Source organism: Microbacterium oxydans (assembly GCF_026559675.1).
Classification (GTDB): domain Bacteria; phylum Actinomycetota; class Actinomycetes; order Actinomycetales; family Microbacteriaceae; genus Microbacterium; species Microbacterium oxydans_D.
The window spans coordinates 2,205,063-2,260,703 of the sequence record NZ_CP092891.1; the positions used below are offsets into that span (position 1 = coordinate 2,205,063).

The window sequence follows — 55,641 nt, forward strand, 5'->3', positions numbered from 1 at the left end:
GACGTCGGCGAGCACATCGTCGTCCGCGAGCACATCGTCATCCGCGGCGGGCTCGGCGTCCTCGTCCGACAGTCCGAGGACCTCTTCGACATCGCTGCCGGGCGTCTCGACGGTGGCGGGTTCGATCGACTCGAGCGGAACCTCGCCCACGGCGTCGACCGCCGCGGAAGCGGAGACCGGGGCGACCGCGACCTCGTCGTCCCCCTCGTCATCGTCGTCGTCTCCCGCGGTGTCGCTGAAGTCCGGAACACCCGACACGATCGTCGGCGCCTCCGCCGCAGGGGCGGGGGTCTCGGGGGCCTGAGGCTCCTCGATCGGCTGCGCGGCGGGAGCCTCGACATCGGCCTCGGCGGCGTCGCTCTCGCCGATGACCGGCACGGATGCGGTGCGGACCTTCTCCTGCTCACGCGCCTGGCGCCGCGTCAGTGGGGCGACGCCACTGGCCTCCGGAGAGACCGGCTCGGGCGCCGGCTCGATCTCGACGGGTTCGGCGGCACGCGGCAGTGGGGGCGCGGGGGGCGCCGCCTCGGCCGCCGCAGCGGCCTCCTCACTGGAGATCACCGGGGTGGAACCCGTCAACCGGATCTCGCGCAACTGCTTGCGCGTCAGCGGACCCTGCTCCTGCTGATCCGATGTACTCATGCCTTGCTCCGATACAGATGATGCTTCGCGATGTACTGAACGACTCCGTCGGGGACCAGGTACCAGACCGGCTGATCGTCGCGAACGCGTTCACGGCAGTCCGTCGACGAGATCGACAGAGCCGGCACCTCCAGCTGGCTGACGTTGTCGCTCGGGAGGCCGTCTGTGCTCAGGACATGTCCTGGCCGAGAGACCGCGACGAAGTGGGCCAACTCCCACAACTCATCATGGTCCCTCCAACTGAGAATTTGCGCTACGGCGTCGGCTCCGGTGATGAAGAAGAGCTCGGCATCCGGTCGATCGCGCTTCAGATCGCGCAGTGTGTCGATCGTGTAGGTGGGACCCTCGCGGTTGATGTCGACCCGACTGACCGTGAACTGCGGGTTCGAGGCGGTCGCGATCACCGTCATCAGATAGCGGTGCTCGCTCGGCGAAACCCCCGACTTCTGCCACGGGTGACCGGTCGGCACGAAGACGACCTCGTCGAGTCCGAAGGAATTCGCGACCTCGCTGGCTGCGACCAGGTGGCCGTGGTGGATGGGGTCGAACGTTCCGCCCATCACGCCGATGCGCGGGGTGCGCGTGGTCGCAGCGTCGTTCATGGGGGCCTAGTGGCCGTGTCCTGCCTCGTGGCCATCCTTGCCGTGCTTCGCGGCCCATGCCTCGGCCTTCGCCGAGTGGCGGTTGGCGACGTTCTTGTAGGAGAGCGTCACGAGCCCGAGGAAGGCGAACACGGTCGCCGCGATGACTCCGAAGATCACCGTCTCGAGCGCGACGTTGCCGTGGTGCTCGGTCTCGGCAGCGGCCATCGCGATCTGTGCGACGAGGTTCATCCTGACTCCGTTTCGTGCGTGCTGTTCGGGATCCTGTGGGGTACAGCGTCCCCCAGTCTAGCCCTCAGGCGCGGGTCTGCCCCGACCCACGCGCGAGCCATTTGGTGCTGGTCAGCTCGGAGAGCCCCATCGGACCCCGCGCGTGCAGCTTCTGGGTCGAGATGCCGACCTCCGCGCCGAATCCGAACTCGGCGCCGTCCGTGAAGCGCGTCGAGGCGTTCACCATCACGACGGCCGAGTCCACCTCGGCCAGGAAGCGCTCGGCGTTGCGTGTGTCGGTCGTGATGATCGACTCCGTGTGCCCGGTGCTGTAGCGCCGGATGTGGTCGAGCGCCTCGTCCAGGGACTCGACGACCTTGATCGCGATGTCGAGGCTCAGGTACTCGGTCTCCCAGTCCTCCTCGACGGCGGGGATGACGTTCGACATGAGACCCACGACCATGTCGTCGCCATGGATCGCCACGCCTTCGCTCTGCAGGGCGCTGGCGACCAGCGGGACCAGCCGCGGCGCCGCCTGACGATGCACGAGCACGGTCTCCACCGCGTTGCACACGCTCGGCCGCTGCACCTTGGCGTTCACGACGATGTCACGCGCCCAGTCGTCGGGTGCCGTCTCGTCGAGGAAGATGTGCACGTTCCCGGCACCGGTCTCGATGACCGGCACGGTCGACTCGGTGACGACGGTCTCGATGAGCCCCGCGCTGCCTCGGGGAACCAGCACGTCGATGAGACCGCGACCGTGCATGAGCGCCTTCGCCCCCTCGCGCCCGAAGTCGTCGACCGTCTGGATGGCCTCCGGGGTGAGCCCCGCGCCCTCGACCGCCGCGCGCATCACCTCGACGAGCACGGTGTTGGACTCGCGGGCGGCACTCCCCCCGCGCAGCACCACGGCGTTGCCGGAGCGGAGCGCGAGCGCCGCGATGTCGACCGTCACGTTGGGTCGCGCCTCGTAGATCGCGCCGACCACGCCGAAGGGCACCCGCACCTGCTCCAACGCCACACCGTTCGGCATCCGATGTCCGCCGACCACACGACCTACCGGGTCCGGCAGGGCTGCCACGTCGCGCACGGCGGAGGCCAGCGCTTCGACCCGCTTCTCGTCCAGCCGCAGCCGGTCGATCAGGGACTCCCCGATGCCGTCCTCGCGTCCGCGCACGATGTCACGGGCGTTCGCCTCGATGATGCGCGGCGCGGCCTCCAGCAGGGCGACCGCGACGGCTTCGAGCACGCGGGTCTTGTCGTCGCTGGTGAGAGCTGCCGTGGCACGAGAGGCCACTTTGGCGCGCTCGAGGCGCACCTGCGGGGTCTGGTCGGTCATCCGGCCAGTTTAGGAGGTCGCGGGCTCGAACCAGGTTCCGATCTCGGCCCCGGACAGCGCCTGATCGACGAGGTCGGCACTCGTGACGAGGACACCGATGCCGGAGGCCGCGGCGAGCCGTGCCGCGGAGACCTTGGTGGCTGCTCCCCCGGTGCCGACGCTGTTGACGACCGTCGCTCCGAACTCGAGTCCGGTGAGGTCGGCGTCCGGCGCCACGATGTCGATCGGCTCGGCTCCCGGGTCCGTGGGCGGCTTCGTGTACAGCGACTCGATGTCGCTGAGGAGGATGAGCGCATCCGCCTCGATCAACTGGGCGACGAGCGCGCCGAGCCGGTCGTTGTCACCGAAGCGGATCTCCTGCGTCGCCACCGTGTCGTTCTCGTTGACGATCGGCAGCGTGCGCAGACCGAGCAGACGCTCCATCGCGCGACGGGCGTTGGACCGCGAGGTCGGGTTCTCGAGGTCACCGGTGGTGAGGAGCACCTGTCCGGCGACGATGTCGAACGGACGGAGCGACTCCTGGTACCGGTACATGAGGATGTTCTGCCCCACCGCGGCGGCGGCCTGCTGCGTGGCGAGGTCGGTGGGTCGTGCGTCCAGCCGGAGGAAGGGGATGCCGGAGGCGATGGCACCCGACGACACCAGCACGACCTCGGCGCCCCGCGCGTGAGCGGCGGCCAGGGCCTCGACGATGATGGGGATCCTCCAGGAGGACTCTCCGCTGATCGACGACGAGCCGACCTTCACGACGATGCGGGATGCGGACGCCAGGTCCGCGCGGGTGCGTGCGGTCACTCGCCGTCCTCGCGGTACGCGGCGAGGCGCTGCGCCTCCACCTCTGCGCGCGCTTCGGCCTTGGCGTCCATGCGCTCGTAGTACTGCTCGCGGCGCTCGGACGTGGTCCGGCGCGCGTTGGGTGCGAGACGGGGGTCGGTGCCGCGGGGCGCGCTCATCAGCTCGGCCGCCGACGTCATGGTGGGCTCCCAGTCGAAGACGATGCTGTCGCCCTCGCCGATCACGACGGTCGAGCCCTGCACCGCTCCGAGGCGGAAGAGCTCATCCTCGACGCCGAGCTTCTCGAGACGATCGGCCAGGTAGCCGACGGCCTCCTCGTTCTGGAAGTCGGTCTGCTGCACCCAGCGCACCGGCTTCTCGCCGAGGATGCGGTAGATGTTGCCGTAGGTGCCACCCTCGACCCGGATGGAGAACTCCTTCTTGGAGCCGCGCGGCCGGATCACGACGCGCTCGACCGGCGCCTCGACGGCGGCTTCGGCGCGGTGCTTCTCCACGAGCTCGCCGAGGGCGAAGGTGAGCGGGCGCAGCCCCTCGTGCGAGACCGTGGAGATCTCGAACACCCGGAACCCGCGGGCCTCCAGGTCGGGACGGACGAGTTCGGCGAGGTCGCGCGCCTCGGGGACGTCGACCTTGTTCAGGGCCACGAACTGGGGGCGCTCGAGCAGCGGCGTCTGCCCCTCGGGAACCTCGTAGGCGCCGAGCTCGGCGAGGATCACGTCGAGGTCGGAGATCGGGTCGCGGCCCGGCTCGAGCGTGGCGCAGTCGAGCACGTGCAGCAGGGCGGAGCAGCGCTCGACGTGGCGCAGGAACTCCAGTCCCAGTCCGCGACCCTCGCTCGCACCCTCGATGAGGCCCGGCACGTCGGCGACCGTGTAGCGGAAGTCCCCGACCTGCACGACACCGAGGTTCGGGTGCAGCGTGGTGAAGGGGTAGTCGGCGATCTTGGGGCGCGCAGCGGAGATCGCGCCGATCAGGCTCGACTTGCCCGCGGACGGGTAGCCGACGAGCGCGATGTCGGCGACGGTCTTCAGCTCGAGGACGATGTCGCCCTCGTGGCCCGGCGTGCCGAGCAGCGCGAAGCCGGGAGCCTTGCGCTTCGGCGAGGCGAGAGCGGCGTTGCCCAGCCCGCCCATGCCGCCCTTGGCGACGACGTAGCGCTCCCCCGGGATGATCATGTCGATCAGTACCTCGCCGGCGGTGTTCTTCACGACGGTGCCGACCGGGACCGGGAGCTCGAGCGTCTCGCCGAGGAATCCGGAGCGGTGGTCGCCCATGCCCGGGCCGCCGTTGCCGGAGGACCGGTGCGGGGAGTGGTGGTACGACAGCAGCGTGCCGGTCTGCGGGTCGGCGACGAGCACGACGTCGCCACCGTCACCGCCGTTGCCGCCGTCGGGGCCGCCGAGCGGCTTGAACTTCTCACGGTGCACGGAGACGCAGCCGTTGCCGCCCTTACCCGCACGCAGGTGCAGTGTGACGGTGTCGACGAACGTGACCATGTGCGAGTTCCCCTGAATCCTGTGGTTCTTACGGTGTGCAGATACACGGACGGGGCGAGCCGAAGCCCGCCCCGAACCGGATGTTTAGTGTCGCGCTGTGATCACTCAGCTGCGGCGACGATGTTGACGACCTTGCGGCCGCCCTTCGCGCCGAACTGGACCGCACCGGCGGCCAGAGCGAAAAGCGTGTCGTCGCCGCCACGGCCGACGTTGACGCCGGGGTGGAAGTGCGTGCCGCGCTGGCGGACGATGATCTCGCCGGCGAGGACCTGCTGACCGCCGAAGCGCTTCACGCCGAGGCGCTGAGCGTTGGAGTCACGACCGTTACGGGTTGAGCTTGCGCCCTTTTTATGTGCCATGTCCTAGTCCCCTCGGGCTTACTTGATGCCGGTGATCTTGACGCGCGTGAGCTCCTGACGGTGGCCCTGGCGCTTCTTGTAGCCGGTCTTGTTCTTGTACTTCTGGATGATGATCTTCGGGCCGCGGAGGTTGCCGATGACCTCAGCCGTGACCTTGACCTTCGCCAGCGAGTCAGCGTCGGTGGTCACCGTGGCGCCGTCGACGAGCAGCACGGCGGCCAGCTCGATCTTCTCGCCCTGGGCAGCCTTGACACGGTCGAGCTGAACGATCGTGCCGACCTCGACCTTCTCCTGCCGCCCACCGGCGCGCACTACTGCGTAAACCACTTCATACCTGTTTCGTTGGGGAGCTCGCGGCTCCGAGATCTCACGGGGAAGACTGTTGCTTGCATGCGCCGCAGAACGGCGGGCGCGAACGCAAGGCTCTCCGCTTCGGCCGACGAGGACGACGCGGCATACGCACCAAGGGACTACTTTACCGGATGCGGGGCAGTGTCGCAAAGCGAGCCGTCTCCGACGCGTCGTCGGCGCCGCGCAGGCCCCGCCGCTCGGCGCGGTCGTAGGCTGGCGAGGTGACCGTACTCGTCGACGACCCGCTCTGGCCCGCACACGGACGCCTGTGGGCGCACCTGGTGAGCGATGCGAGCGTCGACGAGCTGCACGCCTTCGCGAAGGCGAACGACGTCCCCGCGCGCGCGTTCGATCTCGACCACTACGACGTGCCGGAGGACCTCGTCCCCCGGCTCATCGCGGCCGGTGCCCAGCATGTGGGCGGCAAGGAGCTGGTGCGCCGTCTGATCGCCTCAGGACTCCGAGTCCGCGGCCGGGACCGCCGGCGCTGACGTCTCGGAGTTCACCGAGACGGGAGTGCCGGTGAGCGCGGCCGTGCTCACCCGACGACGACCACGACCCTGACCCGGAGCCTTGGGCTCGGGAAGGGCATCGAGGACCGAATCGAGCAGCGCCTCCGCCGGCGACTTCGGCGACTTGCGGTCAGAGCCGCGCTTCTTGCGGGCCTTCTTCGGACGCTCGGCCACGGGCGCCTCGACGGGAGCCTCGGCCACCGCGCCCTCGGACGACCCATCGGCCGCCGGAGCGATCGTGGAAGCCGCGATCTGCGCGAGAGCGGACTTCGCGCCCTCGGTGATGCTGTGGGTGACGCTCGGGGCCGCGGGCGCATTCTGACTCTGACCGTTGCCGCCGTTGTTCCCGCCGTTGCCACGCTGACGGCGGCCGCTCTGGCCGTTGCCGTTACCGTTGCCGCCGCCGTTGTTGCTGGAGCGGTGCTTCACGACCGGGTCGTGGTGCACGATGACGCCACGACCGGCGCAGACCTCGCACGCCTCGCTGAAGGTCTCCAGGAGGCCCAGGCCGAGCTTCTTGCGGGTCATCTGCACGAGGCCGAGCGAGGTGACCTCGGCGACCTGGTGCTTCGTGCGGTCGCGGCTCAGGCACTCGATGAGGCGGCGCAGCACGAGGTCGCGGTTGGACTCGAGCACCATGTCGATGAAGTCGACGACGATGATGCCGCCGATGTCGCGCAGACGCAGCTGGCGGACGATCTCCTCCGCGGCCTCGAGGTTGTTCTTGGTGACGGTCTCCTCGAGGTTTCCGCCCGAGCCGACGAACTTGCCGGTGTTGACGTCGACGACCGTCATGGCCTCGGTGCGGTCGATCACGAGCGATCCGCCCGAGGGGAGCCAGACCTTGCGGTCCAGGGCCTTCTCGATCTGCTCCGTGATGCGGAACGCGTCGAACGGGTCGGTCTCGTCCTCGTAGGCCTCGACGCGCTCGAGCAGGTCGGGCGCGACGCTCTCCAGGTAGGCGCGGATCGTCTGCTGCGCGTCCTCGCCCTGGATCAGCATCTTGGTGAAGTCCTCGTTGAAGACGTCACGGACGATCTTGACGAGCAGGTCGGGCTCCGCGTGCAGGAGAGCCGGGGCCTGCTGGTTCTCCACCTGCTTCTGGATGTGCTCCCACTGCGAGGTGAGGCGCTGCACGTCGCGCGTCAGCTGGTCCTCGGTCGCGCCCTCGGCGGCCGTGCGGACGATGACGCCGGAGGACTCCGGCAGCACCTCCTTGAGGATGCGCTTGAGGCGGGCCCGCTCATTGTCGGGCAGCTTGCGGCTGATGCCGTTCATCGACCCGCCGGGCACGTACACGAGGTAGCGGCCGGGGAGCGAGATCTGGCTGGTCAGTCGGGCACCCTTGTGCCCGACGGGGTCCTTCGTGACCTGCACGAGGACGCGGTCGCCGGGCTTGAGGGCGAGCTCGATGCGACGCGGCTGGTTTCCGGTCTCGACGCCGTCCCAGTCCACCTCGCCGGAGTACAGCACGGCGTTGCGGCCGCGGCCGATGTCGACGAACGCGGCCTCCATGCTGGGGAGGACGTTCTGGACCCGGCCGAGGTACACGTTGCCGATGAGCGACGCGTCCTGGTTGCGGGCGACGTAGTGCTCGACGAGGACGCCGTCCTCGAGGACACCGATCTGCGTGCGGCCGTTCTTGGAGCGGACGACCATCTTGCGGTCCACCGACTCGCGGCGGGCGAGGAACTCGGCCTCGGTGACGACCGGGCGACGACGCCCCGCATCCCGTCCGTCACGACGACGCTGCTTCTTCGCCTCGAGGCGCGTGGAGCCCTTGATGGCCTTCGGCTCGGTGATGTACTCGACGACCCGCTGACGCTGACGAGGCTCGTCGCGCTGCTCGTCGCCCTCCGCCCCTCCACGACGACGACGGCCACGGCGGCCGGATGCCGGCTCCTCCTGGTCGCGCTCGGCGATGCGATCGAAGATGCGCTCCTCGCGGCCCGGGCGAGCCGGAAGCGGAACGACCTCGGGAGCATAGAAGTGCAGCTGCGTGGAGACCTGCGAAACGAAGACCTCGGGCAGGAGTCCCAGGGTCACGGCAGTGACGGCCTCGGGAGCGGCGGGGGCCGTCTCCTCCGCAGCCGGCGCCTCGACAGCGGGCTCCTCGGCGGCAGGCGCCTCCGCGGCGGGCTGCTCCTCGGCGGCGGACTCCTCGACGATCGCCTCGGCGATGGCCTCGACAGCCGCATCCGACGGCGCCTCGGTCGAGGCGTCGGCCTCTTCCGTGACCTCGGCGGCGGCCTCGACGGTCGCGGCCGTGGCGGCGGCATCGTCCCGGGCGGCGGCTGCCGCGTCGTCCGCAGCGGCGGCGGCGTCTTCGGCGGCGGCGTAACCGGCCGCGACGTCGTCAGCCGCGGCGTCCGCGGCGACCTCGGCCTCGTCCGAAGACTCCTCGGCCTCGTTCGCCGGCCCGTTCGGGTCGGCGGCGTCGGGAGCGGTGGGCTCCGTCAGCGGTTCCGCGGCGTCAGCCGGGAAGTCGAGGGTAGGGGCGTTGTTGTCATTGTTCTCATCGGCCATCTCTGGCTTACTCCCTGCACGGGGCACTGGGTGCTCCGTGAAATCTCATGCGGTACCCGCGGGTCCCGCGAACTCACTCGGTGTGCGACCGGCTCATGGCTCTGACCGCGTGGGGCATGGGGCCCCGAAGTCTGCGTCGACGCGTGTCGCGGCAGGGCCGTTCATCGCATCACAGGCCATTATCGCACCTTGTGGCCCGGTTCACGGCATCCCGTCGTGACCAGCGCGTTTTCCCCGGCCTGTTCTCGCCCCATCCATAGCCGTCACTGGGATAATCCCCAGTATGAGCGAGCAGCGCACCCGCCCCGTCGTCTACGCCGTCTGGTTGATCTTCGCGAGTGTGGTGGGCTGGTTCGCCGCCTTCCAGCTGATCATGGAGAAGATCACCAAGCTGGAGAATCCCGACGCGGTGTCGAACTGCTACGTGAGCGTGATGATCCAGTGCGACGTCAACCTCAACTCCTGGCAGGGCGAGGTGTTCGGGTTCCCGAACCCGATCCTCGGAGTCACGCTGTGGATGGCGCCGCTGGTGGTCGGCGTCGCTCTGCTCGCCGGCGCCCGCTTCCCGCGCTGGTTCTGGCTCGCGTTCGGCGCCGGTGTCACCTTCGCCTTCGGCTTCGTGATCTGGCTCATCGGCCAGAGCCTGTACGCCTCCAACCTCGGCGTGCTGTGCCCCTGGTGCATGGCGACCTGGTCGGTGACCATCCCCACCTTCTTCGCGACGATGCTCCATCTGACGCGGAACGGCACCTTCTCCCGCAACGAGAAGGTCCGGGAGCGCGCGAACCGGCTGATGCCGTGGGTCCCCCTCGCGACGATCCTCGCCTACGCGTTCATCATCCTGCTGGTGCAGCTGCGCGGCCTCGACCTGCTCGGCGAGGTCATCGGCATGATCTTCTGATCCGCCCCGTCCCCGACGACGAAACCCGCCGCCGATCCTCGGATCGACGGCGGGTTTCGTGTACGGGTCTCAGTCGAACCAGATGCCCAGCTCGCGTGCGGCGGACTCGGGGCTGTCCGAGCCGTGCACGAGGTTCTGCTGCACCTTCAGGCCCCAGTCGCGACCGAAGTCGCCACGGATCGTGCCGGGGGCGGCGGTGGTCGGGTCGGTGGTCCCGGCGAGCGAGCGGAAGCCCTCGATCACGCGGTTGCCGGCGAGACGGATCGCGACCGACGGGCCGGAGAGCATGAACTCGAGCAGCGGCTCGTAGAACGGCTTTCCTTCGTGCTCGGCGTAGTGCTCGGCGAGCAGGTCGCGGTCGGGCTCGACGAGGCGGATGTCGACGAGCGCGTAGCCCTTCGCCTCGATGCGGGCGAGGATCGTGCCGGTGAGGCCGCGGGCGACACCGTCGGGCTTGACGAGGACGAGGGTTTCTTCGGTGGCCATGTCATTCACTCTCTGTCTGAGTCTCGGTCGAGGGCTCGGCCGGGCGTCGTGCGTCCAGTCGGGCCCCCATGATGGTCGCATACGCCCACATGCCGCCGAAAATCAGGACGACGAGCAGGATGGCCGGCACGAGGATGGCCGACAGCGCCACGATGACCTGGATCACCCATCCTGCGGTGATGGCCCAGGGCTTCGTGATCATGCCGGCGACGACGATGCAGGCGAGTCCGAGGACGCCTCCGCCGACGATCCCCCACCACTGCTCGATCCCCGCGGGGAGGGAGCGCAGGCCGAAGACCGTCAGTCCGGCGAGGAACACCACGATCGCCTCGAACCCGAGCACGATCGGCGCCAGCTTCTGCACGAGCGTGCGCGGTGGGCGAGGTGCCCGCGCGGGCGCGGCGTCCGCACTCATGCGCGCCACCCCGACTTCCAGTCCTCTTCCTCGGAGAGGGAGATGGCCTCGCCTGCGAGCACGACCGATCCGGCGATGACGACGGCGCGACGGTCGGACGAGGCCGCCCATTCCCGCGCGGCATCCGCGGCCTCGGCCAGGGAGTGATGCACGGTCGCCCGGCGGCCGGTCTGCTCCACGAGGTCGGCGATCGTATCCGCATCGCTCGCCCGGTCGGAGTCGGGCGCGGTCGCGAACACGTGCGCCACGGCGGGTGCGAGCCGGTCGACGATGCCCGCGGCGTCCTTGTCCGAGAGGACCCCGAGCACGAGGCCCCACTCGTCGAAGTCGAAGCTGTCGTCCAGCGCCTGGGCGAGGGCCGCGGCGCCGTGCGGGTTGTGCGCGGCGTCCACGATCACGGTCGGCGCGACCCCCAGCAGCTGGAGACGGCCGGGCGACGTCGTGCCCTGCAGGCCGTCGGAGATGATGTCGCCGGCGATGGGCTGCGTGGCGCCCCCGATCAGCGACTCGACGGCGGCGACCGCCAGGGCCGCGTTGTGGCCCTGGTGCGCGCCGTACAGCGGCAGGTACTCCTCGGCGTACTCCCCCGCGAGCCCGCGGATGGTCAGCAGCTGCCCGCCGACCGCGAGCTTCTGATCGGTGAGCCCGAACTCCTCGCCCTCGAACACGATGGTCGCGTGGCGCTCGGCGGCGACGCGGCGCAGCACCTCGGCGGCCTCGGCGGGCTGCTGGGCCGAGACCACGGCAGCGCCCTCCTTGATGATGCCGGCCTTGACCTCGGCGATCGCCGCGATCGTGTCACCCAGCCGGTCCGCGTGGTCGAGGTCGATCGGCGCGAACACCGCCACGTCACCGTCGGCGGTGTTGGTCGAATCCCATTCCCCGCCCATGCCGACCTCGAGGACGAGCACGTCGACGGGAGCATCCGCCACCGCGACGAACGCCAGCACGGTCAGCAGCTCGAAGAACGTCAACGGCGCGTCACCTGCGGCCTCGAACTCGGCGTCGACGATGTCGACGAACGGCTCGATCTCGTCCCACGCGTCGGCCACGGCCTCGTCGGCGATCGGCTCGCCGTCGATCATGATCCGCTCGGTGAAGCGCTCGAGGTGAGGGCTCGTGAACAGTCCGGTGCGCAGATCATGCGCGCGCAGCAGGCTCTCGATCATGCGCGCCGTCGAGGTCTTGCCGTTCGTGCCGGTGATGTGCACGACACGGTAGGTGCGCTGCGGGTCGTCGAGGAAGGCGAGGATGCGCGCGGTGCGCTCCTTGCGCGGCTGCACCCAGCGCTCCCCCGCACGGCTCAGCAGGGCCTCGTAGACGGCGTCCGCCCGATCCTTGTCGCTCATGCGCCTGCTCCCATCCTGGTGACGGCGATCGTGAAGTCGCCGCGGTTGGCGTAGGTCCCCTTCGGGATCTCCGCGGTGTACTCGGGCGTCACGCCTCCGGCCGCGGCCAGAACCGCTCCGTGCCCGAAGATGGAGTCTCCCTGCGCATCGACGACGAAGTACTCCTCCGCCAGCGTCTCCGCGGCGACGCCCGCCAGTTCGAAGGCGGAGACCACGGCCGCGGTGTCCAGGTCGTCCCCGAACCGCAGGACCAGCTGGATGCGGTCGCTCACGTCGAAGCCGGCGTTCTTGCGCGTCTCCTGCACGGCGCGGATCACATCGCGCGCCAGCCCCTCGGCCTCCAGCTCCGGAGTGGTCTGCGTGTCGAGCAGCACGAAGCCGCCGGTGGGGACGATCGCGAGCGCCTCCCCCTCCGGACGTCCCGTCGTCTCGAGCACGAGGTCGTACTCCGCGGGCTCCAGGACGATGCCGCCGGCCGTGACGACGCCGCCGACCTCGCTCCAGTCGCCGGAGCGCGCCGCCTGGATCGCCTTCTGCACGTCCTTGCCGAGGCGCGGTCCCGCCGCGCGGGCGTTGACGCTCAGGCGGTGGGCGATGCCGTACTCCACGGCCGTGTCCTCGGCGAGCGGCACGAGCTCCACGGACTTCACGTTCAGCTCCTCGCGGAGGATGTCCTCGAACTGCCCGAGCGACCCGGCGAGCGGCGAGACCACCGTGAGGCGCGCGAGCGGCAGCCGGACGCGCAGCTTCTCCTTCTTGCGCAGCGCGTTGCCGACGCTGGAGAGCTCGCGGACCGCGTCCATCGCGTCGCGGATCTCGTCCGCTGCGGGGAACGGCGTCTCGTCCGGCCAGTCGGTCAGGTGCACGCTGCGACCGCCGGTGAGGCCCTGCCACACGCGCTCGCTGATCAGCGGCACCAGCGGCGCCGCGACGCGGGTGAGCGTCTCGAGCACCGTGTACAGCGTGTCGAAGGCCTCGCGGCTCTTCGGGTCGTCCGTCACACCCACCCAGAAGCGGTCGCGCGAGCGGCGGATGTACCAGTTCGTCAGCACCTCGGCGAAGTCGCGCAGGCGCGCGGACGCCGTGGTGGAGTCGAGTCCCTCCAGGTCTGCACGCACCTCGCGGACGAGGTCGCCCAGACGCGCCAGGATGTACCGGTCGAGCACGTCGGTGGAGTCGGTGCGCCAGGACGCCTCGTAGCCCTCGGCACCAGAGGCGTTGGCGTAGGTCGCGAAGAAGTACCAGGAGTTCCACAGCGGCAGCAGGAACTCGCGGACGCCCGAGCGGATGCCCTCCTCCGTGACGGCGAGGTTGCCGCCGCGGAGCACGGAGCTCGACATCAGGAACCAGCGCATCGCGTCGGACCCGTCGCGGTCGAGCACCTCGGAGACGTCCGGGTAGTTGCGCAACGACTTCGACATCTTGTAGCCGTCGCTGCCCAGCACGATGCCGTGGCAGCTGACGCCCGTGAACGCGGGGCGGTCGAACAGCGCGGTGGAGAGCACGTGCATGACGTAGAACCAGCCACGGGTCTGTCCGATGTACTCCACGATGAAGTCCGCCGGCGCGTGCGAGTCGAACCACTCCTGGTTCTCGAACGGATAGTGCACCTGGGCATACGGCATCGAGCCGGAGTCGAACCACACGTCGAACACGTCCTCGATGCGGCGCATCGTGCTCTGGCCCGTGGGGTCGTCCGGGTTCGGACGCGTGAGGTCGTCGATGTACGGCCGGTGCAGGTCGATCTCACCCTCGGGGTTGCGCGGGAGCGTGCCGAAGTCGCGCTCCAGATCCTCCAGCGACCCGTAGGCGTCGACGCGCGGGTACTCGGGGTCGTCGCTCTTCCAGATCGGGATGGGCGAGCCCCAGTAGCGGTTGCGGCTGATCGACCAGTCGCGTGCGCCCTCGAGCCACTTGCCGAACTGACCGTGCTTGACGTTCTCCGGCACCCACGTGATCTGCTCGTTGTTCGCGAGCATGTCGTCCTTGATGTCCGTCACGCGGATGAACCAGCTCGACACGGCCTTGTAGATCAGGGGGTTCCGGCAGCGCCAGCAGTGCGGGTACGAGTGCTCGTAGCTCTGCAGGCGGATCAGACGGCCGTTGTCGCGGATCAGACGCACGAGCGGGGTGTTCGCGTCCATCCACAGCTGCCCCGCGACGTCGGTGACGTTCGGCAGGAACTTGCCGCCGTCGTCGAGCGACAGGATCGTGGGGATCCCGGCGGCACCCGCGACGCGCTGGTCGTCCTCACCGTAGGCCGGGGCCTGGTGGACGATTCCGGTGCCGTCGCTGACCGTGACGTAGTCGTCGACCAGGATGCGCCAGGCGTTCTCGGTGCCGTAGGTCTCGGTGTCGGCGTAGTAGTCGAACAGCCGGTCGTAGGTCACGTCCTGCAGCTCGGCGCCGAGCACGGTCGCGTCCACCGCGGCGAGCGCGTCATCGGCGCTCTCGTAGCCGAGGTCCTTCGCGTACCCGCCGAGCAGGGCGCGGGCGAGGAGGTAGCGGTGCGCGGAGGCCTCGACCGCGGCATCGGTCGTCCCGGCGGCCTGGTGCACGTCCGCGGCACCGTTCGGGCCGGCGGGGAGCACCACGTACTCGATCTCGGGTCCCACGGCGAGCGCGAGGTTGGTGGGCAGGGTCCAGGGCGTGGTCGTCCAGGCGAGCGCGCGCACCCCGGTGAGTCCGAGAGCCTCGGCCTTCGCTCCGGTGAGCGGGAAGGTCACCGTCACGGACGGGTCCTGACGCATCTGGTAGACGTCGTCGTCCATGCGCAGCTCGTGGGCGGAGAGCGGCGTCTCGTCGCGCCAGCAGTACGGCAGGACCCGGTAGCCCTCGTAGGCGAGGCCCTTGTCGTACAGGGTCTTGAAGGCCCAGAGGACGCTCTCCATGTAGCCGAGGTCGAGCGTCTTGTAACCGCGGTCGAAGTCGACCCAGCGCGCCTGACGGGTGACGTAGTCCTGCCACTCGTGCGTGTACGCGAGCACCGAGCTCTTCGCCTTCTCGTTGAAGACGTCGATGCCCATCTCCTCGATCTCGGCCTTCTCGGTGATCCCGAGCTGCTTCATCGCCTCCAGCTCGGCGGGGAGTCCGTGCGTGTCCCAGCCGAAGACGCGGTCGACCTTGTGGCCGGTCATGGTCTGGAAGCGCGGGAACACGTCCTTGGCGTACCCGGTGAGGAGGTGACCGTAGTGCGGCAAGCCGTTCGCGAACGGAGGGCCGTCGTAGAACACCCACTCGGGCGAGCCCTCGCGCTGCTCGATCGAGGCGCGGAAGGTGTCATCCGACTTCCAGAAGGCGAGCACCTCCTCCTCGATCTGCGGGAAGCGGGGGCTGGGCGCGACGGAGGCGGCGTCGGCGGCGGGGCCGAAGGAGGAACGGGGGTAGGTCATCGTGTCTCGCAGTGGTCGTCGTGGCGGATGCTCCTGCGAGGACGACCCTCGCGGACCGCGGTACCACCTCGCGTGCGCTCCCTCCCCTCCCGGGTCGGTCGCACCACTCTCACTGCGGCTGTGACGGGCCTGCCCCGCTCGGTTCTACTGAGCGCCTCCCGAGGGAAGCGCCGTTCTTCCGAGAGCTCCCCGGTGATGGCCGGATCGATGCTCGTTCCCCCATTGTACGCAGGTGCGCGCTCGCCGCGGCCGCGACGGCGGACCGGAGCGAGCCGCGTCGGTGGCAGGGCCTAGCCTCGGAGCATGGCCCGCACATCCGAGTCCCCTGCCGCGCCCCGCGTCTCCCCGCCCGATCTGCCTCCCGTGCTCGAACCCGCCTCGCCCCGGCGCAGTGCCGATCTCCTCACCGCACGGCTCGATCTGAGCGGCACGGTCGACCTCGCCTACGCGACCCTCGAGCAGTGCACCGTGCAGGCGGATGCCGACGCGGTCGACCTCACGGGTGCGACGCTGATCGACGTCGAGATGTCGAGAGCGCGCGTCGCCTCGCTGCGCCTGCGGGACGCCGGAGTACGACGCCTCCGCATCAGCGGCGGTCGCATCGGGACACTCGATCTCAGCGAGGCCCGCGTCTCCGAACTCGAACTGCGCGATGTGCGGATCGACTACCTCAACCTCGGCGCGGCGAAGGTGACCGACCTCGAGGTCTCGGGGTGCGCCATCCGCACGATCGACATGCCGCAGGCCGAGCTCACCCGTGTGCGCTTCACGGCCACATCGAGCGACGAGGTCGACCCGCGGGGCATGCGGGCGAAGGACCTCGATCTGCGCGGCCTCGATGCCCTGGCCTTCCTCGACGCCAACAGTCTGCGCGGCGCCACCCTCACCTCGTTCCAGGTGCAGCAGCTCGCGCCGGTGATCGCCGCGGGACTCGGCATCCAGATCAAGGGCTGACGCGGGTCAGGACCGCACAGGTCCGCTCGCATCCAGCAGCTCCTGCGTGAACGGATGCTGTGGCGCCGCGAACACGTCGGCCGTCGCGCCCTGCTCCACGATCCGGCCGTCCTGCATGACGAGCACGTCGTCGGCCACCGCTCCGACGACGTCGAGGTCGTGCGATACGAGGATCATCGTGAGCCGACGCACCTGCTGCAGTCGGGCCAGGAGCCGCAGCACCCGCTCGCGCACGGAAGGGTCCAGGGCCGAGACGGGCTCGTCGAGGACCAGCACCTCCGGGTCCGCGGCGAGCGCTCGGGCGATGGCGGCGCGCTGTCGCTGCCCGCCGGAGAGCGCATTCGGCCGCCGCTCGGCCAGTTCGGGTGCGAGATCGACCTCGGCCAGGAGCTCGGCGACTCGTGCGGCTCGCCGGGCGCGCGGCACACCGGCGGCTTCCAGGGCCTCCCGCAGCGAGCGCCCGACGGTCCAGCGCGGATCGAACGCCCCGAGCGGGTTCTGATGCACCAGCTGCACCCGCTGTTCCCGGCTCCAGCGCAGCGCCCCCGTGTCGGGGGCTTCTACTCCGACGATCATGCGGGCGAGTGTCGTCTTCCCGGAGCCGGACTCCCCCACGACGCCGAGTGTGCGCCCCTCGGGGACGACGAAGGAGGCGTCGATGACCGCGGGCACGCCGGCGAAGCTCTTCGACAGCTCCGTCGCGACGAGCACGGGTGATGCCGTCTCCTGCGCTGCCGCCCGCGGTTCGTGGATCGTCGCGGCGATCAGCTGCCGGGTGTACTCGTGCCGGGGATCCTCCAGCACCTCGGCCACGGGTCCCGCCTCGATCACGGCACCGCGCCTCATCACCAGCACCCGATCCGCGAGTCGGCGGACCGCCGCGAAGTCATGGCTGATGAACACCACCGCCGTCCCGGCATCCGCGATCTCCCGGAGCAGCCCGAGGATCCGCGCCTGCACGGTGGCGTCGAGCGCGGTCGTCGGCTCGTCCGCCACCAACACGGCGGGTGCGGCGGCGATCGCGGAGGCGATCAGTGCCCGCTGACGCAGTCCTCCCGACAGCTCATGCGGATACTGCGTGGCACGGCGCTCGGCCTCGGGCATCCACACGCGCCGCAGGAGCTCGCCGACCCGGGTCCGGAGCGCTGCCCGCCCGTGGGCGATCCCGTGCAGTCGCAACGGCTCCGCGACCTCGGCGCCGATCCTCCGCAACGGATCGAGGGAGACGAGCGCGTCCTGCGAGACGAGGGCGATGCGGGCACCGCGGAGTGCCCGCCAGGCGTGCTCGGACAGCGTCGTCGCCTCGGTGCCGTCGATCACCAGTCGGTCGAGGGCGACCTCTGCACCTGCGGGCGTGAGCCCCAGGAGAGCTCGGGCCGTGAGAGACTTGCCCGCGCCGGACTCGCCGACGATGGCGACGCACTCCCCCGGGGCCACGTGGAGATCGACGCCGTCGACCACCGGGGTCGCCCCGAACGAGATCCGCAGTCCCTGTACCTCGAGCGCCGCGCTCATGTCGTCCGTCCGTCCGCCCGTGCCCGCAGGATCCGTCCGATCACGGTGGCCGACACCACGGTGATCGTGATCGCGATGCCGGGGAACACCGAGATCCACCACGCCTGACCGAGGACGTTGCGTCCGCCCGCGAGGATCAGCCCCCACTCGGGTGTCGGCTCCGACGGTCCCAGTCCGAGGAAGCTGAGTCCGGCGGCCGCGAGGATGCTCGATCCGATGCCGATCGTCGCCAGCACGCTCAGCGCACCGAGCACCCCCGGGGCGACGTGCCGCGTGAACGCCCGCACGCGCGGCACGCCCAGGATGCGCGCCGCCTCGACGTGCTCGGCGACCCGGAGCGTCCGTGTCTGCACCCGGGCGAGGCGGACGTACACCGGTGTCGCGGCCAGAGTCACCGCGATCGCGATGTTCACGGGGCCGGGTCCGAGCATCGCGACGACGACGAGCGCGACGAGGAACTCGGGGAACGCCATCAGGACGTCGTTCACGCGCATCACCGTCGTGTCCACGCCTCGCGGGGCCACCCCGGCGAGCGCGCCGATCACGAGGCCGACGGCGAGCGCGATCCCGGTCGCGAGCAGGCCGATGCCGAGCGAGCGCCCCGCCCCGTAGACGACGCGGGAGTACACGTCACGCCCGCTCTGGTCGGTGCCGAACAGATGCTCGGCGCTCGGCGGCAGCAGGGCGGAGCGCACATCGGTCTGGAGCGGATCATGCGTGGCGAGCACGCCCGGCCAGAGCGCGGCGAAGGCGATCACCGCGAGCACGGCGACGGCGATCAGCAGCAGCGTCCGCTGCGCGCGCCTCATCGGATGCTCCCCGGGCGGGTATCTCTGACCCGCGGATCGATCAGCGGGTGCACGAGCTCGACGATGAGGTTGATCACGACGAACACCAGCGCGCTCAGGAGGATGATCCCCGTGATGACGGGGAGGTCGCGGTCACTGATCGCGGCGAGGGTGACCCGGCCGAGACCCGGGCGGGCGAAGACGGTCTCGACGAGCACCGCACCCCCGAGCACCGATCCGGTGAGGTAGGCCGCGAGCGTCACGGCGGAGGCCGCTCCGTGCCGCAGACCGTGCCGGGTGGTGAACCACGAGGGGCTCGCACCGCGGGCGCGCACGGTCTCGGCGAACGGCATCCGCTCGGCCTGCACCAGCCCGTCCCGCAGCACCTGGCTGAGCAGGGCGGCGACCGGGAGCGCGAGGGTGATCGCCGGGAGCACGATCGTGGCGGGGTTCCTCGCCCCCGATACGGGGAACCAGCCGAGGCCGAAGGCGAACACGCTGAGCAGGACGAGCCCGATCCAGAACACCGGGGACGACAGCACCACGAGCTCCACGCCCGCGGCCACCGCCCGGCCGACCCGGCCGCGGACGAGCACCGACACGGCGAGCGCCAGGACCACGGCGATCAGCAGGGCGAGGAGCGAGAGCTGCAGCGTGGCGCCGAGCTGCCGGCCGATCACCTCGGTGACCGGCATCCGGAGCTGATACGACTCGCCGAGGTCGCCGCGCGCGAGCTGCCCGATGAACGTGACGTACTGCTCGAACGGCGGGCGGTCCAGTCCCAGATCAGCTCGGATCCCGTCCTTGACCGCCTCGCTCACCTGCGCGAGCGGCCCCAGCATCACCGACACCGGGTCGCCCGGGATCACCCGGAACGCGAGGAAGGCGACGGTCGCCGCGCCCCAGAGGACGAGGACGACGGATGCGGCGAGGCCGGCGACACGGACGAGAGCAGTCTTCACCTCTCGTGCCCTCCGCTCAGCCGGCGGTTCAGCCGACGGTCACATCGTAGAACAGCGGTCGACCGTACAGGTCGTACTGGAGGCCGTCGACGCGCTCGCCGACCGCGGTGATCGCGGAAGGGCTGTACAGCGGCACGATCGCCGTGTGCTCGGCGTTCCACTGCTGCACCTGCGTGTACAGCGCGTCACGCTCCTCCTGGTCGCTGCTCGCGAAGGCCTTCTCCAGGAGCGCGTCCATCTCGGGGTCGCTCACCTGGGACGCGTTCTGGAAGCCGTCGGTGTGCAGATGGGCGCGCAGCAGGTCGGGGTCGACACCGGAGAAGCCCCAGTCGGTCAGGTCGAACGTCTTGGGCTCGTACTGGGCGTTGTACGCGCCCGGCTCGAGAACCTCGCGCACGACCTCGAAGCCGATGCCCTTGAGGTCGGACTGGATCGCGTTGCCGAGCGCAGCGCGGTCGTCGGGCACCGGGGTCCAGGCGATCCATCGCACGGAGAGGCGCTTGCCGTCCTTCATGCGGATGCCGTCGGTGTCGCGCTCGGTCCACCCCGCCTCGTCGAGCAGGGCGTTCGCCGCGTCCGGGTCGAAGGGCCAGCTGCCCTCGAGCGCGGCGTCGTAACCGGGGGTGGTCGACCCCAGGATGCTCCAGGCCCGCGGGAACTGACCGAAGTAGATCTCCTCGACCGCGGCGTCGATGTCGATGCCGCGCGCGAACGCCTGGCGCACCTTCTCGTCCGCGAACACGCCGTACTTCTCGTTCAGGTACAGCGAGTACGGCAGCCCCGGGTACTCGATCGAGTCGACCGTGATGCCGTCCCCGAGATCCTTCGCGAGGTTCGGCGGGATGTTGCTGGCGAGGTCGGATTCGCCGCTCGTCACGACACCGGTACGGACCGAGGCCTCCGGCTGGATCTCCACCCGGAGCGTCTCGAACTTCGGAGCCTTCTCGCCGTGCGGGCCCCAGGCGTAGTCGTCGTTGCGGGTGTAGACGATCTCCTGGTCGGGCGTGTACTCGGTGAGCACGAACGGACCGGTGCCGACGTTGATGTCCGGACCGCCCGCCTTGAGCTTGTCGGCCGACTTCTCGAGCACGGCCGGCGAGTAGAAGCCGAGCTGCGGCGTGCTGGCGGCCTGGAGGAACGGGGCGTACGGCTGGGTGAAGACGACCTTGACCGTGTGGTCGTCGATGACCTCGGTGCCCTTGTAGAAGTCGGCGCCGAGCATGCCCGCCGCCTGCTTGGAGGCGGTGTCCGGGTCGACGATGCGGTCGAAGTTCGCCTTGACGGCGGCGGCGTCGAACGGCTCGCCGTCGGTGAAGGTGACGTCGTCGCGGAGCAGGAACGTGTATTCGGTGCCGTCGTCCGAGATCTCCCAGTCCTTCGCGAGCCAGGGGACGAACGTGCCGTCCGCCTCCTGGAAGACGAGGGAGTCGAGAACGGCGCGCTGCACCATGCCCGAGACATCGAGCTGGCTGGTCTGCGGGTCCATGTGCGAGGCGGACAGGTTCGCGCCCTCGATCGACCACACGACCTCCCCGTCGCTGTCACCCTCGGAGGCGGGAGCCGCGCAGGCGCTGAGCACCAGGGCGGTGGCGGCGGCGATCGCGGCGAAGGGCAGGAGACGACGCACGGGTTTTGCGGGCATGACGATTCCTCAGGACGAACGGGTCGGGATGAATCCATCCTACGGCGGATTGTTGGACTGGGTCGATCTGTGGCGGCGGCCCTCCCTGACGACGCTCGGTAGACTGGTCGGCACAACCCACACTCAGGCACGCTCACACAGTGCCGCATACATCGCTCGAGGAGACCTCCATGCCTGCGCAGAACCAGATTCCCGACAAGCCCGCACTCGAAGGTCTCGAAGCGAAGTGGGACGCCGCCTGGGCGGAGCAGGGCACGTACCTGTTCGACCGCCTGCGCGCCGCACAGGCCGGGCGCGAGGGCGTGTACTCGATCGACACCCCGCCGCCGACGGCCTCCGGCAGCCTGCACATCGGACACGTGTTCTCTTACACGCACACCGACGTGAAGGCCCGCTACGAGCGCATGCGCGGCAAGACCGTGTTCTATCCGATGGGCTGGGACGACAACGGCCTGCCGACCGAGCGCCGCGTGCAGAACTACTACGGCGTGCGCTGCGACCCGTCGCTCCCCTACGACCCCGACTTCACTCCCCCGTTCGAGGGCGGCGACAACAAGTCGAGTCGCGCGGCCGACCAGCAGCCGATCAGCCGCCGCAACTTCATCGAGCTCTGCGAGCGCCTCACGATAGAGGACGAGAAGCAGTTCGAGGCGCTGTTCCGTCAGCTCGGGCTGAGCGTGGACTGGACCCAGACCTACCGCACGATCTCGGACGACACCATCCGTCAGAGCCAGCTCGCGTTCCTGCGCAACATCGAGCGGGGCGAGGCGTACCAGGCGCTGGCTCCGACGCTCTGGGACATCGACTTCCGCTCCGCCATCGCGCAGGCCGAGCTCGAGGACCGCGACCAGCAGGCGGCCTATCACACGATCGAGTTCCCCTTCGCGGACGGATCGGGATCCCTCGCGATCGACACCACCCGTCCGGAGCTGCTGCCCGCGTGCATCGCCCTCGTGACGCACCCCGAGGGGCCGCACAAGCACCTCATCGGCACCAAGGTGACGACGCCGTTCTTCGGCGCGGAGATCGAGATCCACGGCCACCACCTCGCGCAGCCCGACAAGGGCACGGGAGCGGCGATGGTCTGCACCTTCGGCGACGTGACCGACATCGTGTGGTGGCGCGAGCTGCGCACCACCGAGAACGAGCCGCTGCCGAACATGACCACGATCGGCCTGGACGGGCGCTTCCTGCCCGAGGCCCCCGCATCGGTCGAGAACCCGGACGCGATCGCCTGGTACACCGCCGAGCTCGCGGGCAAGACCGTCTTCAGCGCGCGCAAGGCCATCGTGGAGAAGCTGCAGGAGACCGGCGACATGACCGCGGTCGGCAAGCCGTTCCAGCACGCCGTCAAGTTCTTCGAGAAGGGCGACCGTCCGCTCGAGATCGTGTCGACCCGTCAGTGGTACATCCGCAACGGCGCCCGCGACGGCGAGCTGCGCGACAAGCTGCTCGCCCACGGTCAGGAGCTCGCCTGGCACCCGGAGTTCATGCGGGTCCGCTACGAGAACTGGGTCGGCGGCCTGACCGGCGACTGGCTCGTGTCCCGCCAGCGCTTCTTCGGCGTGCCGATCCCCCTCTGGTACGGCCTCGACGAGAACGGCGAGCGCGACTACGACCGCGTGCTCACGCCCGATGCGGCAGCCCTCCCGATCGACCCGACGACCGATGTCCCCGCCGGATACACGGAGGACCAGCGCGGCGTGGCCGGCGGATTCGAGGCCGAGGCCGACATCCTCGACACCTGGGCGACGTCGTCCCTCACCCCGCAGCTGGCCGGCGGATGGCAGCGCGACGAGGAGCTGTGGCAGCTGACGGCGCCGTTCGACCTGCGTCCGCAGGGCCAGGACATCATCCGCACGTGGCTCTTCTCGACGATGCTGCGTTCGACGCTCGAGGACGACCGGACGCCGTGGCGCAACGCCGCGATCTCCGGCTTCATCGTCGACCCCGACCGCAAGAAAATGTCGAAGTCGAAGGGCAACGTGGTCACCCCGGCCGACGTCCTCGAGGCGCACGGCTCGGATGCCGTCCGCTACTGGGCCGCGTCGAGCCGTCTGGGCATGGACGCCGCGTTCGACCCGCAGAACCCGACGCAGGTGAAGATCGGCCGCCGTCTGGCGATCAAGGTGCTCAACGCCGCGAAGTTCGTGCTGTCGTTCCCGGCCCCCGAGGGCGCCCAGGTCACGCACGCCCTGGACGCGTCGATGCTCACCGCCCTGGACGGCGTGGTCACCGAGGCGACGAAGGCGTTCGACCGCTACGACGCCGCGCGGGCGCTGGAGCTCACCGAGGCGTTCTTCTGGACGTTCTGCGACGACTACCTCGAGCTCGTGAAGGAGCGGGCCTACAACCAGGCCGACGTGGGGCAGGCATCCGCCGCGCTCTCGCTCCGCCTCGCCCTGTCGACGCTGCTCCGCCTGCTGGCGCCGGTGCTCTCGTTCGCCGCCGAGGAGTCGTGGTCCTGGTTCGAGGAGGGCTCCGTGCACACGGCCGCATGGCCCACGCCGCTCGGCATCGACGGCGACCCCGCCGTCCTCGCGGCCGCCAGCGAGGCGCTGATCGGCATCCGTCGGGCGAAGACGGAGGCGAAGGCCTCGCAGAAGACCCCGGTCTCCCGCGCCGCGATCTCGGCTCCGGCCACGAAGCTCGACGCGCTGCGCGCCGCCGCGGACGACCTCCGGGCCGTCGGCCGCATCGCCGAGCTCGAGTTCAGCGAGGCGGACGAGTTCGCGGTCACCGCGATCGAGCTCGCTCCGATCGAGGCGTCCTGATGCAGCTGGGCACGCGATGGGCGGCGGGATCCGAGGCTCCGGCCTCGGTCCCGGCGTCCCTGCGCCCGGCCATCGCCGAGGTCGAGGCCAAGGGCCTCACCGGGCACTGGACGCTGACCTGGCTCGAGGGCCGCGCGATCGCGGAGCTCGACGCCGGCTGGGAGGTCTTCCAGACCGCCTCCGGCGATATCATCGCCCGTCCGTTCGAGGACTGACGCGGGTGACGGCGGGCGCCGTCACCGCCACCGGGGCAGGTCGAGCTGGGCGAGGGCGCGGGAGAAGTCCCGCGGGTCCTCCCTGCGCGCCTGCTGTTCGCGCAGCAGGTCGAGTGCGAGAACACGCCGCTCCGCACGTCGGGCGATGCGCCGCTCGACCATGGCTGTGAGGTGTTCGGCCAGCTGGAGCAGACTCCGCTCGGTCTGCGTCGGGGACACCAGGTGAAGCGTTGCGCTGGTCATGATTCCTCCCGGGCATCTCCCGCCCCGGGCGTCGCGGCCGGAGGCGTCGGAAGGTCGAACAGCTCGGTGCGGAGGGAGACGCGACGCACATCGGGGCCGGTCTGTCCGCGGTAGCGCTCCATGGCGCTCTCCACGATCGCCTCGAGCTCCTCCCGGAGCGACTTGGCCTGCTCCGGGGTGATGTCGAGGTGGGTCGTGATGATGATGCCGCTGTCGCGCCATGCCTCCGGCACCTCGGACTGCGGGCGGTTCATGTACGACATCAGCGTCTCGTGACGGAGACGGAAGAACTCCGCGTTCACGATCTGCGCGGCCGCGCGGTTCGCCGGTGAGGTCATGTCATCCGGCCCCGGCACGTCGATGCGTCCGCGGGGACGCTCCCACCACCGCTCGCGACCGGTTCCCCGACCGTCGACCTCCTGGATGAGGTCGTGAGCAGCGAGCGCACGCAGGTGATAGCTGGTCGACCCCGAGGTCTCCCCCAGCAGGGCCGCGAGCGAGCTGGCGGTCTGGGGGCCGCGGGACGCCAGCAGATCGAAGATCCGCACACGCAGCGGGTGTGCGAGAGCCTTGAGCGCCCCCGCATCGAGGGTCCGTACCTGCGTCTGATCCGTCATGCATGCAAAGATACCGTTGCAAAGACTTCTTTGCAAGCATTTCTTTGCATTCACATCCGACGGCGGCCGATGACGCGCCCGAGCGCCGACGGTTCCGGAACGGGGAGCGCGTCGGTGGTTAGGCTCGGAGGATGACCGATGCCACGAATCCGCTGCTGCAGCCGTCGACTCTCCCCTACGGACTCCCCGACTATCGTGCGATCCGGCCCGAGCACTACCTCCCGGCGTTCCAGGCGGCGTTCGAGGAGCACCTCGGCGAGATCGCGCGCATCACGATGGTGCGGTCGATGCCGACCTTCGAGAACACCTTCGAGGCGCTGGAGCGCTCGGGAGAGCTGCTCGACCGCGTGGCGCATGCCTTCTACACGGTCAGCTCCGCAGACGCCACACCCGAGATCCAGGAGATCGACGAGCAGCTCGCTCCGCTCATGGCGGCGCACCAGGACGCGATCACGCTCGACGGCCAGCTGTACTGGCGGGTGAAGCAGGTGCACGAGCAGCTCGACACGCTCGAGCTCGACTCGGAGCAGCGCTACCTGGTGGAGCGGCACCACCGCGAGATGACGCACGCCGGAGCCGGTCTCGACAAGGACGCCAAGGCACAGCTCACCGCCCTGAACCAGCGACTGTCGACGCTGACCAACACGTTCGAGCGCAACCTCCTGAACGACACGAACGACCTCGCGGTGGTGTTCGACTCCCCCGCCGAGTTGGAGGGCCTGAACCCGGGCGAGCTGTCGGCAGCGGCGCGCGCGGCGACCGAGCGCGGGCTCGACGGCAAGCTCCTCGTGACGCTGCCGCTGTTCACCGGACACCCTGCGCTCGCGCAGCTGCGCGTGCGGGAGTCGCGACGACGCATCATGGCCGCCTCGCTGGCGCGCGCCTCTCGGGGCAACGCGAACGACAACCGGTCCGTCCTGCTCGAGATCGTGCGTCTGCGCGCGGAGCGCGCCGCCCTCCTCGGCTACGATTCGCACGCCGCCTACGTGACCGCCGACGAGACCGCAGGGAACCCCGACGCCGTGGAGCAGATGCTGCGCCGGCTCGCGGCCCCCGCCGCCCGCAACGCCCGCGCCGAGCGGGCCGCGCTCCAGAAGATCATCGACGAGACCGAGGCGGAACCGTTCGCGGTCGAGGCCCACGACTGGGCGTACTACACCGAGCGCGTCCGCACCGCCCGATACGACATCGACTCCAGCGCGCTGCGGCCCTGGTTCGAGGCGGAACGGGTCCTGCAGGACGGCGTGTTCTCCGCGGCGACGCGCCTGTACGGCGTCACCTTCTCCGAGCGCGAAGACCTCGCGGCGTACCACCCGGGCGCTCGGGTGTTCGAGGTACGCAACGCCGACGGATCCCCGGTCGGGCTCTACATCCTCGATCTGTACACCCGCGACTCCAAGCGCGGTGGTGCGTGGATGAACCCCATCGTGAGCCAGTCGCGCCTGCGCGGTACGGCGCCCGTCGTCGTCAACAACCTGAACGTGCCGCTCCCCGGCGACGGAGAGCCGACGCTGCTGACGCTCGATGAGGTCACGACCCTGTTCCACGAGTTCGGGCACGCGCTGCACGGGCTCTTCGCCACCGTGACGTACCCGCACTTCGCCGGGACCAACGTCTTCCGGGACTTCGTGGAGTTCCCGAGCCAGGTGAACGAGATGTGGATCCTGTGGCCCGAGGTCCTCGACGACTACGCCCGCCACCACGAGACCGGCGAGCCGCTCGATCCGGCCATCGTCGAACGCCTGCGCGCCACGGAGACCTTCGACCAGGGCCATGCGACCAGCGAGTACCTGGCCGCCGCGTGGCTCGACCAGGCCTGGCACCGACTCTCCACGGATGCGACGGTCGACGACGTCGCCGCGTTCGAGGCGGCCGCGCTCGCCGACATCGGGCTGGACGACCCGGCCGTCCCCACGCGCTACTCCTCGACGTACTTCGCGCACGTCTTCTCGGGCGGCTACAGCGCGGGCTACTACTCCTACATCTGGAGCGAGGTGCTCGACGCGGACACGGTCGACTGGTTCCGCGAGAACGGCGGACTCACGCGCGAGAACGGCGATCGGTTCCGCGATCGTCTCCTCGGCGTGGGCGGGTCGAAGGATCCCCTGGAGGCCTACCGCGACTTCCGCGGACGCGACGCCGAGATCGAGCCGCTGCTCAAGCGGCGCGGACTCGAATCCTGAGGCTCCCCATGGACGATGCGCTGACGGCCATCAGCGAGGCGTTCGATGAGCGGGCCGCCACCTACGACGAGAGCACGATGCATCGGGACCTCGCTGCGGCGGTGGCGGCCTTCATCGAGACGGAGAGCCTCGACGACGTGCTCGACGTCGCCACCGGGACCGGACTCGTGCTGCGGGCGCTCGCCGAGCGTGCGCCGGACCTGCACCTGATCGGCGCGGACATCTCGCCGGGGATGCTGGCAGTCGCCCGGGCGGAGCTCCCCACCGCGGAGTGGCTCGTGGCCGACGCGAGCAGGGTCCCGCTTCCCGACGGATCCGTCGATCTGATCACCTGTGTGACGGCGCTCCACATCATCCCCGACGTGGAGCGTGCCGCCGCCGAGTGGCACCGACTCCTGCGCGCGGGTGGCCGCCTCGTGACCGCCAGCTTCGTGTCGACCACCTCGACCGCTCACGCCGCGCACCCGCCGTCGCCTGAGCGCCCGTATCCCCGAGACCACGAACCCTACGCGGGCGCCGCGGTGCTGACCGCGACCTTCGCGGCGCTCGGCTTCGTCGTGTGGCGGCACGAGGAGTGGAGCGACGGACACGACACCCTGCTCATCGCGGAACTGGCTCCTGCGGCCTGACCTCGACCGCCGAGCGAACCGCCGATGGACGAGACCCGCTCCGCGTGAGAACCTGAGCGCATGAACGCATTCCCCGACGCTCCGTTCGGCCCCGTCGACCGCCTCGACCTCGAGGCCGTGCCCCTCGCGGTCATCCGTCACCAGGGCATCCGCCTCGCCGACATCCAGGACGCCTTCGACGCGGGCTATGCGGCGATCGCTCTGCACTTCGCGGGCGGCGCGCTGGTCCCGACCGGCCCCGCGCTCGCGGTGTACCACGGCGACCCGATGGACGTCTTCGACCTCGAGCTCGGCTTCCCGGTGCAGTCCCCGCCGGAGAACCCGATCCCCACGGCGACCGGCACCGTGATCGTCGCGTCGGCTCTGCCGGCGGGACCGGCTGTCGCGACGACGCTGTTCGGCTCCTACGAGGAGCTCGGCTCCGGCTGGGGCGGACTCGTCGAGCGCGCCGGCGCGGAGGGGCTGCGTCCCGGCGGCGTCTGGATCGAGGTGTACGTCTCCGATCCGAGCACGACTCCCGCCGAACTGCGCACCGACCTCCTCATGCCCCTGGCGTGAGGACGGGACCGGCGGGGATGCGCGACGCTCACGCGCTCTTGCGCTTGCGCTCCATCACGATGGTGGGCGGTGCGCCCTCGTCGACGGCCGCACGTGTGACGATCACCTTGGCGACGTCTTCGGCGGACGGGATCTCGAACATGATCGGTCCGAGGACGTCTTCCAGGATGGCCCGGAGGCCACGGGCGCCCGTCTTGCGCTCGACGGCGAGGTCGGCGATCGATCGCAGCGCATCCTCTTCGAACTCCAGCTGCACGCCGTCGATCTCGAACATGCGCTGATACTGCTTCACCAGGGCGTTGCGCGGTCCGGTGAGGATGTCGATGAGTGCGGCCTGGTCGAGCGGCGAGACCGAGGTCACGACGGGCAGACGCCCGATGAACTCGGGGATCAGGCCGAACTTGTGCAGGTCCTCCGGCAGCACCTCGCTGAAGAGATCGAGGTCCTTGCCCTTGTCGTGCAGCGGGGCGCCGAAGCCGATGCCGTGCTTGCCGACGCGTGCCGACACGATGTCCTCCAGGCCGGCGAAGGCTCCGGCCACGATGAACAGCACGTTCGAGGTGTCGATCTGCAGGAACTCCTGGTGCGGGTGCTTGCGTCCGCCCTGCGGCGGCACCGAGGCGACCGTGCCCTCGATGATCTTCAGCAGCGCCTGCTGCACGCCCTCGCCCGACACGTCGCGCGTGATCGACGGGTTCTCGGCCTTGCGGGCGATCTTGTCGACCTCGTCGATGTAGATGATGCCCTGTTCAGCGCGCTTGACGTCGTAGTCCGCGGCCTGGATGAGCTTGAGGAGGATGTTCTCGACGTCTTCTCCGACGTAGCCCGCCTCGGTGAGCGCGGTGGCATCGGCGACGGCGAACGGCACGTTCAGACGCTTGGCGAGCGTCTGCGCGAGATAGGTCTTGCCACAGCCGGTCGGACCGATGAGCAGGATGTTGCTCTTCGCGATCTCGACCTCTTCGGCCCGCTGCTCCGCGGTCTGGAGCGTTCCGTGCGCGCGCACGCGCTTGTAGTGGTTGTAGACGGCGACCGAGAGTGCCCGCTTGGCGGGCTCCTGGCCGACCACGTACTCCTCGAGGAACGAGAAGATCTCCCGCGGCTTGGGCAGCTCGAACTCGGCGACACCGTCGGCGGAGGACTCCGCCATCCGCTCCTCGATGATCTCGTTGCACAGCTCGACGCACTCGTCGCAGATGTACACGCCGGGTCCGGCGATGAGCTGCTGGACCTGCTTCTGACTCTTTCCGCAGAAAGAGCATTTGAACAGGTCAGCGCTTTCACCGATGCGGGCCATGCGCGTCCTCCTATGGGGGATCAGAGATCGTTCTTCGAGCCTAACCGGTGCATGGGACACAGGGCCGCATTGGCGCGGACTGCGTTCGGCGCAGCGGTGAGCTCGTGCCCCGGCGGTCGGATCCGGACTCACTGCGCCGGCAGACAGCCCCCGTCCATGATGTAGCCGCCCGCCTCGACGCTGACCGAGTCGGGACGCACCTCCCCGAACACGCAGCCGCCCTCCGGCGCAGTGGCGGCGAACTCCACGGCCCGCTCATCCCCGCGGACCACGGCGTCCAGGAGGCCGACCTCCCCCAGCGCCGCCTCGACCGCACGGATCGAGATCTCCCCCTCCGTCCGCAGCGTCTCCAGGTGCCCACGCAGGTCGGAAACCGGCTGTGCGGCGGCGGCCGCGGCCTCGTCCGAGAGTTCCATGCGCTCCCGATATCGGTCGTTCTGCGCCATGGCGTGATCGGGGTCGTACGGCGCGCATTCCGGGGAAAGCACGGCCTCGTCGTTCTCGGGACACGCCATGGTCGCGGTGGGCACGGAGGTGGCCGGAGACCCTGCACCGCCGGTGTCGGTCGGCACCACGGCACATCCCCCGAGCACGAACGCCCCGGCGAGCACGAGCGGAAGGAGCGCGGAGGAGTTCCGACGTGGCGTCATCGTCATGCCGCCATGAAACCACAGCGTCGCTCGCGCAACGGCAGTTCGAGAGAAGAGGCCCTGCAGCGCGATGCGCGGCAGGGCCTCTCTCGTTCCGACGGTCGTCAGACCATGCTCTTGGTGTGCCAGACGGTCTTCACCTCGGTGAAGGCGCCGATCCGCTCCGGCGAGGCGACGACCTCACCCGGCGTGAGCACGCGCTTGAGGGTCTCCGCAGCGGCGATCTGCATGTCGACCCACTCGAGGTCGCCTGCGCCGGCCAGGTCGAGCGCGTTGACGTCCTGATGCGAGGCCAGCCACGGGGCGATCTCCGCCGGGGAACCCGTGAGCACGTTGACGACGCCGCCGGGGACGTCGCTCGTGGCCAGGACCTCGGCGAGGCTGATCGCCGACAGCGGGTGCCGCTCGCTCGCGACGACGACCACCGTGTTCCCCGCGACCAGGGCGGGAGCGACGACCGAGACCAGGCCGAGCAGCGCCGAGTCCTGCGGCGCGACGATCGCCACGACACCGGTCGGCTCGGGCACGGAGATGTTGAAGTACGGGCCCGACACCGGGTTCGCGTTGCCCGCGACCTGCGCGTACTTGTCGCACCATCCGGCGTACCAGACCCAGAGGTCGATGGCGTCGTCCACCTGCGCGGCCGCCGCGGAGGACGACACACCCTCCTGGGCCGAGATCTCGTCGATGAACTGGGCACGGCGACCCTCGAGCACCTCGGCGACACGGTAGAGCACCTGACCGCGGTTGTAGGCGGTCGCACCGGACCAGCCCTTGACGGCGGCGCGCGCGGCCGCCACGGCGTCACGGGCGTCCTTGCGGGAGCCCTTCGCGGCGTTCGCGAGGAAGGCGCCCTTGGCGGTGAGCACCTCGTACGTCCGGCCGGACTCGCTCCGCGGGAAAGCCCCGCCGATCGCCAGCTTGTACGTCTTGGGGACGGTCAGTCGCTTGCTCATGATGCGGCTCCCTGGAGGTAGGCGGTGAGCCCCTGGCGGCCGCCCTCGCGGCCGAATCCGGACTCCTTGTAGCCGCCGAACGGGCTCGACGGGTCGAAGCGGTTGAAGGTGTTGGCCCAGATCACTCCGGCGCGCAGACGATCGGCCACGGCGAGGATGCGCGATCCCTTGTCCGACCAGATTCCGGCCGACAGACCGTAGGGCGTGTTGTTCGCCTTCGCGATCGCCTCGGCGGGCGTGCGGAAGGTGAGCACCGAGAGCACCGGACCGAAGACCTCGTCCCGAGCGATGCGGTGCGACGCCTCGACGCCGGTGAAGATCGTCGGAGCGAACCAGAAGCCCTGCTCCGGGATCGCGCAGTCGGCGGTCCAGCGCTCGGCGCCCTCGGCCTCGCCGATGTCGCTGAGCTCGCGGATGCGGGCGAGCTGCGCGGCGGAGTTGATCGCACCGATGTCGGTGTTCTTGTCGAGCGGGTCACCGAGACGCAGGGTCGACAGACGCGTCTTGAGCCGGTCGACGACCTCGTCGTGGATCGACTCCTGCACCAGCAGACGGCTTCCGGCGCAGCAGACGTGACCCTGGTTGAAGAAGATCCCGTTCACGATGCCTTCGACCGCCTGGTCGATGGGGGCGTCGTCGAACACGATGTTCGCGGCCTTGCCGCCGAGCTCCAGCGTCAGCTTCTTCTTCGTGCCGGCGACGGCGCGGGCGATGTCGCGGCCCACCCCGGTCGAACCGGTGAAGGCCACCTTGTCGACGTCCGGGTGACGGACGAGCGTCGACCCGGTCGCGCCGGCTCCGGTCACGATGTTCACGACACCGGCCGGAAGGTCGGCCTGCTGCAGGATCTCCGCGAAGATGAGCGCCGTCAGCGGGGTGGTCTCGGCGGGCTTGAGCACGACGGTGTTGCCGGCGGCGAGAGCGGGCGCGATTTTCCACGCGAGCATCAGCAGCGGGAAGTTCCACGGGATGATCTGTCCCGCGACGCCGAGCGCCCGGGGGTTGGCGCCGAGCCCGGCGTGATCGAGCTTGTCGGCCCAGCCGGCGTAGTAGAAGAACCAGGAGGCGACGAGTGGCACGTCGACGTCGCGGCTCTCCTTGATCGGCTTGCCGTTGTCGAGGCTCTCGGCGACGGCGAGCTCACGAGCCCGCTCCTGCACGAGACGGGCGATGCGGAAGAGGTACTTCCCGCGGTCGCGGCCGCTCATCCTCGACCAGGTCTTCTCGTAGGCGCGACGCGCGGCGGCGACCGCACGGTCGACATCCTCATCGCTGGCCGAGGCGATCTCGGCGATGTGCTTCTCGGTGGCCGGCGAGATCGTGGTGAACGGGGTGCCGGAGCCGTCGACGAACTCGCCGTCGATGAACAGGCCGTAGCTGTCCTTGAGGTTCAGGATCGCGGTGGACTCCGGTGCGGGAGCGTATTCCAGAAATGACATGTTCGTCTTCCCGTCAGTCGATCGTGACGTAGTCGGGGCCCGAGTAGTGGCCGGAGCTGAGCTTCTGACGCTGCAGGAGCACGTCGTTGAGAAGGCTGGAGGCGCCGAAGCGGAAGAGGTGCGGCTGCAGCCATTCCTCGCCCACGGTCTCGGCGACAGTGACCAGGTACTTCACCGCGTCCTTCGAGGAGCGGATGCCACCGGCCGGCTTCACGCCGATGCGCTCGCCGGTGCCGCGGTGCCAGTCGCGCACGGTCTCCAGCATGAGCAGCGTCGTCGGGAGCGTCGCGGCGGGCTGCACCTTTCCGGTCGAGGTCTTGATGAAGTCCCCTCCGCCCAGGATGCCGAGCCACGAGGCGCGCTTGATGTTGTCGTAGGTGTTCAGCTCGCCCGTCTCCAGGATCACCTTGAGCGAGGCGTACGAGCCGTCCTCACGACGGCAGGCCTCCTTGACCTGGGCGATCTGGTCGTAGACGAGGCCGTAGCGGCCGGAGAGGAACGCCCCGCGGTCGATGACCATGTCGATCTCGTCCGCACCGGCGGCGACCGCCTCGGCGGTGTCGGCGAGCTTGATCGCGAGCGACGCACGTCCGCTGGGGAACGCCGTGGCCACGGCGGCGACGGAGATCAGCCCGTCGTCAGGGTCACCGTGCAGGCCGCCGAGGGCCGTGACGGCGTCGCTGACCATGTCGCCGTAGACGCAGACCGCGGCGACCCGAGGGGTCGAGGGATCGGCGGCGTCGGGGTTCTTCGCCTTGGCGACGAGCGAGCGCACCTTGCCGGGGGTGTCCGCACCCTCGAGCGTCGTGAGGTCGATCAGCTTGATGATCGTGTCGAGTGCCCATGCCTTCGACGTGGTCTTGATCGAACGGGTTCCGAGCCCGGCAGCGCGCTGCTCCAGGCCGACCGCGTCCACGCCGGGGAGTCCGTGCAGGAAGCGACGGAGCGTGGCGTCGTCCGGCTCTCCGCCGAGGACATCCACCGCCGTCCTGCGGCTCAGTTCTTTGGTCGTCACTGTTCCTCCAACAATGCTCGTGCTGTGGTCTCATCGGTCACCAGAACGCCGCACAGGCCGCTGGTCACGACAGTGCGCGCGATGTCGTGCTTGGCGGGTCCCGCCGTGACGAAGATCGCGCGGGTGGCTCCGCGCAGCCGGTCGAGCGAGACGCCGACCGTGCGGGCGTCTAGCTGCGAGTCGACGATGTTGCCCTCGGCGTCGACGTAGCGTCCGAGCACGTCGCCGACGGCACCGCGCCGCGCCAGCTCCTCGACCTCCTCCGCCGTGAGGTAGCCGTTCTCGACATGCGCGGAAGACGCGTCGCAGGGCCCGGCGGTGAACAGGAACGCCTGCGCCTCCGCGGCCTCTTCCAGGACGGCCGCCACGGTGCGGTCCGACTCGATGGCCTGCTTGGTCTCGACGCGTTCGAGGATCGCGGGGCTCGGCAGCAGCGAGACCTGACCGGAGGCGCGCTGAGCGATCGTCACGGCGAGTCCCGCAGCGCCGCCGGAGCGACGGTTCAGGCTGACTCCCCCGTTGAGCTGCACGACCGTCACGCCGTTCGCCCATCCGTCCGGGAGCGCCTCGGCGACCGCGCGCAGCGTGCGCCCCCAGCTGACGCCGAGTGTCCGAGGGACCGGGCGCATCGCGGTCAGGAAGTCGGCGGCGGCCTGCGCCACGCGCTCGAGGGTGCCGTCATCGCCTTCGGGCGCCGGCACCACGACGGCATCGGTCAGTCCGAACCGGTCGACGAGAAGCCGCTCGAGGCCGAGCCGGCGCGCCCGCGGGTGCACGATCTCGATGCGCACGATGCCGCGTTCGCGGGCCTGGGTGAGCAGGCGCCCGACCTTCCAGCGGGAGATCTTCAGGAGTCCGCCGATCTCGTCCTGGGTCTTGTCCTCGTCGTAGTACAGCTCGGCGACACGGACCATGAGCAGATCTTCTTCCACGGCAGCCTCCTTCCTCGTCCATGGTAGGACGAATACAGCGTTCGCGCGTCAGATTGCTCATATGAGCATACGCCGATCGGGGCGCTGCACATCCGCCGGAGACGACGAAAGGACGCCCGTCGTGATGACGGACGTCCTTCCGGGATCGATCGGGTCAGACGCGCTTGCGCGTCGTGAGCACCTGGTCGACGATGCCGTACTCCAGCGCCTGCGCCGCGGAGAGGATGTTGTCGCGATCGATGTCGCGGTTCACCTGCTCCGGGGTGCGCTTGGTGTGACCGGCCAGGGTCTCCTCGAGCCAGGTGCGCATGCGGAGGATCTCCGCCGCCTGGATCTCGATGTCGGATGCCTGACCGTGCCCCGCCTCGCCCATGGCGGGCTGGTGGATGAGCACTCGGGCATTCGGGAGCGCGAGGCGCTTGCCCGGCGCACCGGCCGCGAGCAGCACGGCTGCGGCGGAGGCCGCCTGACCGAGCACCACGGTCTGGATCTGCGGCGCGACGTACTGCATCGTGTCGTAGATCGCCGTCATCGCGGTGAACGAGCCACCGGGCGAGTTGATGTACATCGTGATGTCGCGCTCGGAGTCCTGGCTCTCCAGGACGAGGAGCTGCGCCATCACGTCGTCGGCCGACGCGTCGTCGACCTGCACGCCGAGGAAGATCACGCGGTCTTCGAACAGCTTGTTGTACGGGTCCTGACGCTTGAAGCCGTAGGCCGTGCGCTCCTCGAACTGCGGGAGCACGTAACGGCTGGAGGGCAGGTCACCGGCAGCGCGGAAAGTGGGTGTGTACATGAGCGTCCTTTCGCTTTCCGTTACTCGGTGTCCTGGTCGGTTCCGCCGCCGCCGATGACGTCGGAGGCCGATTCGCGGATGTGGTCGACGAAGCCGTACTCGAGGGCTTCCTCGGCGGTGAACCAGCGGTCGCGGTCACCGTCGGCGTTGATCTGCTCGACAGACTTGCCGGTCTGTGCCGCGGTGATCTCGGCGAGGCGGTTCTTCATCGACATGATGAGCTGCGCCTGGGTCTGGATGTCGCTCGACGTTCCGCCGAAGCCACCGTGGGGCTGGTGCAGCAGCACGCGGGCGTTGGGCGTGATGTAGCGCTTGCCCTTGGTGCCGGCGGTCAGCAGCAGCTGTCCCATCGAGGCGGCCATGCCGATGCCGACCGTGACGATGTCGTTCGGCACGAACTGCATCGTGTCGTAGATCGCCATGCCGGCGGTGATGGAGCCACCGGGCGAATTCACGTAGAGGTAGATGTCTCGCTCGGAGTCCTCTGCGGCGAGAAGAAGGATCTTCGCGCAGATCTCGTTCGCGTTCTCGTCGCGCACCTCCGAACCAAGCCAGATGATGCGGTCCTTCAGCAACCTGTCGAAGACGCTCGTTGCGAGGAGGGGTTCTGCAGCCATGTCAGCTCCTGATTCCGTGTTTCAGTGATTCGAATCTACCGGCGACAACGCAGCGCCCAGGCCGTGTTCGCCGTCGGCATATCAGGTGTCGGCGTCCGCGATCTCGAGCGCGTACGCCGTCATCGACCGGTGGTAGCGCGGGAGGTGCGGCACGAGCGCCAGCAGCGCCACGGAGAGACCCTGTGCGGGCCGACCCGCGCTCGCGAGGATGAGCGCGTGGACCGTGGCGACTGCGTCCCGATACGGACCGTCGGCCGAGAGCTCCTCCTCGGCGCGGATCACGGCGAGGGCCTCGTCGTACTCCCCGAGGTTCCGCAGCGAGCTCGCCATCTGGATCACGCACTGCGGGCGATGCTCCTCATCGAGTCCCAGCGCCAGCGCCCGTCGATAGAGCTCCACGGCCTCCGCCGGACGGCCGGCGGAGTCGCGGGCACCCGCACGCTCGAATTCCGCGCGGGCGTCGTCCGGTCCGCGCTCTGCGGCGAGGGCGTCGATGCGCGCGATCGTGTCGTCTCCGACCTCTTCGCCGGTCGCGTCGTCCCACACCTCGTCGATGCGCTCATCCCACGTCTTCATCGTCATCCCTCCCCTGGATGGAAAAGAGGGCGGATGCTTCCGCATCCGCCCTCTTCACTGGATCGTGTCCGATCACTCGGCCTTGTCGGCCGCCTTCTTGGCCGGAGCCTTCTTGGCGGCGGGCTTCTTGGCAGCCGGCTTCTCGGCGGCCGGCTTCTCGGCGTCGTCAGCCTCGTCGGCCTTCTTGGCCGGAGCCTTCTTGGCAGCAGGCTTCTTGGCGGAAGCCTTCTTGGCCGGCTTCTCCTCGGCCTCGGCCTCGGTGGACTCGGCCTCGTCGTCGGTGACGATGAAGTCGGACAGGTCGACGGCCTTGCCGTTGCTGTCGACGACCTTCACCTTGCCGAGCGCGATCGCGAGGGCCTTGTTGCGGGCGACCTCGCCGACGAGCGCGGGGAGCTGGTTCGAGGACTGCAGCGCCTCGACGAACTCCTGCGGAGCCATGCCGTACTGCGCAGCCGACTGGATGAGGTACTGGCTGAGCTCCTCCTGCGAGACCTGCACGTCGGCCTGCTCGGCGATCGTGTCGAGCAGCACCTGCGTGCGGAACTGCTTCTCGCTCGCCTCGGTGACCTCGGCGCGGTGCACGTCGTCCTCGAGACGGCCTTCGCCCTCGAGGTGGTTGTGCACCTCGTCCTCGATGAGCTGCGGCGGGACCGGGATCTCGATCTGCTCGAGCAGCGTCTCGACGAGCTTGTCGCGCGCGGCGGAGCCCTGCGTGAAGACGCCCTGCTGCGCGACGCGCTCGGCCAGGCTCTCGCGGAGCTCGGCGATCGTGTCGAACTCGCTCGCGATCTGCGCGAAGTCGTCGTCGGCCTCGGGCAGCTCGCGCTCCTTGACGGCCTTGACGGTCACGGAGACCTCGGCCTCGGAACCGGCGTGGTCGCCGCCGACGAGTGCGGAGCGGAACGTGGTGTCCTCACCCGCGGTGAGCGACTCGATCGCGTCGTCGATGCCCTCGAGCAGCTCGCCGGAGCCGATCTCGTAGGAGACGCCCTCCGCGCGGTCGATCTCGGCACCGTCGATCGTGGCGACGAGGTCGAGCTCGACGAAGTCGCCCTTGGCGGCCGGACGGTCGACCGGGACCAGCGTGCCGAAGCGGGCGCGCATGTTGTCGAGCTCGGCGTCGAGCGCGGCCTCATCGGCCTCGACGGCGTCGACGGTCACGGTGATGCCGTCGTAGGAGGGCAGCTCGATGTCGGGGCGGACGTCCACCTCGATGTCGACGAGCAGGTCGCCCGAGAAGTCCTTCTCGTTCGGCCACTGGGTGATGTCGGCGGCCGGACGGCCGACGACGCGCAGCTTGTGCTCGACGGTCGCGTCGCGGAAGAACTTGTCCAGGCCCTCGTTGACCGCGTGCTCGATGACCGCTCCGCGGCCGATGCGCTGATCGATGATGGGAGCCGGGACCTTGCCCTTGCGGAAGCCGGGGATCTGCACGTCCTGAGCGATGTGCTCGTACGCGTGAGCGATGCTGGGCTTGAGGTCTTCCGGGGTGACCGTGATGCTGAGCTTGACCCGGGTCGGGGTCAGCTTCTCGACGGTGCTGTTCGCCATGCTGGTGTGTTCTCCTCGTGATTTCCGCGCGGTATCGCGGCTGTAAGGTCCGTGGGGGCCGTGTCGGGGCGACAGGAGTTGAACCTGCGACCTCCCGCTCCCAAAGCGGGCGCTCTACCAAGCTGAGCTACGCCCCGGGGAATCCGCACGCAGATTCAGCCCCACCGAGTCTAACGGACGAGAGCACGCCCGACTGTCCGGTATGATCGATCACGCCGGAGTTCCCACTCCGACCGGAACCGAGGTCTCCTCGGAATCCGGGGCTGTAGCTTAGTGGTAAAGCCTTAGTCTTCCAAACTAATGATGCGGGTTCGATTCCCGTCAGCCCCTCCGATCACGAAGGCCCTCACCGAAACGGTGGGGGCCTTCTGCGTGCCCACGGAGCGCTTCTCCCCTACGCTGACAGCACGGACGCAGCTCTCCGACCGGAAGGCCCCTTCGAATGAGTACGACGTGACCGCCCCTCCCCCGCCGGGCACCGACGTGCATCCCCCGGCGCTTCCGGGCAGCGGACACGAGCTGCCGGCGCGTTTCTCGAACGGCCCCCTCGCCCCTGCGACACAGCGGCGACGGATGCCCCGGGGGCTCCTCATCGGGCTGGGAAGCGGCGCCGCGGTGGTCGCAGCACTCTGCGTCACGCAACTCTTCGCGAACCTCGGCTACGACAGCGCGGCATCGCAGTACACGGCATCCGCACACGCGGCGGATGAAGCGCACTCGGCGGCCCGCGCAGCCACGGCGTACCTGCAGAGCACCACCGACGCCGGCACCCGGATCCTCACGGGAGAGAACCGGCCGATCACGGTCGCGGCCGACGTCGAGGCCGCCCTCGCCGCCGCCACCGAGGAGGGCACCGCCGCGATCACGGAGGCGGACGAGATCCTCGCGGTCGGCATCCCCGCCGTCGGAACGAAGCCCGGGTGGTTCTGGGAGCTGTTCGGTGCCACCGCGGAACTCGATCAGCGCCGCGACGACGTGGACGACCTCGCGGAAGAGCTGTCGGCCGCATCCGCAGACGTCACCTCCGCCCGAGAGGCGATCACCGAGAGCGGCGCGCGGGTCATCACTGCCGCGGGCGACGCGGCCCCCGCCTTCGAGGCGGCGCATCTCTCCGCTCGCAACGAAGCCGTGGTGGCGTTGCGCGCGGCCGCAGCGGAGGCGATCGCGGCGACGACCGTGGACGACGGCTCCGCCGCCGTGTACGTCGCCCTGCAGGAAGCCGCCGCGCAGGTGGTGGCGACCGAGTCCGAGGAGATGGCGGAGAAGGCCGGGCCGCTGCGGAGTGCCCGACTCGAGATCGAGGCCTTCGCCCGCTCCCTCGCGCCGGGGGTGCTCCTCGACTTCGACTGGGCCCCGGTGGTGAACGGCGCCGGCTACGACGGCAGCATGGGCGGATACACCACCTGGTGGTGGGACGATCCGGGCAGGGCGACCATCGAGCTCTCGAACTCCGTCGCGGAGCAGTGGCCGGCCGAGCGGAGCAAGGCCCTCGTCGCTCACGAGGTGGGCCATGCCATCAGCGTCAAGTGCCAGGACATGTACGACTCCTCGACGCAGGACAGCATCGAGAAGTGGGCGACGGCGTGGGCCATCAGCATGGGATACACCGATGACGCCAACGGCGTCTGGGCCTACGGCTATCCCCCGCAGAACTACATCGACGCGGCCGCCGGCTGTCGCTGAGCCCCCGCCCGGAGACGGAAGAAGCCGCCGCGATCACTCGCGGCGGCTTCTTCGATGTCAGACCGAGGTCACTGCCCCCGGCGCTCGCGCAGCTGCGTGAGCGCGTCGTCCAGAAGCTGCACGGCTTCCTCGTCGGTACGACGCTCCTTCACGTAGGCGAGGTGCGTCTTGTACGGCTCCGCCTTCGCCAGCGCAGGAGGGTTCTCCTTGTCGCGACCGGCCGGAAGACCCGACTGCGGGTGGTCGATCGTCTCCGGGATCTCCTCTTCGGGAAGACCGGCGGCGAAGTAGCGGACGGTCTCGTTGCCGAGGCCGTCCCAGTACGACACCGCGATGCGGTCGGCGTGATAGCCGTGGTCCTGCTCGCCCATGGGGCCGGAGCCCACGCGGGTGCCGCGGATCGCGTTTCCACCGGTAGCCATCAGATGACCTCGAATTTCGTGATGAGGCCCAGCGCGACGATGGAGATGAACCACGTCAGAGCCAGGACGACGGTGAAGCGGTTCAGGTTCCGCTCCGCGAGCCCGGAAGAGCCGACCGCGGAGGTCATGCCGCCGCCGAACATGTCGGACAGACCGCCACCGCGACCTTTGTGCAGGAGGATGAGGAGGGTCAGCAGAACGCTGGTGATGCCCAGCACGACCTGCAGGACGAACTCGAGAATTGCCACGAGAAAGAGCCTTTCGCTGGGGCCGGAGCGCCCCCGTAACGGTCAAGTATACGGTGCAGCGGGGCCGGAGCCCCGCTGCACTCACACGCCGACGTGCTTCTCGAAGCGGATGATCGCGGCGAACTCGTCCACGACGAGGCTCGCCCCGCCGACCAGAGCGCCGTCAACATCGGGCTCGCGCATGAAGCTGGCGATGTTGCCGGACTTCACCGAGCCGCCGTAGAGGATGCGCGTGCGCGCGGCCGCCTCGTCGCCGAGGACCTTCGCGATGACCGCCCGCAGCGCCGCGCAGACGTCCTGCGCCTGCTGCGGCGTCGCCGCCTGGCCGGAGCCGATGGCCCACACGGGCTCGTACGCCACGACGATGTCGGCCTTCGGCGAGACGCCCTGGAGCGCCGCCTCGAGCTGACCGGAGGGAACGGCGCTGGCGCCGAACTTCTCCAGGTCCTCCGCGGTCTCGCCGACGCAGATCACCGGGACGAGCCCGTGCTTCAGCGAGGCCTTGACCTTCGCCGCCACGACGTCGTCGCCCTCGGCGTGGTACTCACGACGCTCCGAGTGGCCGATGATGACGTACTTCGCGTCGAGCTTCGCGAGGAACGCTCCCGAGACCTCACCCGTGTAGGCACCCGAATCGTGCGCCGAAACGTCCTGCGCACCGAGCGCGAACGGGATCTTGTCCGCGTCGATGAGCGTCTGCACGCTGCGGATGTCGGTGAACGGCGGGAAGACCGCCACCTCGACCGAGCCGTCCTCGTGCTTCGCGTCCTTCAACGTCCAGTGCAGCTTCTGCACGAACGCGACCGCCTGCAGGTGGTCGAGATTCATCTTCCAGTTTCCCGCGATCAGCGGGGTACGGGAGTTCACGCCCATCCGAGGACCTCCAGCCCAGGTAGTTTCTTGCCCTCGAGGAATTCGAGGCTCGCGCCGCCGCCGGTCGAGATGTGACCGAACTGGTCGTCGGAGAAGCCCAGCTGACGCACGGCGGCGGCGGAGTCGCCACCACCCACGACGCTGAGTCCGTCGACCTCGGTGAGCGACTGCGCCACGGTCTTGGTCCCCGCCGCGAACGCCGGGAACTCGAACACGCCCATGGGGCCGTTCCAGAACACGGTCTTCGAGTCGCGGATGACCTCGGCGAAGGTCGCCGCCGTCTCCGGCCCGATGTCGAGACCGATGCCGGAGGCGCCGAACGCGGTGGCCTCGATCGCATCGGCAGCGGCCACCTCATGGGCGGCATCCGCCGAGAACGATGCGGCGACGACCACGTCGGTGGGGAGCACGAGCTCCACGCCGCGTTCCGCCGCCTCGGCGATGTAGCCGCGGACGGTCTCGAGCTGGTCCTCCTCCAGCAGGCTCGAGGCCACGGCGTGGCCCTGCGCCTTGAGGAAGGTGAAGAGCATGCCGCCGCCGACGAGGATCTTGTCGACCCGCGGCAGCAGGTGCGAGATCACGCCGAGCTTGTCGCTGACCTTCGAGCCTCCGAGGACGACCGCGTACGGGCGCTCGGGGTTCTCGGTCAGACGGTCGAGCACGTCGAGCTCGGCCGCGATCAGCAGACCCGCGGCCGACGGGAGCAGCTCCGCGAGCTCGTAGACGCTCGCCTGCTTGCGGTGCACGACGCCGAAACCGTCGGAGACGAGCACGTCGCCGAGGTTCGCGAGCTCGGCGGCGAACGCCGCGCGCTCCCCCGCGTCCTTCGAGGTCTCGCCCGGGTTGAAGCGCAGGTTCTCGATGACGACGACCCCGCCGTCCTCGAGCGACGCCACAGCGTCCTGCGCCGACTCGCCGACCGTGTCGCGCGCGAACGCGACAGGGGCACCGAGCAGCTCGGACAGGCGCTGAGCCACCGGCTCCAGGCTGTACTGCGGGTCGGGCGCGCCTTCCGGCCGCCCGAGGTGAGAGCACACCACGACGCGGGCGCCCGCGTTGATCAGTGCGTTGAGGGTCGGCAACGAGGCGCGGACACGGCCATCGTCCGTGATGATCCCGTCCCGGAGGGGGACATTGAGATCACAACGGACGATGACGCGCTTGCCCTCGAGCGACCCCAGAGTGTCCAGGGTGCGCAGAGTCATGTTCCTGAGCTTAGAGGCGCTCGGCCACGTACTCGGTCAGGTCGACGAGACGGTTGGAGTAGCCCCACTCGTTGTCGTACCAGCTGGAGACCTTGATCAGGTTGCCGCTGACGTTGGTCAGCGTCGAGTCGAAGATCGAGGAGTGCGGGTTGTGCACGATGTCGCTGGAGACGATCGGGTCCTCGTTGTACTGGAGGTATCCCGCCAGACGGCCGTCGGCCGCAGCCTTCTTGTACGCCTCGTTGACCTCGTCGACCGTCAGGTTCTCGCGGTCGGTGATGAGGGTCAGGTCGACGATCGAGCCGGTGGGGACCGGGACGCGGTAGGACGAGCCGCTGAGCTTGCCCTGGAGCTCCGGGAGCACCTCGCCGATGGCCTTGGCGGCACCGGTCGAGGCCGGGGTGATGTTGATCGCCGCGGCACGCGCACGACGGAGGTCGCTGTGCGGGCCGTCCTGCAGGTTCTGGTCCGCGGTGTAGGCGTGAGCGGTCATCATGAAGCCGCGGTCGATGCCGAACGCGTCGTTGAAGACCTGTGCCAGCGGCGCGAGGCAGTTGGTGGTGCACGAGGCGTTGGAGATGATGTGGTCCGTCTCCGGGTTGTACGTGTCCTCGTTCACGCCCATGACGAACGTGCCGTCGACGCCGGTGCCCGGTGCCGAGATGAGGACCTTCTTCGCGCCGGCCTCGATGTGCTTCTTGGCGAGCTCGGCCTTGGTGAAGAAGCCGGTCGACTCGATGACGATGTCGACACCCAGCTCACCCCACGGGAGGTTGGCGGGGTCGCGCTCCGCGAAAGCCTTGATCGCCTTGCCGTTGACGGTGATGCTGTCCTCGTCGTAGCTGATCTCGGCGTCGAGGACGCCGCCGACCGAGTCGTACTTCAGCAGGTGCGCCAGGGTCTTGTTGTCGGTGAGGTCGTTGACCGCGACGATCTCAAGGTCCGCTCCCTGCGCGAGAGCCGCGCGGAAGTAGTTGCGTCCGATGCGGCCGAAGCCGTTGATACCGATCTTGACAGACACTCAGGTCTCCCTGTTTCTCGTGCGCCGCACGCAGCTTTCCAGCATGAGTGAAGCGCGGGGTTTTTTGGCTGAGAGGGCGTCCCGACGAGCCGTGGCCCGTCGGGACGCGACCCGATTACGACAGTACCAGCAGGCCGTTCGTCTGCTTGCGGGCGACCTCGAGGCGCTGGGCGACGTTCTCCCAGTTCGCGATGTTCCACGCGGCCTTGACGTAGTCGGCCTTGACGTTGAGGTAGTCGAGGTAGAACGCGTGCTCCCACATGTCCAGCTGGAAGAGCGGGATCGTGCCCTGCGCGGTGTTCGACTGCTGGTCGAACAGCTGCTGGATGATCAGGCGCGAGCCGATCGAGTCCCAGCTGAGGACGGCCCAGCCGGAGCCCTGGATGCCGGTCGCCGCGGCGGTGAAGTGCGCCTGGAACTTCTCGAACGAGCCGAAGTACTCGTCGATCGCGGCCTTCAGCTCGCCCTCCGGCTGGCCTCCGCCGTTCGGCGACAGGTTCGTCCAGAAGATCGAGTGGTTGACGTGGCCGCCCAGGTTGAAGGCGAGGTCCTTCTCGAGCTTGTTGACGTTCGCGAGGTTTCCGCTCTCGCGGGCCTCGGCGAGCTGCTCGAGCGCCGTGTTCGCGCCCGCGACGTAGGTCGCGTGGTGCTTGTCGTGGTGCAGCTCCATGATCTTGCCGCTGATGTGCGGCTCGAGGGCTGCGAAGTCGTAGGGAAGGTCGGGGAGCGTGTAGGTCGCCATATCGCTTTCATCCAATCCGCGCCGCGCCGCGGCGCTTGCCGATCCTCCGCGCCGCCGATGTGCGGCGTAGAGCGGACGTTCTTCATCCTACTGACGACAACGCGGGTACGGCCCGGAACCTTCCGCCGTATGACGCATCGGGGCATCTGGTACGGATCAGGCGTTCAGCCCCAGGTGCGGGATTCCGAGAGCGAACGGACTGAGCGCGAGCCTGCGACGTTCGATGTACATCAGGGAGTCCTGTCGGAGTGCCGTCGGATTCGGTGCCCCCGTGGCCAGGATCTGCTCCAGGAGGGCGTCCGCCGCGGTCGACGCGTTCGGGGTGGTGGCGGGGAACGAGATCCGCTCTGCGAGCGCCTTTCCGCCCACCGGCATCACATGGATGTTTCCCGCTCCCGACTTGAACGCGATGGTCAGCGAGGTCTTGCGACGCGCCGCCCAGCGTTCGGCCCTGACGAGGGCTTCATGGGCCGGATCGGCGTACCAGAAGTGCAGCTGCGACTCGGAACGACCGTCTCCCAGCGCGGCCGTCGCCTCGCACAGCGTGACGAGCGTGCGGGTCAGGACGGGAGCCAGAGCCTCGAAATCGTCGACGAACCGCTCCCCCGGCAGATAGCTGCCGTCGGGGAGCAGGGCGATGTCATCCGCGCGCCACCGGTAGGGAAGAGCCGAGTCGGGCAGCGACTCGAAGTCGCGATACTCCTCGTCGACGGCTGCGTCCGTGTGCGCGACGAGGATCTGCGCGCCGCCGCTGCTCGAGGGGCGGACGGAGACCTGCCGCGCACCGTCGTACCAGCGGACGAAGGGCCCTTCGAGGATCGTGGGAGCGACGCCGAGCACCGTGATCGCATCGCGGATCGTCTCCGCGAACGGCGTCTCGACCGTCGCCTCACCGAATTCCGCATCGCGCCAGCCGAAGACACTCATGCAGGAATCCTCTCAGACGTCGAGCCCGACGGGAACGGCGGCCTCGGTGCCCGGGATGCCATCCTGCTGCGCGCGCTTGTCGGCCATCGCCAGGAGGCGGCGGATCCGTCCGGCGACCGCGTCCTTCGTCAGCGGCGGGTCGGCGTGGTGGCCGAGCTCGTCGAGGCTGGCGTCGCGGTGGGCGAGGCGGAGCTCACCGGCGACCTTCAGGTGGTCGGGAACCTCGTCGGCCAGGATCTCGAGCGCACGCTCGACACGCGCGCAGGCGGCGACCGCGGCCTGCGCGGAGCGGCGGAGGTTCGCGTCGTCGAAGTTCACCAGGCGGTTGACGCCGGCGCGGACCTCTCGGCGCTGACGGAGCTCCTCCCACGCGATGGCGGTCTTCTGCGCGCCCATCTCGTTGAGGATCGTGCGGATCGCCTCGCCCTCGCGGACGACGACGCGCGGCATCCCGCGCACCTCGCGTGCCTTGGCTGCGACGCCGAGCCGGTGTGCGGCGCCGACGAGAGCCATCGCGGCCTCCGACGACGGGCAGACGACCTCGAGCATGGCGGAACGGCCGGGCTCGCTCAGGGTGCCCGCGGCGAGGAACGCGCCGCGCCAGAGTCCGGCGACCTCCGCACGGGAACCCGTGGTGAGGCGGTTCGGCAGCCCGCGCACGGGGCGGCGGCGCTGGTCCAGCAGTCCGGTCTGACGCGCCAGGGTCTCCCCCTGGGCGATCACCCGGACGGCCCAGCGGGCGCCGTCGTTCGCGGTGCTCGACTGGACCTGTGCGATCTCGGGTCGCACGCCGTAGATCTCGGCGAGGTCCCGCGCGACGCGGCGCGCGAGAGTCTCGGCGTCCACCTCGGCCTCCACGGCCACGCGACCGGCGATCGAATGCAGACCGCCGGCGAACCGGAGGATCGCGGTCACTTCCGCGACTCGCACCGTCGGGGGTGCATTGCGGATGCTGACCAGCTCGGCCTTGACGTCGGTGGTTAGTGCCACGACACTCCTTCACGTTCACGCGCCGGATCGCGACGCAAACGTCCAGCTTACTCGGCCGGGCGGCTCGCTATTCTCGGCCGAGGTCCCGGTGACGGACGTTCACGGCGACACCGGGGACGGCGGCGAGCCGGCGCGCCAGCTCCTCCGACATCGCCACCGAGCGGTGCTTTCCGCCCGTGCAGCCGATCGCGATCGTCGAGTGACTCTTGTTCTCGCGCTGGTACCCCTCGAGCACGGGCACGAGCGCCGTGGAGTACGCGTCAAGGAACTCCATCGCCCCCTCGCGCGAGAGCACGTACTCCCGGACCGTCTCGTCCTGGCCGGTCAGACCACGCAGCTCCTCGTTCCAGAACGGGTTCGGCAGGAACCGCATGTCGGCGACGATGTCGACGTCGGTCGGCAGACCGTACTTGAACCCGAAGCTGAGCAGCGTGACCCGGTGCCGGGCCTCCCCCTCCTCGGAGAAGATGTCCGACACCTGCGTCGCGAGCTGGTGGATGTTGAGCGTCGAGGTGTCGATCACGAGGTCGGCAGCCTCGCGGATCGGGGCGAGTCTGGTCCGCTCGATCCGGATGCCGTCGAGGAGCGTGCCGTCGCCCTGCAGCGGGTGCGGGCGGCGCACGGATTCGAAACGACGCACCAGGACGTCATCTGAGGCGTCGAGGAACAGCACACGGACCGAACCGCGCGACCGCAGCGCACGCGCCACCCCCGGGAAGTCGTCGAACAGATTGCGACCACGGACATCGACCACGGCGGCGACCTTGGGCAGCGCCTTGCCGCCCATGTCGGTCAGTTCCAGCAGCGGTCGGAGGATCTGGGGCGGCAGGTTGTCGACGACGTACCAGCCGAGATCCTCCAGTGCGTTCGCCACAGTGGTCCGGCCCGCGCCGGACATGCCCGTGACGATGAGGAATTCGCCCTTTTCCTCGTCAGCCATTGCTCAGTGCTCCCTCTCCCCCTCGGCTTCCAGCCTAGCGAGTGGACAGGTGGCTGTGGATGTTCTGGGCGAGGACAGGACCGATTCCCTGGACTTCTTCGATCTGGCCGGGCTCGGCCGCCCGGAGCGCGGTGACCGAGCCGAAGTGCTTGAGCAGCACCTTGATCCGCGAGGCCCCGAGACCGGGGACCTCGGCGAGCACGGACGTGATGTCGTTGCGGCGCCGCTTGCGCTGATGGGTGATGGCGAAACGGTGCGCCTCGTCGCGCAGTCGCTGCAGCAGATAGAGGGCCTCACTCGTCCGCGGGAGGATCACCGGGAAGTCGTCTCCGGGGAGCCAGATCTCCTCCAGTCTCTTGGCGATCCCGCAGACGGCGATCTCGGGGTGACCGGCATCGCGGAGGGCGCGGGCCGCGGCCTCCACCTGGGGCTTGCCGCCGTCGACGAGGAGCAGCTGCGGCGGATACGCGAAACGGGGCTTGCGTCGCACGGCCGCCTCGCCGAGGTCTTCCGCGACGATCTCCTCGGTCGTCGGATCGATGACCTCCGGCTCCTCGGGACGGTCGAGGTACGCGAGTCGACGCCGCAGCACCTGGTACATCGAATCCGTGTCGTCCGTCGTCTCGGCGATGTTGAACGAGCGGTACTGGTCCTTGCGCGGGAGTCCGTCCTCGAACACCACCATCGAGGCGACGACGTTCGTGCCGCCGAGGTGGGAGATGTCGAAGCACTCGATGCGCAGGGGCGCCTCGTCCATCCCGAGTGCCTCCTGCAGGTCGGTGAGGGCCTGCGTCCGCGCGACGTAGTCGGTCGTGCGGCGGGTCTTGTGCCGGATCAGCGCCTGCTGCGCGTTCAACGTCGCCGTGCGCATCAGGTCGGCGCGCTGGCCGCGCTGCGCGACGGCGATCTCGACCTTCTTGCCCCGACGCTCCCGCAGCCACACCTCGAGCTCCGCGGCATCGTCCGGCAGGGTCGGGACCAGGATGCGGCGCGGGACGTCCTGCGCCTCTCCGTACGCCTGCTGCAGCACCTGCTCGACGAGCTCGCCGCTGGAGATGTCGATCTCCTTCTCGATGGTCAGGGCGCGCACACCGCGCACCCTGCCGCCGCGGATCACGAAGTGCTGCACGGCGGCTGCCAGCTCGTCCTCCGCGATGCCGAAGAGGTCGGCGTCCTCGTCCGCCGCGAGCACGAGCGCGCTCTTTCCGAGTACGGCTTCGATCGCGGACAGCTTGTCGCGGTACTTCGCCGCCGCCTCGTAGTCCATCGCCGCGGAGGCGGCCAGCATCCGCTTGGTGAGCTCACGTGTGAACCGCTCGTCGCCGCCGGCCATGAACGCGACGAAGTCGTCGACCATGGCGCGGTGCTCCTCGATGCTCACCGTCATCGAGCACGGGCCCCCGCACTTGCCGATCTGTCCGGGGAAGCACGGACGGCCGGTCTGCATGGCGCGCCGGTAGCTGGCGTCGCTGCAGGTGCGGATCGGGAACGCCTTGATCATCAGGTCGATCGTCTCGTGCACCGCCCACACCTTCGGGAACGGGCCGAAGTACCGCGCACCGGGGATCTTGCGGTTGCGGGTGACGATCACGCGCGGGGCCTCGTCCGCGAGCGTCACCGCCATGAACGGGTACGACTTGTCGTCCTTGTAGCGGACGTTGAAGGGCGGATCGAACTCCTTGATCCACATGTACTCGAGCTGCAGCGAGTCGACGTCGGTCGGCACCACCGTCCACTCGACGGAGGCCGCCGTCGTCACCATGCGCCGCGTGCGCTCATGCAGGGTCCGGAGGGGTGCGAAGTAGTTCGACAGTCGCTGCCGGAGGTTCTTCGCCTTGCCCACGTAGAGCACCCGGCCCGCGGCATCACGGAACCGGTACACGCCGGGGTCGGTGGGGATCTCCCCCGCCCGCGGTTTGTACGGCAGCACGTCGGCCATCAGCTGGCCTTCCGCGCGGAGCGCCCCTCACCCAGGATCTCGGAGAGGAACAGCCCGGTGTGACTCTCCTCGACCCGTGCGATGTGCTCCGGGGTGCCCGTGGCGATGATCTGGCCACCACCGGAGCCGCCCTCGGGACCGAGGTCGATCACCCAGTCGGCCGACTTGATCACGTCGAGGTTGTGCTCGATGACGATGACCGTGTTGCCCTTGTCGACCAGACCGTTCAAGACCTCGAGGAGCTTGCGGACGTCTTCGAAGTGCAGACCGGTCGTCGGCTCGTCGAGCACGTAGATGCTGCGTCCGTTGCTGCGGCGCTGGAGCTCGGTGGCGAGCTTGACGCGCTGCGCCTCACCGCCGGAGAGCGTCGTCGCCGACTGACCGAGCCGCACGTAGCCGAGGCCCACGTCGACGAGCGTCTTCATGTAGCGGTGGATCGCCTGGATGGGCTCGAAGAAGTCGGCGGCCTCCTCGATCGGCATCTCGAGCACCTCGGCGATGTTCTTGCCCTTGTAGTGCACCGCGAGCGTGTCGCGGTTGTACCGCTTGCCGTGGCACACCTCGCAGTCGACGTACACGTCGGGGAGGAAGTTCATCTCGATCTTGATCGTGCCGTCACCGGAGCACGCCTCGCAGCGGCCGCCCTTGACGTTGAAGCTGAACCGGCCGGGCTGATAGCCGCGGACCTTCGCCTCGGGCGTCTCGCTGAACAGTGTGCGGATGCGGTCGAAGACGCCCGTGTACGTCGCCGGGTTCGACCGCGGCGTGCGGCCGATCGGCGCCTGGTCCACGTGCACGACCTTGTCGAGGTTGTCGAGTCCCGTCACGCGCGTGTGCTTGCCGGGGACCGTGCGCGCTCCGTTCAGTCGCGACGCCAGCACCTGGTACAGGATGTCGTTCACGAGCGACGACTTCCCGGACCCGCTGACACCGGTGACCGCGGTGAGCACACCCAGCGGGAAGTCGGCCGTGACGTTTCGCAGGTTGTTCGCCCGTGCGCCGACGACGCTCAGCATGCGCTTCTTGTCGATCTTCCGGCGCTTCTTCGGCATCGGGATCTCGCGGCGGCCGGACAGGTACTCCCCCGTCATCGAGGCGCTGTCGCCGAGCAGAGCCGAGTACGGCCCCGAGTGCACGACCTCGCCGCCGTTGACGCCGGCACCGGGTCCGATGTCGACGACCCAGTCGGCCGCCTCGATCGTCTCCTCGTCGTGCTCCACCACGATCAGCGTGTTGCCGAGGTCGCGCAGCGTGAGCAGCGTCTCGATCAGGCGGCGGTTGTCGCGCTGGTGCAGACCGATCGACGGTTCGTCGAGCACATAGAGGACACCGGTGAGACCCGAGCCGATCTGCGTGGCCAGGCGGATGCGCTGAGCCTCACCACCGGACAGGGACCCCGCCGAGCGGCTGAGGTTCAGGTACGAGAGGCCGACCTGCAGCAGGAAGTCGAGGCGCAGGCGGATCTCACGCAGCACCTGAGCGGCGATCTTCGCCTCACGGTCGGTGAGCGTGAGGGTCTCCATGAAGGCCCGGGCGTCGGCCAGGCTGAGGTGCGACACCTCGGCGATCGAGTGGCCGTGCACCTGCACCGCGAGCACCTCGGGCTTGAGGCGGTTGCCGTCGCAGACGGGGCACGGCACCTCGCGGAGGTACTCGCCCCAGCGGCTGCGCTGGTTGTCCGACTCGGCCTGCAGGTACTGCCGCTCGATGTACGGGACCACGCCCTCGAAACCGGAGGCGTAGCGCATCTCGCGCCCGTAGCGGTTCTTCCACTTGACGGTGACCTTGTAGTTCTCGCCGCGCAGCACCGCGTCCTGCACGTCGGAGTGCAGCTTGCGCCACGGCGTGTCCAGCGAGAAGTCCAGGTCGCGGGAGAGCCCCTCGAGAAGGCGCTCGTAGTACTGGAACAGCCCCTTGCCCTGGGTGGTCCACGGGATGATGACGCCCTCGCGGATGGAGAGGTCTTCGTCGCCGAGCATCAGATCGACGTCGACGGACATGCGCGTGCCGAGGCCGGAGCAGGCGGGGCATGCACCGAACGGCGCGTTGAACGAGAAGGTGCGCGGCTCGATCTCGGTGAGCGTGAGCGCATGTCCGTTCGGGCAGGCCAGCTTCTCGGAGAACGTCTGCCACGCGTCGTCGCCCTCGCCGTCGACGTAATTGATCTGCACCACGCCACCGGCCAGGCCCAGAGCGGTCTCCACGGAATCGGTGACCCGCCCGAGGATGTCGTCCGAGGCCACGAGTCGGTCGACCACCACGGCGATGTCGTGCTTGTAGCTCTTCTTCAGCGTGGGCGGCTCGGCGAGCTGGATCAGCTCGCCGTCGACGATCGCACGCGAGTAGCCCTTCGCACCGAGCTCGCGGAACAGGTCGACGAACTCGCCCTTCTTCTGCGACACGATCGGCGCCACCACCTGGTAACGCGTGCGCTCGGGGAGCTCCATGAGCTGATCGGCGATCTGCTGTACGGTCTGGCGCTGGATGCGCTCACCGCACTCCGGGCAGTGCGGGATGCCGATGCGCGCCCACAGCAGACGCATGTAGTCGTAGATCTCGGTGATCGTGCCGACGGTCGATCGCGGGTTGCGGTTCGTCGACTTCTGGTCGATCGAGACCGCGGGGCTCAGCCCCTCGATGAAGTCGACGTCGGGTCGGTCGACCTGACCGAGGAACTGGCGCGCGTATGCGCTCAGCGATTCGACGTAACGACGCTGCCCCTCGGCGAAGATCGTGTCGAACGCGAGGCTGGACTTCCCCGATCCGGACAGACCGGTGAACACGACGAGAGAGTCGCGGGGGATGTCGATGTCGACGTTCTTGAGATTGTGGACGCGGGCACCGCGGACACTGAGTTTTCCTGGGGAAGCAACGGGGACGATGGGCACCGAACAAGTCTACGAGGGGCCGCGGACATCGGCTCCGCGGCGAGCACCTGCATCCGACGAACGGGCCGACGGCGGGCGCCCGCTCCGCGGCTCGTCCGCCGTCTTCACAGCCCTCAGCGCGAGAAGCACCCCCGCCAGGAGCACGGCCGCCGCCAACGGAGCGATCCACGCGAGACCGCGATCCACCGCGCCGGGCAGGAGCAGCCACATCCCGAAGACCACCGGCTGCGCCAGCAGCTGCACCACCGCGAAGCGCGCGAGCGTCGGCAGCAGCACGGCGAGGGCGAACCGAGAGGAGATCGGGACGACGAGGCACAGGGACGCGAGCAGATGGATGGCGGGGATGAGCAGCACCGCGAGCGCCGTCCGCTCGGGAGCCGGCTCGCTCAGGATCACGCCGAACACCAGGCACGCGGCCGCCAACCAGGCCGTGAGGGACCGCGGTACCGCGACGGACACGAGGGCGGCGATCACGGCGGCCCACTGCCACAGGGCGAACGGGACCAGCGCGAGGGCACCGGCCCAGACGACGGCGACGATCAGAAGTCGCGGGACGATGCCGGGGATGACGCCCGGCACACGGAACGAACGGATGCCGCGCGTCATCGGCGCACCGCCCGCATCCGCTGCTGACGCAGTGCGACGAGGCGCATCGCGACGTCGACGTCGGGATCGGCCCACGCCACGACCTCCACACCCGCATGCCGGAGCTCCGACAGGACGACGGAGCGCTCCGCGAGCAGCGTCCGCAGCGCGATGTGCTGCTCCCGGCTGAGCCGGGTCGTGTCCGGGACGGGCAGCACGTCGACGGCGACCACCGCGTGACCTGCGGCCCGCCACTGGGTCGCGAGGCGCGCCGCGACACCGTCGACGAAGGTGGAGAGCACGAAGACGATGGATCCCGACGACACGACGGGAGAGCGCCGATACCGGGAGTCGTCCGCACTCTGCCCCGTCGCGGCGATGACGTCGCGCACGCGGGCGAGATGGCGGGGGCCTCCGCCGGCGGGGATGCTGCGGCCTCCCGGCGACAGCGCGTGATACGCCACGCGGTCCCCGACGCCGATCGCCGTGGTGGCGATGGAGAGCGCCGCCTCGCGGGCCAGATCGAGCGAGGTCGTCCCGGAGCGGTCGGGATCGCCCGTCCCCCAGGCCGCGACCACGGTGCCGACGTCCTCCACCGTGTCGATCGCGATCACCACCGAGGAGTCGCTGAGCGCGTTGGTGCGACGAACCAGCAGCTCACCGGGGCGACGGGCCGCACGGGCCGTCGCCCGCCAGTCGACCCGGCGCAGCTCGTCTCCGGGGGCGAAGGGATGGATGTCGCGGAAGTCGCCGCCCTGACCGGGACGTGCGCCCTCGTGTGCGCCGTGCAGGCCCGTGAGGCGCGGGGCGACCGGCAGCTGCGCGATCCGGGGCGCGCGAGGCGGGGTGTTCCATCCCAGTGCGACGCGCGGACCCGGCTCCGACACCCATGCCCCGTCCAGGGCCACCCCGCGGACGGTCACGCCGAGAAGTTCCACCGGGCCGGAATGCTGGAGGCGGGTGCGTGAGGTGAAGACGGATGATCCCGGTCGGACATCCGCGAGTCCGGCACGCCGTTCCTCCAGATCGACCGCGACCTGCACCCAGTCCGCGTCGAGGGCCACATCCGCCGCCGCGACGACCTCGTCCGCACCCTCCGCCCCACCGGGGCGCGCACGCAACTCGATCGCCAGGTCGCCGTCGTCGGGGCGCCGCATCAGCATCCACACCGTCGCCAGCGCGAGTGGCAGGCCGATGCCGATCACGTCGGGCCGCGAGAGCGCGAGTCCCACCGCCGCGATGACGGCCGCACCGGCGAACCCGATCGCGATCACGGGCGTTCGACTCCACCGCACCGGAGCGCGGGCGGTGACGCGGACCGGGTCGGTCACCGCGCGGCCACCGTCGGCGGCACCGGAGTGCTCGCCACCACGGAGGCGACCACGGAGCGCGGATCCACTCCCTGCGCCCAGGCCTGCGGGGTGAGGGTGAGACGGTGTGCGAGCACCGGTTCCGCGATCCGCTTGATGTCGTCCGGACGCACGTAGTCCCTGCCCTCGAGCGCCGCGAGGGCGCGCCCCAGCAGCACCAGCGCCTGCGACCCTCGCGGGGAGGCTCCGACGGCGACGTGCGGCGCGACGCGTGTGGCCCGTGCGAGTTCGACGCAGTATCGCGCGACATCGGGGTCGACGTGGATCCGTTCGACGGCCGCCTGGATCTCGAGGAGTCCCTCGCCATCGACGACGGGGGCGACCGAGACGTCGGGGCTCTGCCGCGCCACGCGGTCGAGGATGATCTGCGTCTCGTCCTCCGACACGGGGTAGCCGACCGCGAGCCGCACCATGAACCGGTCGAGCTGCGCCTCCGGGAGCGCGTACGTCCCCTCGTACTCGATCGGGTTGGACGTCGCCACGACGTGGAACGGGCGCGGCAGCGGGAATCTGTTGCCCTCGACGGTCACCTGCCCCTCGGCCATCGCCTCGAGCATCGCGGACTGCGTCTTGGGCGTCGTCCGGTTCACCTCGTCGGCGAGCAGCAGCCCGGTGAAGATCGGTCCGGGGCGGAACACGAAGTCGCCATCCGCCGGTGCGTACACGTACGAGCCGGTGACGTCGCCGGGGAGCATGTCGGGCGTGCACTGCAGCCGCCGGAAATCGAGCCCGAGGGCCGAGGCGAGACTCCGCGCCGCGAGCGTCTTGCCCAGCCCGGGCACGTCCTCGAAGAGCACATGCCCGCCGGCGAGGATCGCCGCGAGGGCGATCGTGAGAGGCTCATCCATCCCGACGACCGCGCTGCGGACGCTCTCGAGCACCCGGTGCCCGATGTCGGCGATCTGTGTGGTCTCCTGCGTGCTCATCCGTTGTCCTCCGGGTCGTTCGGGATTCGGTCGATCGCATCGAGCACGCGCTCGATGTCGGTGCGGTGCACCTCGCGGCGGTGCAGGGAGTCGCGTACGCCCTCCCCGAGAAGCGCGTCGATGCGCGTGTGCTGCGCGGGATCGTCGAGGTCGAGACCGCTGTGGGCGAGTCTCCGCCGGAGCAGCGCCTGCACGCGGCGCACGACCACGTGGCCGGCGACCCCCGTGCGGGCGTTGATCGCCCAGGCCATCCGCGACACGTCGGAGCTCCGTGCGTCGTCGCTCGGTTTCTCGGGCGGCCAGTCCGCGCCGACCTCCGTGAAGTCCTGGCGGAACGCGAGGATGATCGCGAGGACGACGATGATCCAGGCGACCACGAACGGTGCCGGGAACCCGAGCTGTCCGAGCAGGACGACGAGCACGGCGGCGACAGCGGCACCGAGCCCCACGATCAGGATCCGCGCCTTCATCGCCACCCCGCCTCGATACCTCGGAGGCAGGCGGAGGCAGTCGCCCGGTCGTCCTCATCGGCGACATGACCGCCGAACCGGACCCGCTCGTAGAGGGCCAGCAGCGCGACGACCTCCGCGGCGAT

The 55,641-nt window shown here is 69.5% G+C and carries 54 protein-coding genes and 2 tRNA genes (2 of these 56 running past the window's edge); 10 read left to right on the top strand and 46 right to left on the bottom strand.

Features of this window, described 5'->3' with window-relative positions; genetic code table 11:
* The 8 genes from MME74_RS10590 to rplU form a co-directional block, all read right to left on the bottom strand.
* Positions 1-642, bottom strand: the 5' portion of a protein-coding gene (locus MME74_RS10590; protein ID WP_267414983.1) for a hypothetical protein. It extends 540 nt beyond the left edge of the window; only the first 642 of its 1,182 coding nucleotides appear in the window; it begins with the start codon at positions 640-642; its stop codon lies beyond the left edge, outside the window.
* Positions 639-1,244: a nicotinate-nucleotide adenylyltransferase gene (gene nadD / locus MME74_RS10595; RefSeq protein WP_267414984.1), complete on the bottom strand. Its 606-nt coding sequence runs from the start codon at positions 1,242-1,244 to the stop codon at positions 639-641. Before nadD ends, MME74_RS10590 begins: the two co-directional genes overlap by 4 nt.
* Positions 1,245-1,250: 6 nt before the next feature.
* Positions 1,251-1,475: a hypothetical protein gene (locus MME74_RS10600; protein ID WP_267414986.1), complete on the bottom strand. Its 225-nt coding sequence runs from the start codon at positions 1,473-1,475 to the stop codon at positions 1,251-1,253.
* 64 nt (positions 1,476-1,539) lie between these two features.
* The gene (locus MME74_RS10605) at positions 1,540-2,793 is read right to left on the bottom strand and encodes a glutamate-5-semialdehyde dehydrogenase (RefSeq protein WP_267414987.1); all 1,254 of its coding nucleotides are present in this window, start codon (positions 2,791-2,793) and stop codon (positions 1,540-1,542) included.
* A gap of 9 nt (positions 2,794-2,802) precedes the next feature.
* Positions 2,803-3,588 (bottom strand): glutamate 5-kinase, encoded by a 786-nt coding sequence (proB, locus tag MME74_RS10610; RefSeq protein WP_267414988.1) that lies wholly within the window; start codon positions 3,586-3,588, stop codon positions 2,803-2,805.
* Complete coding sequence (obgE, locus tag MME74_RS10615; RefSeq protein ID WP_267414989.1) at positions 3,585-5,084, bottom strand: GTPase ObgE; 1,500 nt, start codon at positions 5,082-5,084, stop codon at positions 3,585-3,587. The genes proB and obgE overlap by 4 nt, the downstream gene beginning before the upstream one ends.
* 101 nt (positions 5,085-5,185) lie before the next feature.
* Positions 5,186-5,443 (bottom strand): 50S ribosomal protein L27, encoded by a 258-nt coding sequence (gene rpmA, locus MME74_RS10620; RefSeq protein WP_028501603.1) that lies wholly within the window; start codon positions 5,441-5,443, stop codon positions 5,186-5,188.
* Positions 5,444-5,461: 18 nt separating this feature from the next.
* Positions 5,462-5,770, bottom strand: coding sequence for a 50S ribosomal protein L21 (gene rplU / locus MME74_RS10625; RefSeq protein WP_028501602.1), 309 nt, complete (start codon positions 5,768-5,770; stop codon positions 5,462-5,464).
* Between the two features lie 245 nt (positions 5,771-6,015).
* Between rplU and MME74_RS10630 the strand changes: the two genes are divergently transcribed.
* On the top strand, positions 6,016-6,285 hold the full coding sequence (locus MME74_RS10630) for a DUF4031 domain-containing protein (protein ID WP_267414990.1): 270 nt from the start codon (positions 6,016-6,018) through the stop codon (positions 6,283-6,285).
* On the opposite strand, the gene MME74_RS10635 is transcribed toward MME74_RS10630, so the two are convergent.
* Positions 6,247-8,832, bottom strand: coding sequence for an Rne/Rng family ribonuclease (locus MME74_RS10635; protein WP_267414991.1), 2,586 nt, complete (start codon positions 8,830-8,832; stop codon positions 6,247-6,249). The genes MME74_RS10630 and MME74_RS10635 overlap by 39 nt on opposite strands.
* A gap of 283 nt (positions 8,833-9,115) precedes the next feature.
* Here MME74_RS10635 and MME74_RS10640 point away from each other — a divergent pair, with 283 nt between their 5' ends.
* The gene (locus MME74_RS10640; protein ID WP_267414992.1) at positions 9,116-9,733 is read left to right on the top strand and encodes a vitamin K epoxide reductase family protein; all 618 of its coding nucleotides are present in this window, start codon (positions 9,116-9,118) and stop codon (positions 9,731-9,733) included.
* A 69-nt stretch (positions 9,734-9,802) separates the two neighbouring features.
* Here the strand turns inward: MME74_RS10640 and ndk are convergent, their stop codons facing one another.
* From ndk to ileS, 4 genes are read right to left on the bottom strand one after another with little or no spacing between them, the layout of a single operon-like run.
* A complete protein-coding gene (gene ndk, locus MME74_RS10645; RefSeq protein WP_029261664.1) occupies positions 9,803-10,219 on the bottom strand; it encodes a nucleoside-diphosphate kinase in 417 nt (138 codons plus the stop codon).
* A gap of 1 nt (position 10,220) precedes the next feature.
* Positions 10,221-10,634: a DUF4233 domain-containing protein gene (locus MME74_RS10650; protein ID WP_416383313.1), complete on the bottom strand. Its 414-nt coding sequence runs from the start codon at positions 10,632-10,634 to the stop codon at positions 10,221-10,223.
* Positions 10,631-11,983 carry a bifunctional folylpolyglutamate synthase/dihydrofolate synthase gene (locus tag MME74_RS10655; protein WP_267414994.1) on the bottom strand — a complete coding sequence of 451 codons (1,353 nt, stop codon included), beginning with the start codon at positions 11,981-11,983 and terminating at the stop codon, positions 10,631-10,633. Before MME74_RS10655 ends, MME74_RS10650 begins: the two co-directional genes overlap by 4 nt.
* A complete protein-coding gene (ileS, locus tag MME74_RS10660) occupies positions 11,980-15,375 on the bottom strand; it encodes an isoleucine--tRNA ligase (protein WP_267414995.1) in 3,396 nt (1,131 codons plus the stop codon). Before ileS ends, MME74_RS10655 begins: the two co-directional genes overlap by 4 nt.
* Before the next feature lie 303 nt (positions 15,376-15,678).
* On the opposite strand from ileS, the gene MME74_RS10665 reads away from it, so the two are divergent.
* The gene (locus MME74_RS10665) at positions 15,679-16,329 is read left to right on the top strand and encodes a pentapeptide repeat-containing protein (RefSeq protein ID WP_267414996.1); all 651 of its coding nucleotides are present in this window, start codon (positions 15,679-15,681) and stop codon (positions 16,327-16,329) included.
* A gap of 6 nt (positions 16,330-16,335) precedes the next feature.
* On the opposite strand, the gene MME74_RS10670 is transcribed toward MME74_RS10665, so the two are convergent.
* The 4 genes from MME74_RS10670 to MME74_RS10685 are packed head-to-tail and all read right to left on the bottom strand — an operon-like array spanning position 16,336 to position 21,236.
* Positions 16,336-17,844: an ATP-binding cassette domain-containing protein gene (locus MME74_RS10670; protein WP_267414997.1), complete on the bottom strand. Its 1,509-nt coding sequence runs from the start codon at positions 17,842-17,844 to the stop codon at positions 16,336-16,338.
* On the bottom strand, positions 17,841-18,653 hold the full coding sequence (locus MME74_RS10675) for an ABC transporter permease (RefSeq protein ID WP_267414998.1): 813 nt from the start codon (positions 18,651-18,653) through the stop codon (positions 17,841-17,843). The genes MME74_RS10670 and MME74_RS10675 overlap by 4 nt, the downstream gene beginning before the upstream one ends.
* Positions 18,650-19,594, bottom strand: a complete 945-nt coding sequence (locus MME74_RS10680) for an ABC transporter permease (protein ID WP_267414999.1) — start codon at positions 19,592-19,594, stop codon at positions 18,650-18,652. Before MME74_RS10680 ends, MME74_RS10675 begins: the two co-directional genes overlap by 4 nt.
* Positions 19,595-19,622: 28 nt before the next feature.
* Positions 19,623-21,236, bottom strand: a complete 1,614-nt coding sequence (locus MME74_RS10685; protein WP_267415000.1) for an ABC transporter substrate-binding protein — start codon at positions 21,234-21,236, stop codon at positions 19,623-19,625.
* Between the two features lie 170 nt (positions 21,237-21,406).
* Here MME74_RS10685 and valS point away from each other — a divergent pair, with 170 nt between their 5' ends.
* Positions 21,407-24,010: a valine--tRNA ligase gene (valS, locus tag MME74_RS10690; protein ID WP_267415001.1), complete on the top strand. Its 2,604-nt coding sequence runs from the start codon at positions 21,407-21,409 to the stop codon at positions 24,008-24,010.
* Complete coding sequence (locus tag MME74_RS10695) at positions 24,010-24,225, top strand: hypothetical protein (RefSeq protein WP_267415002.1); 216 nt, start codon at positions 24,010-24,012, stop codon at positions 24,223-24,225. Before valS ends, MME74_RS10695 begins: the two co-directional genes overlap by 1 nt.
* A 21-nt stretch (positions 24,226-24,246) precedes the next feature.
* Here the strand turns inward: MME74_RS10695 and MME74_RS10700 are convergent, their stop codons facing one another.
* Together MME74_RS10700 and MME74_RS10705 are read right to left on the bottom strand one after the other, a co-directional pair.
* On the bottom strand, positions 24,247-24,468 hold the full coding sequence (locus MME74_RS10700) for a hypothetical protein (protein WP_267415003.1): 222 nt from the start codon (positions 24,466-24,468) through the stop codon (positions 24,247-24,249).
* Positions 24,465-25,085 (bottom strand): ArsR/SmtB family transcription factor, encoded by a 621-nt coding sequence (locus MME74_RS10705; protein WP_267415004.1) that lies wholly within the window; start codon positions 25,083-25,085, stop codon positions 24,465-24,467. Before MME74_RS10705 ends, MME74_RS10700 begins: the two co-directional genes overlap by 4 nt.
* 131 nt (positions 25,086-25,216) lie before the next feature.
* Between MME74_RS10705 and MME74_RS10710 the strand changes: the two genes are divergently transcribed.
* The 3 genes from MME74_RS10710 to MME74_RS10720 are packed head-to-tail and all read left to right on the top strand — an operon-like array spanning position 25,217 to position 28,455.
* The gene (locus tag MME74_RS10710) at positions 25,217-27,268 is read left to right on the top strand and encodes a M3 family metallopeptidase (protein WP_267415005.1); all 2,052 of its coding nucleotides are present in this window, start codon (positions 25,217-25,219) and stop codon (positions 27,266-27,268) included.
* An 8-nt stretch (positions 27,269-27,276) separates the two neighbouring features.
* On the top strand, positions 27,277-27,897 hold the full coding sequence (locus MME74_RS10715; RefSeq protein ID WP_267415006.1) for a class I SAM-dependent methyltransferase: 621 nt from the start codon (positions 27,277-27,279) through the stop codon (positions 27,895-27,897).
* A 60-nt stretch (positions 27,898-27,957) separates the two neighbouring features.
* Positions 27,958-28,455, top strand: coding sequence for a GyrI-like domain-containing protein (locus MME74_RS10720; protein WP_267415007.1), 498 nt, complete (start codon positions 27,958-27,960; stop codon positions 28,453-28,455).
* Between the two features lie 28 nt (positions 28,456-28,483).
* On the opposite strand, the gene clpX is transcribed toward MME74_RS10720, so the two are convergent.
* From clpX to MME74_RS10775, 11 genes are all read right to left on the bottom strand, one after another.
* A complete protein-coding gene (clpX, locus tag MME74_RS10725) occupies positions 28,484-29,752 on the bottom strand; it encodes an ATP-dependent Clp protease ATP-binding subunit ClpX (protein ID WP_267415008.1) in 1,269 nt (422 codons plus the stop codon).
* A gap of 128 nt (positions 29,753-29,880) precedes the next feature.
* Positions 29,881-30,408, bottom strand: coding sequence for a hypothetical protein (locus MME74_RS10730; RefSeq protein ID WP_267415009.1), 528 nt, complete (start codon positions 30,406-30,408; stop codon positions 29,881-29,883).
* A 98-nt stretch (positions 30,409-30,506) separates the two neighbouring features.
* The gene (locus MME74_RS10735; protein WP_267415010.1) at positions 30,507-31,358 is read right to left on the bottom strand and encodes an aldehyde dehydrogenase family protein; all 852 of its coding nucleotides are present in this window, start codon (positions 31,356-31,358) and stop codon (positions 30,507-30,509) included.
* A complete protein-coding gene (locus MME74_RS10740; protein ID WP_267415011.1) occupies positions 31,355-32,797 on the bottom strand; it encodes an aldehyde dehydrogenase family protein in 1,443 nt (480 codons plus the stop codon). The genes MME74_RS10735 and MME74_RS10740 overlap by 4 nt, the downstream gene beginning before the upstream one ends.
* A 13-nt stretch (positions 32,798-32,810) precedes the next feature.
* On the bottom strand, positions 32,811-33,812 hold the full coding sequence (gene deoC, locus MME74_RS10745) for a deoxyribose-phosphate aldolase (RefSeq protein ID WP_267415012.1): 1,002 nt from the start codon (positions 33,810-33,812) through the stop codon (positions 32,811-32,813).
* Positions 33,809-34,744 (bottom strand): sugar-binding transcriptional regulator, encoded by a 936-nt coding sequence (locus tag MME74_RS10750; RefSeq protein WP_267415013.1) that lies wholly within the window; start codon positions 34,742-34,744, stop codon positions 33,809-33,811. Before MME74_RS10750 ends, deoC begins: the two co-directional genes overlap by 4 nt.
* A gap of 154 nt (positions 34,745-34,898) precedes the next feature.
* Positions 34,899-35,540 carry an ATP-dependent Clp protease proteolytic subunit gene (locus MME74_RS10755; protein WP_029261627.1) on the bottom strand — a complete coding sequence of 214 codons (642 nt, stop codon included), beginning with the start codon at positions 35,538-35,540 and terminating at the stop codon, positions 34,899-34,901.
* Between the two features lie 20 nt (positions 35,541-35,560).
* Complete coding sequence (locus tag MME74_RS10760) at positions 35,561-36,157, bottom strand: ATP-dependent Clp protease proteolytic subunit (RefSeq protein ID WP_017830295.1); 597 nt, start codon at positions 36,155-36,157, stop codon at positions 35,561-35,563.
* A gap of 81 nt (positions 36,158-36,238) precedes the next feature.
* Positions 36,239-36,733, bottom strand: coding sequence for a tetratricopeptide repeat protein (locus MME74_RS10765; protein WP_267415014.1), 495 nt, complete (start codon positions 36,731-36,733; stop codon positions 36,239-36,241).
* A 72-nt stretch (positions 36,734-36,805) separates the two neighbouring features.
* Positions 36,806-38,287: a trigger factor gene (tig, locus tag MME74_RS10770; RefSeq protein ID WP_267415015.1), complete on the bottom strand. Its 1,482-nt coding sequence runs from the start codon at positions 38,285-38,287 to the stop codon at positions 36,806-36,808.
* 63 nt (positions 38,288-38,350) lie between these two features.
* A tRNA-Pro gene (locus MME74_RS10775) sits at positions 38,351-38,424 on the bottom strand.
* Between the two features lie 122 nt (positions 38,425-38,546).
* On the opposite strand from MME74_RS10775, the gene MME74_RS10780 reads away from it, so the two are divergent.
* Both MME74_RS10780 and MME74_RS10785 read left to right on the top strand, forming a co-directional pair.
* Positions 38,547-38,617 (top strand) — tRNA-Gly (locus MME74_RS10780).
* A gap of 123 nt (positions 38,618-38,740) precedes the next feature.
* Positions 38,741-39,970 (top strand): hypothetical protein, encoded by a 1,230-nt coding sequence (locus MME74_RS10785; RefSeq protein ID WP_267415016.1) that lies wholly within the window; start codon positions 38,741-38,743, stop codon positions 39,968-39,970.
* A 68-nt stretch (positions 39,971-40,038) separates the two neighbouring features.
* On the opposite strand, the gene MME74_RS10790 is transcribed toward MME74_RS10785, so the two are convergent.
* From MME74_RS10790 to MME74_RS10865, 16 genes are all read right to left on the bottom strand, one after another.
* The gene (locus MME74_RS10790) at positions 40,039-40,392 is read right to left on the bottom strand and encodes an RNA polymerase-binding protein RbpA (protein WP_017830291.1); all 354 of its coding nucleotides are present in this window, start codon (positions 40,390-40,392) and stop codon (positions 40,039-40,041) included.
* A complete protein-coding gene (gene secG, locus MME74_RS10795) occupies positions 40,392-40,640 on the bottom strand; it encodes a preprotein translocase subunit SecG (protein WP_047524024.1) in 249 nt (82 codons plus the stop codon). The genes MME74_RS10790 and secG overlap by 1 nt, the downstream gene beginning before the upstream one ends.
* An 81-nt stretch (positions 40,641-40,721) precedes the next feature.
* A complete protein-coding gene (gene tpiA / locus MME74_RS10800; protein ID WP_267415018.1) occupies positions 40,722-41,513 on the bottom strand; it encodes a triose-phosphate isomerase in 792 nt (263 codons plus the stop codon).
* The gene (locus MME74_RS10805) at positions 41,504-42,718 is read right to left on the bottom strand and encodes a phosphoglycerate kinase (RefSeq protein ID WP_267415019.1); all 1,215 of its coding nucleotides are present in this window, start codon (positions 42,716-42,718) and stop codon (positions 41,504-41,506) included. The genes tpiA and MME74_RS10805 overlap by 10 nt, the downstream gene beginning before the upstream one ends.
* Positions 42,719-42,728: 10 nt before the next feature.
* Positions 42,729-43,739 (bottom strand): type I glyceraldehyde-3-phosphate dehydrogenase, encoded by a 1,011-nt coding sequence (gap, locus tag MME74_RS10810; RefSeq protein ID WP_267415020.1) that lies wholly within the window; start codon positions 43,737-43,739, stop codon positions 42,729-42,731.
* Between the two features lie 115 nt (positions 43,740-43,854).
* Positions 43,855-44,481, bottom strand: coding sequence for a superoxide dismutase (locus MME74_RS10815; RefSeq protein WP_017202787.1), 627 nt, complete (start codon positions 44,479-44,481; stop codon positions 43,855-43,857).
* A 156-nt stretch (positions 44,482-44,637) separates the two neighbouring features.
* Complete coding sequence (locus MME74_RS10820) at positions 44,638-45,408, bottom strand: hypothetical protein (RefSeq protein ID WP_267415021.1); 771 nt, start codon at positions 45,406-45,408, stop codon at positions 44,638-44,640.
* A 12-nt stretch (positions 45,409-45,420) separates the two neighbouring features.
* Positions 45,421-46,398 carry a DNA-binding protein WhiA gene (gene whiA, locus MME74_RS10825; protein ID WP_267415022.1) on the bottom strand — a complete coding sequence of 326 codons (978 nt, stop codon included), beginning with the start codon at positions 46,396-46,398 and terminating at the stop codon, positions 45,421-45,423.
* A gap of 67 nt (positions 46,399-46,465) precedes the next feature.
* Positions 46,466-47,338 carry an RNase adapter RapZ gene (gene rapZ, locus MME74_RS10830; protein WP_267415023.1) on the bottom strand — a complete coding sequence of 291 codons (873 nt, stop codon included), beginning with the start codon at positions 47,336-47,338 and terminating at the stop codon, positions 46,466-46,468.
* A gap of 34 nt (positions 47,339-47,372) precedes the next feature.
* A complete protein-coding gene (uvrC, locus tag MME74_RS10835) occupies positions 47,373-49,277 on the bottom strand; it encodes an excinuclease ABC subunit UvrC (RefSeq protein WP_267415024.1) in 1,905 nt (634 codons plus the stop codon).
* The gene (uvrA, locus tag MME74_RS10840; protein ID WP_267415025.1) at positions 49,277-52,165 is read right to left on the bottom strand and encodes an excinuclease ABC subunit UvrA; all 2,889 of its coding nucleotides are present in this window, start codon (positions 52,163-52,165) and stop codon (positions 49,277-49,279) included. Before uvrA ends, uvrC begins: the two co-directional genes overlap by 1 nt.
* A gap of 9 nt (positions 52,166-52,174) precedes the next feature.
* Positions 52,175-52,771 carry a hypothetical protein gene (locus MME74_RS10845; RefSeq protein ID WP_267415026.1) on the bottom strand — a complete coding sequence of 199 codons (597 nt, stop codon included), beginning with the start codon at positions 52,769-52,771 and terminating at the stop codon, positions 52,175-52,177.
* A complete protein-coding gene (locus tag MME74_RS10850; protein ID WP_267415027.1) occupies positions 52,768-54,081 on the bottom strand; it encodes a DUF58 domain-containing protein in 1,314 nt (437 codons plus the stop codon). Before MME74_RS10850 ends, MME74_RS10845 begins: the two co-directional genes overlap by 4 nt.
* The gene (locus MME74_RS10855) at positions 54,078-55,046 is read right to left on the bottom strand and encodes an AAA family ATPase (RefSeq protein WP_267415028.1); all 969 of its coding nucleotides are present in this window, start codon (positions 55,044-55,046) and stop codon (positions 54,078-54,080) included. The genes MME74_RS10850 and MME74_RS10855 overlap by 4 nt, the downstream gene beginning before the upstream one ends.
* Positions 55,043-55,516 carry a hypothetical protein gene (locus tag MME74_RS10860; RefSeq protein WP_267415029.1) on the bottom strand — a complete coding sequence of 158 codons (474 nt, stop codon included), beginning with the start codon at positions 55,514-55,516 and terminating at the stop codon, positions 55,043-55,045. Before MME74_RS10860 ends, MME74_RS10855 begins: the two co-directional genes overlap by 4 nt.
* A protein-coding gene (locus MME74_RS10865; RefSeq protein ID WP_267415030.1) for a DUF4129 domain-containing protein crosses the window boundary here: on the bottom strand, positions 55,513-55,641 show its 3' portion. Its footprint extends 624 nt past the window's final position; the window shows 129 of its 753 coding nt (coding positions 625-753); the start codon falls outside the window, past its right edge — the gene reads right to left on this strand; the stop codon is at positions 55,513-55,515. Before MME74_RS10865 ends, MME74_RS10860 begins: the two co-directional genes overlap by 4 nt.

What these genes read in the sequence shown, in the direction of transcription:
- nadD (WP_267414984.1), bottom strand. Translation starts at nt 1,244, where the DNA reads ATGAACGACGCTGCGACCACGCGCACCCCGCGCATCGGCGTGATGGGC.
- MME74_RS10600 (WP_267414986.1), bottom strand. Translation starts at nt 1,475, where the DNA reads ATGAACCTCGTCGCACAGATCGCGATGGCCGCTGCCGAGACCGAGCAC.
- MME74_RS10605 (WP_267414987.1), bottom strand. Translation starts at nt 2,793, where the DNA reads ATGACCGACCAGACCCCGCAGGTGCGCCTCGAGCGCGCCAAAGTGGCC.
- obgE (WP_267414989.1), bottom strand. Translation starts at nt 5,084, where the DNA reads ATGGTCACGTTCGTCGACACCGTCACACTGCACCTGCGTGCGGGTAAG.
- rpmA (WP_028501603.1), bottom strand. Translation starts at nt 5,443, where the DNA reads ATGGCACATAAAAAGGGCGCAAGCTCAACCCGTAACGGTCGTGACTCC.
- MME74_RS10635 (WP_267414991.1), bottom strand. Translation starts at nt 8,832, where the DNA reads ATGGCCGATGAGAACAATGACAACAACGCCCCTACCCTCGACTTCCCG.
- MME74_RS10640 (WP_267414992.1), top strand. Translation starts at nt 9,116, where the DNA reads ATGAGCGAGCAGCGCACCCGCCCCGTCGTCTACGCCGTCTGGTTGATC.
- ndk (WP_029261664.1), bottom strand. Translation starts at nt 10,219, where the DNA reads ATGGCCACCGAAGAAACCCTCGTCCTCGTCAAGCCCGACGGTGTCGCC.
- MME74_RS10650 (WP_416383313.1), bottom strand. Translation starts at nt 10,634, where the DNA reads ATGAGTGCGGACGCCGCGCCCGCGCGGGCACCTCGCCCACCGCGCACG.
- MME74_RS10655 (WP_267414994.1), bottom strand. Translation starts at nt 11,983, where the DNA reads ATGAGCGACAAGGATCGGGCGGACGCCGTCTACGAGGCCCTGCTGAGC.
- ileS (WP_267414995.1), bottom strand. Translation starts at nt 15,375, where the DNA reads ATGACCTACCCCCGTTCCTCCTTCGGCCCCGCCGCCGACGCCGCCTCC.
- MME74_RS10665 (WP_267414996.1), top strand. Translation starts at nt 15,679, where the DNA reads ATGGCCCGCACATCCGAGTCCCCTGCCGCGCCCCGCGTCTCCCCGCCC.
- MME74_RS10670 (WP_267414997.1), bottom strand. Translation starts at nt 17,844, where the DNA reads ATGAGCGCGGCGCTCGAGGTACAGGGACTGCGGATCTCGTTCGGGGCG.
- MME74_RS10675 (WP_267414998.1), bottom strand. Translation starts at nt 18,653, where the DNA reads ATGAGGCGCGCGCAGCGGACGCTGCTGCTGATCGCCGTCGCCGTGCTC.
- MME74_RS10685 (WP_267415000.1), bottom strand. Translation starts at nt 21,236, where the DNA reads ATGCCCGCAAAACCCGTGCGTCGTCTCCTGCCCTTCGCCGCGATCGCC.
- valS (WP_267415001.1), top strand. Translation starts at nt 21,407, where the DNA reads ATGCCTGCGCAGAACCAGATTCCCGACAAGCCCGCACTCGAAGGTCTC.
- MME74_RS10695 (WP_267415002.1), top strand. Translation starts at nt 24,010, where the DNA reads ATGCAGCTGGGCACGCGATGGGCGGCGGGATCCGAGGCTCCGGCCTCG.
- MME74_RS10700 (WP_267415003.1), bottom strand. Translation starts at nt 24,468, where the DNA reads ATGACCAGCGCAACGCTTCACCTGGTGTCCCCGACGCAGACCGAGCGG.
- MME74_RS10705 (WP_267415004.1), bottom strand. Translation starts at nt 25,085, where the DNA reads ATGACGGATCAGACGCAGGTACGGACCCTCGATGCGGGGGCGCTCAAG.
- MME74_RS10710 (WP_267415005.1), top strand. Translation starts at nt 25,217, where the DNA reads ATGACCGATGCCACGAATCCGCTGCTGCAGCCGTCGACTCTCCCCTAC.
- MME74_RS10715 (WP_267415006.1), top strand. Translation starts at nt 27,277, where the DNA reads ATGGACGATGCGCTGACGGCCATCAGCGAGGCGTTCGATGAGCGGGCC.
- MME74_RS10720 (WP_267415007.1), top strand. Translation starts at nt 27,958, where the DNA reads ATGAACGCATTCCCCGACGCTCCGTTCGGCCCCGTCGACCGCCTCGAC.
- clpX (WP_267415008.1), bottom strand. Translation starts at nt 29,752, where the DNA reads ATGGCCCGCATCGGTGAAAGCGCTGACCTGTTCAAATGCTCTTTCTGC.
- MME74_RS10730 (WP_267415009.1), bottom strand. Translation starts at nt 30,408, where the DNA reads ATGACGATGACGCCACGTCGGAACTCCTCCGCGCTCCTTCCGCTCGTG.
- MME74_RS10735 (WP_267415010.1), bottom strand. Translation starts at nt 31,358, where the DNA reads ATGAGCAAGCGACTGACCGTCCCCAAGACGTACAAGCTGGCGATCGGC.
- MME74_RS10740 (WP_267415011.1), bottom strand. Translation starts at nt 32,797, where the DNA reads ATGTCATTTCTGGAATACGCTCCCGCACCGGAGTCCACCGCGATCCTG.
- MME74_RS10755 (WP_029261627.1), bottom strand. Translation starts at nt 35,540, where the DNA reads ATGTACACACCCACTTTCCGCGCTGCCGGTGACCTGCCCTCCAGCCGT.
- MME74_RS10760 (WP_017830295.1), bottom strand. Translation starts at nt 36,157, where the DNA reads ATGGCTGCAGAACCCCTCCTCGCAACGAGCGTCTTCGACAGGTTGCTG.
- MME74_RS10765 (WP_267415014.1), bottom strand. Translation starts at nt 36,733, where the DNA reads ATGAAGACGTGGGATGAGCGCATCGACGAGGTGTGGGACGACGCGACC.
- tig (WP_267415015.1), bottom strand. Translation starts at nt 38,287, where the DNA reads ATGGCGAACAGCACCGTCGAGAAGCTGACCCCGACCCGGGTCAAGCTC.
- MME74_RS10790 (WP_017830291.1), bottom strand. Translation starts at nt 40,392, where the DNA reads ATGGCTACCGGTGGAAACGCGATCCGCGGCACCCGCGTGGGCTCCGGC.
- tpiA (WP_267415018.1), bottom strand. Translation starts at nt 41,513, where the DNA reads ATGGGCGTGAACTCCCGTACCCCGCTGATCGCGGGAAACTGGAAGATG.
- MME74_RS10805 (WP_267415019.1), bottom strand. Translation starts at nt 42,718, where the DNA reads ATGACTCTGCGCACCCTGGACACTCTGGGGTCGCTCGAGGGCAAGCGC.
- MME74_RS10815 (WP_017202787.1), bottom strand. Translation starts at nt 44,481, where the DNA reads ATGGCGACCTACACGCTCCCCGACCTTCCCTACGACTTCGCAGCCCTC.
- MME74_RS10820 (WP_267415021.1), bottom strand. Translation starts at nt 45,408, where the DNA reads ATGAGTGTCTTCGGCTGGCGCGATGCGGAATTCGGTGAGGCGACGGTC.
- rapZ (WP_267415023.1), bottom strand. Translation starts at nt 47,338, where the DNA reads ATGGCTGACGAGGAAAAGGGCGAATTCCTCATCGTCACGGGCATGTCC.
- uvrC (WP_267415024.1), bottom strand. Translation starts at nt 49,277, where the DNA reads ATGGCCGACGTGCTGCCGTACAAACCGCGGGCGGGGGAGATCCCCACC.
- MME74_RS10845 (WP_267415026.1), bottom strand. Translation starts at nt 52,771, where the DNA reads ATGACGCGCGGCATCCGTTCGTTCCGTGTGCCGGGCGTCATCCCCGGC.
- MME74_RS10855 (WP_267415028.1), bottom strand. Translation starts at nt 55,046, where the DNA reads ATGAGCACGCAGGAGACCACACAGATCGCCGACATCGGGCACCGGGTG.
- MME74_RS10860 (WP_267415029.1), bottom strand. Translation starts at nt 55,516, where the DNA reads ATGAAGGCGCGGATCCTGATCGTGGGGCTCGGTGCCGCTGTCGCCGCC.